Below are 54,019 nucleotides of genomic sequence, written 5' to 3' on the forward strand. Positions count from 1 at the left end.
ACTGAGCATGCCGTGGATTGCCTCATGCTGGGCATGGAAAGCCTCCTCTCCGAGTCGGAGGACTTGCTTACCTACCTGCGTGACAACGAGCGGGACGTCTGCCGCCAGCCGCTGAAGGAGGTCTGCCGTGTCTGACGCTCCTATCACGAAAGAAGAGCCGTTCAGCCTGATCCCTGTGCAGGACAACATCCCCCTGTTCAAGGTCTGCGCCGGGATCGACACGATCCACAGCGACCTGAAGGCCAACATCTACTTCGACTACGTGCAGCGGCAGTTGAGCAACTTGGACAGCGACAGAATCACCGACGACGACATGTTCGTCTTCGCTGACCTTCTCGAAATGTGCCGGGCGCTGCGTTACGCCGGAGGCGCCCAATGAATAGCTCGGCCAATCTGGAAAGGACCAAGGAAATCGCAATCCCTGGATCACCGCTGGTGGTGGTATCCGGGCAGGATCTGGACGTCGCACTGAGCAAGGCCAGGCTTCTAACGGATCACGTGCAAGCCCTGCTGTGGCAAGGCATGCGAGATGCCGATGGTAAGGACGTTTCTTTCGGGTACGACGAGGTCGTGACGATGGATTTCCTTCTCGATATCGCGACCGGCCTATATCGGGCCGCAGGAGCCGAAGCATGAGCATGTTCGATGACTTGATCGATTTGGCCCATCTCGAGGCCGAGCCTGACTACCAGATCTCCGCGAAGGCGGTCAGGGACATCCGACGCGCAATCACATTTGGGATCTTCGCAGCTGCCGAAGGAGCCAAGATCAACCAAGCCCGTGCATCGGCACAGATGATGGGGCAGGAATGGCCAGAGGTCGCTCATCCCGTGGCCCCTGGAGACTCGTTTGAACAGACCATCCAAGAGATGGCCGGGGCACTGCTGTGGCTGGAGTACGCGTCCCACTTGCGCAAGTCGGTCTCGGGCACGACCTTCCTGAACTCGGCTAAGGAAGCACCTTGATCGAACCGACTGCTCCCGACCCGACCATCACGGTCCTGGCCGCGATGATCGAGGGCGAACGCTGGCTCAGCGCGGACTCCTGTGCCGTCCTCTTGGGCCTGACCACGCCGGATGGAAGACCCAACCGGCGCGGATTCCTCGAAAGGCTAGCGTGCCGACCCAGCTTCCCTTCCCCGCTTCAGATCGGAAACGAGAAGAAGTGGAAGCGGTCAGAGGTCCTGCGTTGGGCCGATGACGAGAGGAGGAGCGGCGGCTAGACCGCCGTTCCTGGCACATTGCCCCCTGAAACTGCAGTACTGCCCAGATTTTCCCCAGAATCCCCCGAACCCATTGCAGCACAAGGGGTTCTGATTCCGGCTCCGGGCACCATACGCACGCCGCGCAACCCACACTCAGATCGCCCGCGAGTAACGCGGTTGCTCGTGAGTGGCACGCAGGTACGGATCGAAGCACATCGCCAGCAACCGCAGCAGCGGTCGCCCCGGTTCGCTGGAACGCACCACACCATCGCGGTATTCGGCCAGCCCGTCTTCCTGCAGCCGCTGTACCGAATGCAGGTCCTCGGCAAAGTACTGTTCGAAATCCACGCCGTGGCGCTGACCCAGCTGCACGCCATCGACCTCGCCCTGGCACATCAACTGCTGGATCAGTTCCGCACGCAGCTGGTCGTCAGCGCTCAGCGCCACGCCGCGCCACACCGGCAGCTGCCCCTGGTCCACGGCATCCTCCCATGACGGCAGGTCGCGCGGATTCTGGCTGTAGGTGGCACCGATGTGGCTGATCGCACTCACGCCCAGGCCGAGCAGATCGGTATCGGCGTGGGTGGTATAGCCCATGAAATTGCGATGCAGCTGCCCGGCGCGTTGTGCGCGCGACAGATCTTCTTCCGGCAATGCGAAGTGATCCATGCCGATGTACTGGTAGCCGGCCGCAGAGAGCGTCTCCACCGCCAGACCCAGCAGCGCCAGTTTGTCCTCCGGCGAAGGCAAGCGGCTTTCGTCGATCTGCTTCTGCGCACGGAACAGATGCGGCAGATGCGCGTATCCGTACACCGCCAGGCGGTCCGGACGCAGCGCCAGCACCCTATCGAGGGTGCGGCCGAACCCCTCCAGGCTCTGCCCCGGCAAGCCGTAGATCAGGTCGACGTTGACCGAACGCATGCCGCTGTCGCGGCAGGCGCTCAGGATGTCCAGTGTCTGCTGCACGCCCTGGATGCGGTTGATCGATTCCTGCACCTGCGGGTCGAAATCCTGCACGCCCAGGCTGGCCCGGTTGAATCCCAGGCGCGCCAGCATGGCGACGTCGCGGGTGTCGATGAAGCGTGGATCGAGTTCGATCGAGAAATCGCGCTGCGGTGAATCGCTGAAATCGAAGCGCCGGCGCAGCCCTTCCACCAGCGTGGTCATCGCCTCGGCCTCGAGGAAATTCGGCGTGCCACCGCCCAGATGCAGCTGGATGACCTCACGGCCGTCCTCGAACTGCGGCGCCAGCAGGTCGGCCTCGGCCAGCACGCGCGACACATAGCTGTGACCACGTCCGCGGTCGCGGGTGATCACCCGGTTGCAGCCACAGTAGAAGCAGGGGCTGGAACAGAACGGCACATGCACGTACAGCGACAGCGCGCGGGCCAGCTGGTTGCTGTCGGCGATCGCTTGGCGCAGCGCCGGCGCGTCGAAGCCATCATGGAAATGCGGCGCGGTCGGATACGAGGTGTAGCGCGGGCCCGGCCGGTCGTGCCGGCGCAGAAGGTCGGGGTCGAAGGTCCAGGCCAGGCCACCGGCGGCGGGAGAGAACGTGTCCATGCCGCCAGCATCGCGCCAGGCGGCCTATGCCGCCTTGACCCAGATCAATGCTTGCCGGCGATCCCCAGTACCGGCAGGCCGACCTGCGGCCAGCGCAGCATCTGGTAGCGCTTCCAGAAGGTGTCACCGATCCGCGCTGCCACGTCGTTGGCCAGTTCCTGCATCGGCGGGTTACCGCACTCGGCAGTGGTGGCCCGGAACAGCACCAGCCAGCGGTCGAACAGGTCCTTGTCCAGCTCGATGGCCATGTGCTTGGACATCGGCGAGCCCTTGAAGCGGCGGGTGCCGCGCAGCATCGCCGACCAGAAGTCGACCAGCTGCGCCAGGTGCCCGGGCCAGTCGTGGACGTGCGCCTCGAACACCGGTCCCAGCCGTTCTTCCTCACGCACGCGGGCATAGAAATCGTGGACCAGGCGGGTCACTTCCTGCTCGGTGCACAACCCGGGCGAGGCGACGGGGAGGACAGGCGGCTGTGTTGCGTTCATCGGGGCATCCAAAGCTTGCAGGCAGGCTGCCGCACCCAGGCGGCAGCGCCGTTGATCCAGATCAATGTCGGCGCAATCCGCTGCGCCTAGGCTGGCACGCTTGCAGGAAGCATGCCCTGCGGATACGGCGCCGATCCTGGCGAAGTATACGCGCCGCCCACTTTTCGATCGGGGACAGCATGAACAGACCTTTTCCCAACCGCCGCCAGCGGCTGATCCAGCACTGGGGCGCGATCCTCTGGCCCAGCTTCATCGCCGCCGGCGTTGCCAGCGTGGTGTTCTTCGCCTTCGTCGATCCATTGCGCCTGCAGGCCATCAGTTTCCCGGGCACGGCCATCAGCCGCGAACTGGGCTATACGGCAGGATTCTTCATGTTCTGGTCGGTCACTGCACTGTCCAGCGCGGTCACCTGGTACCTGCAGCGGCCCCTGCCGGGCGATGACGACGAGGAGCTGCCGCTGGGATGAGCACGTCCTGCACCCGGGTACCCCGTCCCTGGCATTGGCGCGGCACGCTCAGCGCTGCCCTGCTGGTGGTGTTCTACGCACTGCCGTGGCTGCGCTGGGAAGGACGCCAGGCGCTGCTGCTGGACATCAGCGCGCGGCGATTCGACCTGTTTGGCTGGACCTTGTGGCCCGGCGACGTCGGCGCGCTGATCGGCCTGCTGGCGGTACTGGTAGTAAGCCTCGCGCTGCTGACCCACCTCGCCGGGCGCATCTGGTGCGGCCACGCCTGCCCGCAGACGCTGTGGCGCCGTGCCTTCGACTGGATCGCCCGCAGCGCGGCGCGGGTACTGCCCGCACCTGCGGCGGGCCCAGCCACCCAGCTGGCCTGGGGCCTGCTGTCAGTGTGGACCGGCATCACCTTCGTCGGCCTGTTCAGCCCGATCAGCGGATTGCTGGCCGCCGCGCCAAACGCTGGCTGGAGCGGCTGGGAAACGTTCTGGGTGCTGTTCTACGCCGCCGCCACCTGGGGAAACGCCGGTTTCCTGCGTGAGCAGGTGTGCCGTTCGCTGTGCCCGTTCGCACGCATGCAGCCGCTGCTGACCGATCCGCATACGCCGCGCATGCTGTACGACGCCCGCCGCGGTGAGCCGCGCGGGCCACGCCCGTCCGGTCTCGGCGGGGTGCTGGGCCGTGGCCGCGGCCTGCTCGACCCGACCACTGCGCAGGACTACGTATTCCGCGCTGCGCATCCGCTGCTGGCAGGACCGATGCCGACCTTCAGCGCCGACCGCCTGGGTGACTGCACCGATTGCGCAGCCTGCGTCCGTGCCTGCCCGATGCAACTGGACATCCGCCAGGGACCGCAGGCCGATTGCCTGGCCTGTGGCGCCTGCCTGGAGGCCTGCGCACAACAACAGCTCCGGGCCGGTTTCGGTCCTGGGCTGGTGCGCTACTGCAGTCCGCAGGCGATGGCCGGACAACCGAAGCGCCTGTGGCGACCCCGGACGTTGGCCCTGCTGTCCTTGTTGCTCGCGCTGCTTGCCTGCGGCGCCTGGCGCCTGCTGTGAATCAACGCGACGCGTTGGCGTGCGGCGGCACAAGCTGGGCGCGCCGGACGATGCCCAACTGTTCGATGATCAGCGCCATCTCGTTGGTGACTTCGGTACGCTCGGTCCCCTGTGGGACCAGGCGATCCAGCACCTGCTGGTAGGTATCCCAGAACGCCGGACCGCATCCGTGTTTGTGATAACTGGCTTCCAGTTCGCGGCGTACCCGTTCAGCCAAGCCATTCATGCCGTATTCCATACGACCTCCGTTGGACTTGTTCTGCATCGTTGACGGTCTACCGACTCACTTGCGTGCTACTGAAAGACTCCCAGGCTTCACGACTGGTTGACTCCAATTAGTCACAGATTTCACGACAGGTCAATTACATGCAGCGACTTTCGTGATTGAAATTATTAATCGTTCACGAAACTACATACGGGGCCCTGGGGGTGCCGGATGGGGCGAAGCCGACAGGCGTCAGGAAGCACAGCACGACGTCCGCAGTAGGCGGCACTGATTATCAGCTTGGGATCGATTGAACTTGCCTATTTTGCTAAGTGCACTTAGCGCATCGGGCTAAGCAGGCTGGATGCGACAAAGGCGGCGCAAATCAGATGGATTCGTCTGCCCGCGCTTCAGTTGTCGGAAAAAGGTTCGGGTAGCGCTGATGGAGGATGTACTGCCGCAATGGAGGAATGGGAAAGTCCCTCGGCCATTGCGACACTGCGGAACGGCTGATGCCAAAGAAGCGCGCCAGTTCCGCGTCGGTGCGGAATCCCAGCCGGGTTCGTACCTGCCGCTTGCTCCAGAATTCGGTCACGGTCGGTCCTTCTGTTAACCAGACTGATTCTTGCGGCAAGGCTTCTTCGCAATCCACGCGTTAAGCTGGCTTGCATAGATGAATACTCTTGGCCAACGACTCGCGGCAGCCATGAAGAAAGCCGGGCACCCACGCCCGGCCGATCTGGCACGCGCCGCCAAATCAACGACAGCAACCATCAGCAACTGGCTCAACGACCACGTGAGCGCCTCGCACGTAAAGGCCGAACAGCTGTTCCGCATCGCCGATGCGGCCAAGCTGGACGCACGCGAACTGCTGTACGGGGTCAGCGGGCGTGGCGTCGGAGAGCCTGGCAATGCCTACATCCCCAGCCAGGCCCACCTGGATGTCTGGCAGGACGCCTACGAACTGGTCAGCCATCTGGTGGCCGAGAACGGTCTGGAGATCGACCACCGGCGCCACGCGGCCTTGGATCTGCTCGCGTTTGAACTACTGATGGACGGCTTCAGCCGCAGCAAGGTTGCCCGGGTTCTGACGACCTCGATGACGTAAATGCACCGCCGCTGGTAGCATGGGCCTCGATGGGGATGGGGCTCCCCCGATAACCGCCTGAGAAGGCTGATGGCTCCTGCCATGACGAACCCGGTGTTCGTCGACGGCGGGTCGTGCCTGCCCTCGGCGTTCGCCATTGACCCTGCGAACCCGTATTCGAGGCACCCCATGCACGCACTGAACGGCTATTTCCTGGTCTTCATCGGAGGCGGCATCGGTGCCTGCCTGCGCCACGCCTGCAATCTGCTCGGCGCGCGGGTAGTGGCCGGCAGTCCCTGGCCCTGGTCGACCTTCCTGATCAACATCAGCGGCGCGCTCCTGATGGGCGTCGTGGTCGAGGTCTTCGCGATGCGCAATGGCGCCTCGCCACAGCTGCGATTGTTGCTGGCCACCGGCATCCTCGGCGGCTACACCACGTTTTCCACCTATGCACTGGAGATCGGCCTGCTGCTGCAGCGCGGCCAACATGGGCTGGCGGCCCTGTATGCCGGCGGCTCGGTGGCACTGGGCCTGGCCGGCCTGTTCGGCGGCATGAAGCTGGCCCGGCTGCTGCTGGGCTGAGCGCTCAGGCCGCGCTGGCCCGGGTCTGCCCGCGCCATTCCCGCGGCGACAGCCCGGTATGCGCCTTGAACGCGCGCGACAGCGCGGCTTCGCTGCCATAACCCACGTCGTCGGCAATCCGTTTCAGCGGGCGCCCCTGACGCAGTGCCTGCTGCGCCAGGCCCACCCGCCAACCCTGCAGGTACTGCCCGGGCGTGGTACCCATCGCCTCGCGGAAACTGGCAGCAAACACGCTGCGTGACATGCCGGCAACCTCGGCCAGGTCTTCCAGGGTCCAGGACTGTGCGGGCGCCTCATGCATTGCTACCAGTGCCAGCCGCAGCCGTGGATGACCCAGCCCGGCAAACAGGCCACCACGCATCCCGCCCCCTTCCATCAGTTGACGCAGCACCTGGATCATCACTACCTCGAACAACCGGTTGACCATCACCGCACGTCCGCAGCGCTGCTCGAAGGCCTCCTCGAACAGCAGTTCCAGCGCTGCGTTGCCGCCATGGAGATCCGCCAGCGGCATGCAGATGAAATCGGGCAACGCGGCGCTGATCGGGTTGAGCCGACCGCCCTCGAAATGCAGGTTGGCGCAGGCCATGTCGGCGCCGTGCTGCGGATCAGTGCTGAAGCGATGCGGCATCGGTCGCGGGTACAGCAGCAGGCTGGGGACCTCGACCTGCACGGTCTGCCGGCCGTGGCTGACCTGCAACGGGCCGCGCCGCACCAGGTGCAGCTGCCCGGCCTCATTCTCCCCCTCCAGCATGTTGATACCGCACAGCGCACCGGCATGGAACACCGAGGCAGTGACCGCAAAGCGTTCAAGCAGAATGGCGAGACGGTCGACCATGACGGGACCCTGGGTAAAGTAGAAAGAGATCAAGGCGACACATCGTATCGGAATCCTCCCGTAGCGGACGTGATCGACTCGGGGAGCGCCCCCCGCCCTTCCTGCGGCAGTGCAGCGCGCGCAGGCTGCTGGCGGGGTCTAAGCTGACGCCATTCCCGGATGGAATGCCCGTGATGTGTCACTTGCTACGATGTGCCCTCACCCTCGCCCTGCTATTCCCCGCGACACAGGTGATGGCCGCACCCGCTGCATCACCGCGCACGTTCAGTGGCCAGTTGCAGAGGGCCCCGTGGCGCCTGGACGTGCCGGCTGACTGGAACGGTGACCTGGTGATGCTGGCGCACGGCTACGAGCCGGTAGGCATGCCACGTGCTACGCCAATGCCTGCCAATGACGGCACCGCGCCACTGCTGGCTGCAGGCTACGCCGTCGCGCAGAGCGCCTATGCCAGCCAGGGCTGGGCGGTGGCCGATGCGATCACCGACATGGAACGCCTGCGCCGGCATGCAGTGGCTGAACTCAAGCATGTGCGCCATATCTGGATGCTGGGATTTTCGATGGGCGGCGCCGTGACCCTCGCCAGCCTCGAGCGGTTCCCGCAACACTACGCCGGTGGTGTGTCGCTATGCGGCGCCAATCTCAGTGGCGAACAGATCGCGAGTGATCTGCTGACCACGCTGGTCGCTTTCGATTACTTCTTTGCCAAGGCCGAAGGCCTGCCGGGTGCGGGACTGCTCTCACCCGAAGCGGCTGCGCTGCCACAGGGCGAACTGTACCAAGGCATCTCCAATGCGCTGCAACGCAGCCCCTCGCATGCCGCGTTGCTGGCACAGCGGCTGCAGGTGTCCGCTGATGCACTGGCCGGCACGATCAGCCTGCATGCACTGGTCCTGCACGAACTGGCCACGCGCAGCGGCGGCATGCCGGTGGGCAACAGAGGCGTGGCTTACAGCGGCTTCGGTGACGACATGGCGTTCAATGCCGGCGTGCAACGTGTCGATGCCGTGCCTGCCGCGCAGGCCGCTGTCCGCAGGGAGCTGGCATTGAGCGGTGCGTTGAGGCGACCGCTGGTGATCCAGTTCAACAACAACGACCCGACGATCGTGCCGCGCATGCAGACAGTGTATCCGCAGACGGCCGCACGGGCCGGCGCCCGTCCGCTGCCACAGGTGCTGCCGCCCGTTGGCGAAGGCCATTGTGGCTTCTCCGGAGCGCAGATCATCGAGGCGTTGAAGGCCGCGCAGCGTTGAACAATCGCGGCCCGCGCGCAGCTCAGCCGCCCAGCGTGCCCATCGTGAAGGTGTAGCCCGAGCTCATCAGGAATTCGCGCATGCGCATTTCCGCGCGCCGTGGTGAGGCCAGGTTGGCCGGCGCGTACAGGGCATACACCAGGCCCGACCCTTCAATATGCTCGCGGCGCACCCCGCAGCGGGCGGTTTCCGAGGCGATGACCCATCCGTCCTTCAGCCGATCAGGGCCAATGGATTGCCCGTTCTTCAAGCGGAAGGTCAACCAGCGCACATCTGCCGTGACTTTGCTCATTTCCGTTTCGCTCCGTGGCTGGAACGACGCGTGATGTCTGTGCTCGCCATTGCGGCTCCCTGAGACGTGGAACTCGACCATAGCGCCTTTCCATGTCGTGGCCGGCTGAGACTGGCGATCGGGACGTGGCGGACTGCTGCAGGTGAAGCAGCGCGGCGTCGGAAATGGCGGCAGCAGGGAGCATCCTGCCGGCGCAGTTCACAGGCAGGGAACCCGACTCACGCAGCGCGGTCGCTGCCCTGGTTCAAGGCGTGCAGCGCATCGGCCAGCGCCTGGATTTCGGCACGCAGGGCCAGCCGCTGCAACCACCGCCCGGGGATTCCGCGCGCGCCATGGAATGCGCCCGCCAGCTGCCCGGCGATGGCGGCCGTGGTGTCGGCATCCTCACCAAGGTTGGCCGCCTCGAGTACGACGGCTTCAAAGGTGTCGTGGCGATCAAAGCACCAGAGTGCTGCTTCCAGACTGTCAACAACATAACCATTGCCACGGATCTGCTCACGCGCGGCACCGCGGTAGCCGCCCGCCGCGATCTGCTGCAGCCGCGCGCTCTCGACGGGGACATTGCTGAGATCCAGCACCCCGTCACGGGTGCCACCTGCCAACGCCCGCTCCAGCGCGACCGCCAGCAAGCGGCACGCCTCCAGGCACTCCTGCGCAGCGTGCGTCGTCCGCGAACTCAGCTCGGCCATTGCCTGCAGGTCGGGGGTCCCGGCGTAGCGCAATGCCACCGGCGCCAAACGCATGATCGAGCCATTGCCAGCGCTGCGCGGGTCGTCACTCCCCGCCAGCGGATGGCCATCCTGCAGGAACCGGTCGATCGCAGCTCGCGTTGCCATACCGATATCGAAGCACTCGCCGGTCGCACTCCAGTAACCGTGCCGGTACCAGTTGGCGTAGCGGTTCATCTGATCACGCGGGTCGAAGGTGTCGCAGCGCGCCAGGCTCTCGGCCAGGCACATCGCCATGGAGGTATCGTCGGTCCATTGCCCCGGCTGCAGGTGGAACGGCCCACCCCCCACCATGTCGGTAATCGGGGTGAAGCTGCCACGGGGCTTGAATTCCAGCGTGGTACCGACGGCATCGCCGCACGCGAGGCCGAGCAAAGCCCCGCGGAAGTGATCAATCTGGTTCATCAGACCAGTGTAGCGCCACCGCATCTGACATGACTGACTGCCGGGCGGTGATCGCGCGAGCGGGGAATTGATCGCAGCCAAACAAAAAAGCCCTGACCGGAGTCAGGGCTTTTCAATTGGAGGCCTCAAGCGGAATCGAACCGCTGTAAACGGATTTGCAATCCGGTGCATAGCCACTCTGCCATGAGGCCAACGTACTTCACGCCAGGAACGTAGCCCTGACAAGACAAAACCCCAAGATGGGGCCTGTCGGAACATGGAGCGGGAAACGAGACTCGAACTCGCGACCTCAACCTTGGCAAGGTTGCGCTCTACCAACTGAGCTATTCCCGCGTAAGCCGACATGCTACCGGAAATCCGGAAAACACACCAGCGATTTCACCTTTCTGACTGCGCGTAAAGCCTTGTGGCCCAACGTGCCCCGCCTTGCCGTGGCGGGAGAAAAACAAGGCCCCTACCGGGGCCCTGTAGAATCTGGAGCGGGAAACGAGACTCGAACTCGCGACCTCAACCTTGGCAAGGTTGCGCTCTACCAACTGAGCTATTCCCGCAGATTCCGTTCGACCTGCGTCGAAGGAGCGCCATTGTGTCCAAATTCCTTCACGCCGTCAACAGTCTTCACATCATGCGGTCACGGGCGTCCGCGCTGGGGTACGCTGCCCCGCCCAAGCACGGACACCGCCGATGCCGAGACGCTACGTCCGCCTGTTCTGGTTGCTGGTCGCGCTGACCTGGCTGGCGCTGATCGCCGCGCTGGTCAATGCCGGTTTCACCCCGGACTACTGGCTGCTACACCGACTGGAAGGCGCTGAGCTGCCCTACCCGACCAGCACCGTCATCCTGTTCGCGCTGCTGGGAACGGTTGAGCTGGTGGTGGCCGCGTTGATCGTGCGGCCTTGGAAACTGAAACGCCTGTGGCTGCGTCTGCTGATCGCCTTTGCCCTGCTGGTGCTGTGGTCGGTGCCGTGGATGCTGTCGGCGATGCACCAGCCGCCGGTACAAGGCATGCACCTGCTGTGGTTGCTGCTGCTGGACGTGGGATTGCTGCTGGCGCTGTGCGGGGTGTCGGCGGTGAGCGCATGGCGGGCGTTCATAAGCTCACCGCATGGCTGCCGCAGGGAGAAGACGCGCAGAGATGGCCTACGCATTTCAGAATAGTTGCATGGACCCGCAGCGGACCGGCGAAGGACAGTACCTGACCCGAGGCCCACAGCGCCGGCAATACTTTCACTGCCGCTGCTCTGCATATGCCTCTGCCAAACCGGGATAAATCATGCAGCAGTCGAGCCAGCGGGCATCACAGCTCCCCGACGACGCGGATCCGCTTGACGCAGCGTTGCCAGCAATGGCTGGAGACCGCCCGATTACGCCCTTGGAACTTGCCACGCGACTTTCCGCAGCCTGCCCCTTTCAGGTCGTCCGATACGCCGACATCAAGGATGAGGTACCGCAGGACTCAACATACGCACCAGAGCACTACGTCTGGGGCGATCCCGATGAGTTGGTTCTCTTGGTTGATGGCGACCTCAAGCTCGACACGCTGGACCTGGACGACCCGCTGGCCCCGTGGCGGGAAGAAGATCTTGGTGCGTACATCCGTTTCATCTTGGTTCGCGGCAATGCAGAGATAGCACGCCATGTTCACAGCCTTGAAACCGACGGCGCATGCGGATTGCTTGTCTCGGGCGACCTGACGACAACCAATGCCATCGTCGGCGGACAGGAAATCCGCGTAGGCGGCAACCTACTGGTCCGCGAGCTGTTCTGGGGCGACTACAACCACGGGGAACTGCACGTGGTCGGGAACACCCAGGCAGCGCTTCTCATTCAGACCGACTACTCCATGCAATTCGATGGCTCGGTTCACTGCATTCGCAGGATGGACGACGAAGCCATCATTGACGACGGAATTGAGCAGATCATCGAACCCGATTGTCTGTTACGCGAATCCGAGGGTCCGGACAGCTTCTGGTCATTGGACGCGGGAGCCATGCTGCAAAGGCTCACTGCCGGGAAGAGCGTCATCCGTGCGGAGGGTCTGTCAGCGCGAGACCCGATGCTATGCACAATGAACCTGTTTAGCGACGCCACTGTCAGTGCAGAAAGCCTGCTACGCATTTGTGGAGAAGACATGCTTCCCATGGATACCCGGACCTATGAATTCCACCGCAGCGGCATCTCACTTCTAGCAAGTGCTGGCACCGCCGACGCCGACGCCGACGCCGACGCCCGCGTATACACCGTGCAGATGGAAGATCCTTCGAAGAACATCGCTGCACGCCTCGTAATGTGGCGCACCGATGCAACCGCCAGCACCACGGCCTCTTACATAGGATGTGCTGGATCTGGCTGGATCCTACTGAAGTACATCTGCAGCGATGCTGGACAGGATCAGCGCGAATGGGACGAGGTTGAGTCACATGACATCCAGCCACCCTTCATCGCACTCATCCTCGGCGGGTGGCGATTTCTTGAGGAAGGCGCATCGAACCGAAAAAGGACTGCGGAGACAATTTCAGCGGCCGAGATACGCGGTCTACTGGCGCTTCCGATCTGTCAGCCATACGACGACTATGGCGATGGTGACCGTTGCGGATTGTGGGTGGGTCACTGTCATGCGGCGTTTCGCCAAGAGAAACGCGGGCCCGGCGGCGAGGGGCCCATGCTCCGACTTTCACGGGAACTTCAACAGACCGACGGTAGCAGCGTCACCGAAAGCTACTACTACTACGTTGAGACCTGCATGGATGGACGGGAGCGCGTTCACATTCGTTACAAGGCAGACCTGCGCACTGAAGACTCACCGGTTCAGATAGATCCTGTCGGAGGGGAGGCGCTGGCCGACGCACTACAACTTTTCAAGCGTGGCGCAAGGGAAATGCACGGCACAAATTCAGGCCTACTGAAAGGAAGAACACCCTACTTCGCAAAAGATCATGCGTTCGCGGTGAACTTCTGGAAGCAGCAGGGATACCTGCCCGAGTAGATGCCAGAGTTCTTTCAGAAACCGACGGCAGTCCAGGCCTTCTAGCTATCCGCATCCGTTATATGGCTGCTGCTGGCCTTCGCACTCATCCATGCCGGCTTCAAGCCAGACTACTGGCAACTGTGTCACATCGCGCCCGGGACACTGCCTTACCCCACAAATTCAGTCTTCACCTTCGCGCTGATCATTCTGGTGGAGATTGTTGTCCTGGGCCTGATCGTGCAGCCATGGCGGTTTCACCGCCTGTGGCTGCGGATGTTTGTCTGTGCCTTTCCCTGGCTGGGCTGGACAGTACTTTGGGGCGTGACCGCCAGGCACCAATCACCCGTGCGCGATGTGCATTTGAACTGGGTGCTCGCCGTTGCCGCCTTTCTTCTTGTGGCACTACTGGTCGTGGTCGCGGCCTACGCCTGCCCGCGCCTACGCCGCTGGCTCAACGGCTGACCGGACCTACTTCCGGAACTCTACCCGCACGTGCTGGCCGAAGCGCGCCTTGGCCTCGCCATCGAACTCCAGCACACACTCCACCACCTTGGCCACGCCACGCCCTGCATCTTCAGGCAGGCGTGCCTGCGCGAACACCGGGCTGATGCGTACCACGCGTGCGGTCGGCAGCGTGCCGGTGTTCTCGGCACCATCACTGTCCGGTACCACCGCCGCTTTCATGCCTACCTGCACCGCATCGGCGTAGGCGGCGCTCAGTTCGGCGCGCACCTGCAGCGGGCGCGCCGGCAGCAACGAGATCGCCGGCTTGCCCGCCTGCACGAAGGCACCGACGCCCGGCACCTGGCCGACCACGGTGCCGGCTTCCGGCGCGCTCAACGACATCTGCTGCAGTTTCAGCTTCGCGTGCTCCAGCTTGTGCTGCGCCATGTCGACCTGCGCACCGGCCACGTCGACATCGGCGCGCACGCCGGCCAGCTGCTGTTTGGCTGCATCGGCCTGCTGGTTCGAGGACACGCCTTCGCTGGCGCCCGTGGACAGGCGAGTGGCGTTGCGCTCCAGTTCGCGCAGCTGCGCCTGGCTGCCCTTCAGGCGGTCATTGGCCAAGGCCAGATCGGCGCTGGCCATCGCCACCTCCTGCTCCAGCAGGGCACCATCCAGCGACAGCAGCAGCTGCCCCTTCTTCACCGTGGCGCCTTCCTTCACCGGTGCGGCGATGATCGAGCCATCCACCGGCGGTGCCAGTGCGATCAGGCCACCTTCGACGTCAATGATGCCCCGCGCCACGGCGACCTTGCCGGCGGCGGCAGTACCCTCCTTGCCTGAGGGGGCCGATGCAGCGGTGGGCGCTTCCCTGGAACAGGCGCCGAGCAGCAGTGCCGCGGAGAGGGCCAGGCTGAGGGGAAGCAGGTGCGGCGTCTTGATCATGGGGCGGACTCTACGGTTTCGTTCTGGCGGCGGTCATCACGGACCATGCCGTCTTCCATGGCGATCACCCGATCGGCATGCTGGATCAGGCGCGGATCGTGGCTCACGCACAGCACGGTGGCGCCGTGCGCCCGCGCATAGCGATGCAGGATGTCGATCACGCGCTGACCGTTCTCGGCGTCCAGCGCGCTGGTGGGTTCGTCGGCGAAGATCAACGTCGGCGACTTGGCGAACGCGCGGGCGACAGCGACGCGCTGTTTCTCACCACCGGACAGCTGCGCCGGGCGCATGTGGCTGCGGTGGCTGAGGCCGACTTCTTCCAGAGCCATGCGGGCCAGCGGCTCGCTTTCGCGATTGCGCATGCCGCGGTAGCCCAGTGGCAGCTGTACCTGCTCCAACGCAGTCAGTGCCGGGAACAGGTTGAAGCCCTGGAACACGAAGCCGACATGGTGCAGGCGGAAACGCTCCACTTCACTGCGGGTCATGTGGCCCACGTCCTGGCCCAGCGCGTGCACGCGACCGCCATCGGGTGCGGCCAGGCCGGACAGCAGCGACAGCAGCGTGCTCTTGCCGCAGCCGGACGGGCCGGATACCAAGGTCAGCTCGCCGGGATAGATGTCCAGCGACAGGCCACGCAGCACCGGCACCTGCACATCACCGGACATGAAGCCTTTTTCCAATGCTTCGGCCTGCAGGGTCGGGGCGATGGCGCGTGTGGAAGTCATCGGCCGGTCCTCAACGCAGCAGCAACGATGGATCGGAGCGGACCACACTGCGCACCGCCATGATGCTCGACAGCATGGCCATCACCGCGACCAGTGCCACGCAGCCCAGGATCACCATCGGCGTCAGCTGCACCGGTACGCGCTGGGTCTGCGCGATCAACAGCACCACCGTGCTGAACGCCGCCGCCAGCAGCATGCCCACGCCACCGATCAGCAATGCCTGCTCGAACACCACCCGTGCCAGCGCATAGCGGCCTGCACCGAGTGCATTGAGCGTGGCGTACTCGCGCACCGAACCTGCCACTACCGAGGCGAACGACTGGTTGGTGATCACCGCACCGACGAAGCAGACGATGACGGCCATGAACAGCACCGCGATGCCGGCGCCGGTGTCGAACAGCCAGTATTGCTGCGAACGGCTGGCGAACGCCGGCGCGGTCCAGAACTCGACCGGTGTGGCCTGGCCCATCGACGCGGCCAGGCGGTCACGCACGCGGTCGGCCAGGTCCGGCGAGCGCAGGCCCGCCACGAAATAGGTGCTTCCCGCGTGTGGGTCGGTGCCGGCGATGGCGCGCGCGGTGTCCAGCGAGGCCAGTACGTTGACACCACCAAGGCCCCGCAGGCCCGGTTGTGCAGCGACCACGCGCACCGCCTTGCCATTGATCCAGGCACGGTTGTTCTGCAGGTCCACGCCCAGCGTATCCAGATCGGCGCTGTCGACGATCACCGCACCCGGCTCGCGCAGCTGTGCGCGCAGGTCGGCAGGGAGGATGCGCGCGAACATCATCGCGTCGTCCCGGGTGGAGATGCCGGACAGGTACACCGACACATTGCCGGTGCCCTGGGCGCCGGACCGCCATTCGCCATCGACCCACTCGTAGGGCTCGACGCGGGTGACATCCGGGTCCATGCGCAGATGGCTTTCCACATCCGCGCTGATCGCATGGCCGTAATTGACACTCTGGGTGCCGGGGAAACCGGCCCAGATATCAGCCGAGGACGCTTTCACGTAGATCGCAGCGGTACCGAAGATGCCCAGCACCAGTGCCGCCTGCACGATCAGCAGCACGCCGGCGAAACACATCGCCAGCACCACCGGCAGGAACCGGCGCCACTCATAGGCCAGGGTCTTGCGGGCGAGTGCGATCATTGTGGTTCGCCCTCACCCTCGGCAGGTAGCGGGGCACCGCCGAGGGCGCGGTACAGCGACGCAAAGGCCAGCACGCGCGCCCCCTGAGCACCGATCAGGTCGGCCTGCGAGGCCAATGCGGCACGCTGCGTATCCAGCCCATCGAACTCGCTGGACAGGCCCAGCTGCACCTGCCGCGCCTGGCGCTTGACCTGCTGCCCGGCGGCATCGTTGGCCGCGCGCAGCGACTGGATGCTGCTGTCCTGCCGCGCCAGGCTGCCCAGTGCAGCTTCCACTTCGCTCACGCCTTCCAGCACGGCCTTGCGGTAGCCGAGTAATGCGGCGTCCAGTTGCTTCTCATCGGCATGGAAGCGCGCGCGACGCTGGCCCCAGTCCCACAGCGGAATATCGATGTACGGGCCGATCGACGGACTGGAGTCGGAATTGGAACGGGCGTTCTGGGTGAGGTTGTAGGCGTACAGGATCGAGCCACCCAGGCTGATCCGCGGATACATCGCAGCGCGCGCCGCGCCCTTGCTGGCGGCGGCCTGCATCACTTCCGATTCGGCCAGCAGGATCTGCGGTCGATGTCGCAGCAGGTCAGCCGGGACCTGCTGCAGCGTGAACGCACCCAGCGTCGGCGGGGTGCGGTAGGCGTGCCAGGCCGGATCCGGACGCTCGCGGCCCAGCAGCAATGCCAGCGCACGGGCGGCGTTGTCGGCGTTTTCCCGCGCCTGCGCGATGGCCGCACGGGTGGCCGCCTGGCGCGCGCGCAGCCGTTCCAGCTCGCCCGGCTCATCCAGACCCAGCCTCTGACGGACCAGCGCCAGCTGTTCGCCGCGGTCGTCCACGGCCTGCTGTCGGACCAGCAGATCCTGCTGGGCCTGCGCCACGGTCAGGTCGAGATAGCTGCGTACCACATCGGCGATCACCGCCACCTGCGCTGCATTGCGCAGGGCCATGGCGTTGCCGGCCGAGGCCTGAGCGCTCAACTGCGCGCTCTCGGCGGCACCGAACAGGCCCAGGTCCCAGATCGCTTCGATGCCGGCATGGAAGTAGGTGTCGACAGCGGCAGCGTCCTGTACCTGCTTGGCGCTGGCGGTGATTTCCGGCAGGAAGCGCGCGTTGGAGGCGCCGGCGACGATGCGCACCGCCTGCAGGCGCAACGTGGCCTGCTGCAGATCAAGGTTGCCGGCGATGGCCTGGTCGACCAGGCCGTCCAGCGCCGGGTCGGCCAGCACCTTCCACCACTGCCTGGCATCCACCGCTACGCCCTGGCCCTGCGGCACCTGGGTCCAGGTGCTGGGTGTGCGATCAGGCAGGTCCGGAGCCGGCACCGACATGCAACCTGCAAGCGCCAGGCTGGTCAGCAGCGCGCCCGGGCGCAGCACTGCCTGCAGGGAGAGTCCGCGCCCGGTCCTGGGCACTGCCACTGAAGTGATACGCCTGACCACCAGCCCGCCAAAGTGTAGAAGGAGCATGAAGGCTACCGTGCGATTGTGGAGCGAACATGGAGAATTGGTCCGAAAACGGTCACCACACGCGTGCGGTTCAGGCAGCGCTGCCCCAGTCTTTCACTGCGCTTTCAACGCGTTCCCGGTACAGAACACTGGATGCTTTTCACGGCGCATTGCACATTGCGACGTCTCCCCGGCTCGACGTGCCGCACGCGTGAACATCCTCGCCGCTGGCAGCCAATCGCTTCGATCACGGCGGTGGCTGTCGGTGCATCGTGGTCGCGCTGACCGCTCCACCGGCCTCGAACGCTTGCTGGCGACCCATGGGCGCATCCGGCCCGACAAACGACAAACGAAAAACGCCCCCTTCCGGGAGCGTTCTTCTTGAATCTGGAGCGGGAAACGAGACTCGAACTCGCGACCTCAACCTTGGCAAGGTTGCGCTCTACCAACTGAGCTATTCCCGCAGATTTCGTTCGACCTGCGTCGAAGGAGCGCTATTGTGTCGGGATTGCTGCACGGCGTCAACAGGAATTTTCACGAGAAGTGAGGGGGTGGCGTTCAGGCGCCCCTGCCTGCTCCCTTCACGTGCGCAGCCCGCGGCGATGGAAGTAGACCTGTTCGGCAATGCGGCGCATGACCGCTGTATGCAGCAGTACATCGAGCGGCCAATCGGCCTGCAGATGATCCATCGCTCAGCGCAGCACGCGCTTGCCATGGAACGCCGGGGCGACCTGACGCGCCACCCGTTCCGCTTCTGGCCCTTGCCACGCAGATGGCGGGCAATCGCCTCACCGACCGCCCAGCCGTGCCGCCACGAAGAGTGGATGCCCCCGGCGGACAGCGGCGAGACGATGCCCGCCGCGTCGCCGGTCAGGATCACGCGCTGGCCGGTGATCGGCCCATCCGGCCGGCCGCAGGGCACCAGCCCTGCGCGGGTGCCCGAGGGACGCGCCGAAGGCGGAATGCCGACCCCATCGCGCACGTGGTCGAGGAAGCCGTCGATATCCGGCGGCCGTACCTGTTGCGGGTCATGACGCAGCGCCAATCCGACCTGCAGGCCGGTCGGATTCTGCGCGACCCAGCCGATATAACCCGGCGCGTAGCGCTTGCTGACAAAGCAATGCAGCGCATTGCCCTGCGCCACCTGCAGGCCGGCGAACTCGCGCTCGACGCCGTAGAGGGTGTCGCGCACCTGGCCAAGGCCGGTGCGCTGGGCCACGCGTGAGCGTGCGCCATCAGCACCGACCAGATAGGCGCAGCGCCCTGCCCCTTCCACCTGCCAGCCGTCACCACAGCGACGAGCGTCGGTGAAGGACTGCTGCAGGCGCAGGTCGACACCGTTCGCGCGCAGTTCGCTGGCCAGCCAACGCATCACGTTCGGCGTATCGGTGGTGAGGAAGTAATAGCCCGGCGCGGCCAGCAACACGCTGCGCAGGTTCGGCGCATACAGGCGCACGTTTGCGACGCGTTGCACGAGGTGCTCGGGCATGCGCCCCAGCCAGGTCTGCTCCATCGCCTCTTTCACCACGATGCCGGTGGTGTGCAGGCGCTCGCCGGGGTCGGCCTTGCGTTCCAGCACGCAGACGCGCAGACCGTACTGGGCGGCAGCCAGTGCGCAGGCGGCACCGGCGAAACTGGCGCCGACGATGACCACATCGTGATCGTAGGCGGAGGGAGTGTGAGGCATTGCGGCATCGCCGTGGAGAGTCGGAAATGCAGCTTCGCTAGCGCGGTTGGAGGGGCGATGGAGTGTGGGTGAAGTGGGGATGAAGCATGCAATTTGCCAACGGGAAAACGTCTTCAGTTTCGGGATCGCTTTTCTGCTTCGACTCTTTGCGCATCACCTCATCAGGAAACGCAACTTACTCTCCTGATGCATTCATTCTTACCTATTCAGCATATTCTGCAACTAGTTGCATGTTTGATCCTACTTCGAGCATCTATAACGAAATGTCGCGATTCCATCGCTCTGGCAGCACTATCGAATGTCACTTCGCACAACCCATTGGGCCTCGACAGGACCTCTCATCTTGGCAACCGGCCGCACCACCCTTTCACTGCTATTGGTTTCGATGGCATTAATCACATCGGGATGCCGGACGGCGGCTGTCATCAGCAAGGAAATTGCACTTTCCACGACCACGCGCGCATCTTCGAGAACATTCAACTTGACAGCCCAACTGCCGGCACAGCTGCACATGACTCTTGTCGCACACTATGCACCACGAGATGCGAAAGATCTGAACTGCAGCGGAGTAACCTCCTTTGTGAGCAACATCCCCGGCCCGAGATCTGTCACAAAGGCATTTCATCTATCCAGCCCGGATGAATCCAAGCCATCACGTGTAGACATCCCCGTGCATTACTCCATCGGAGCTTGCAAACTGCCACTGGAAACGGTCGGACTAACACTCCAGAACGAACCTAGAAAGAGCGCAATCAATTCAGGGGAGTACCGCTTCCATCTACATGTCCGAGATGCAACCGAAGACGCTACTTCTCTGAATGCGGGGATCAAGGAGCTTCGACTCACCCAGCACTGCAAGCAACTCGTTCATCGAAGCAGCTCTTCCAAGGAAGAGTTGAGGAAGTTACTGATCTGCGACGGGAGAAAAGAGGTCAATCTCGATCGTAAGAATCTTAAAGAAGTGAGCGTTCGCCTACACGTTACGCTGGACCCGATGGAAGCTCCTCTCTATCAGAAATGACAAGGATTGTCAGGGAGCGCTACTGATCCACGCACCATGCATCGCAGCCAACGAAGCACCGCGCGCTACGAAAGGACCGCCGCATCAGACTCCGACCTTATGAATCAGCATGAGGACTGCCTCGTCCTGTCGTCTACCTTCTTGATGGATTCAATTTCGCGACCTTCCGTCTGCTTCCGGCCAGTGCAGAACAACACCGAATAGGCCTCTGCTGAGTGCACAGAAGAATTCAGCCTGAACACGTACGCCAAGCCTGGCCGCAGCTCCAACACTCTCTCCTTTCCTCTCAAGGGTTCGACAGCGTATGAGCTGGGCACACGCCCATATGAGAAGCAGTCACCGGGTTTCAGCATCAATGGTGCAGCACCATCCTTCAGTTCAATGCTCCAGACCCCATCGTTCTGATCACTGGCTTCAGACAACGTTGCCCAGCCTATGGGGAAAGGTGATCGGGCCTTTTTCGGAAGGCAGATCGCAGGCCGCCCATCAATAAGGGAAACTTCGGCTTGCTTGTCATACCCCAGAGGAGTCGCATGCGCATTGACGGAAAAAACGAGCATCCCGACGGCAACCAGCGGTCGAATCATTATGAAACTCCGGATGTAGATGAATAGAAGGTTTCGGCGTCCATTCATATCAATGAAGCTGGCATTCCAACGCCCGTCCATTGAGCGATGAGCATTGCGCCGTGCAGTCAATATGCAGATGGAAAAGCAGCTGAGCGCAAGGGGCCCACCAACACAGCTTCTCCATCAACTCGTACTTTCTTGGTTCTTCCTGGCCCATCACGTCAGCAATGGCAACTGTACCAAGGGGCAAGCCCGGCTGAACTCACTGTGAGAGAGAGGTCGCTTGCGAAAGCGCTACCGATGCTCTGGATATCGCACAACGCCGAGGTCTCTGTCATGTCAGCTGACCATTTGCGACATTCTGCGCAGCTGTCGAGCACTACGATCAATTCATTCAAAGTTGCCTGCGTTGTTCACTCGCCACCGACGTCCGCCTTGCATCCAGCCACAACCGTTTCGTGCGACGACCAACAGGTAGGTGCCGTCCGCAAAGCTGACACCAACGATGACCATGTCGAGATCCCAGGTGGAGAGAGATCGCAGCGTCCACTATCGGGCAGAAGCAACGCCCCCGTTCGAGAACGTTGCTTGCAGGACTGCTTTGCGCCGTCAGGCCACCACAATCCGCAGCGGATCTGCAGACGCCAGGATCTCCGCACGCTCACCCGTGGGCGGATAGATCCATTCGGTGTTGATCCGGGTCCTGAGCGCCTTGGCTTCAGCGCCGGACAGCGTTACCTGGCGATCCCAGCCCTCGGTGTAGACAGCACCCCACGGCCGCAGGTCCAGGCAGGTCACGTACTTGGGCTGCGCATACGGAATCATCGCTTCCCCGATCAGGTCAGCCGCGGCGTTGTGTCCGGTGGAGCGCCCCAGGTTCATCGCGTGCTGGCAGGACATCATCGCCACGTTGCCCTCGTCATCGGTGGCGGCATGCGCGCAGTCGCCGGTGGCGAACACCGCGTCGACACTCTTCGCCTTGAGAGTGCGATCCACATGCAGGCGACCCACCGCATCGTGCTAGCCAGGAATCTAAGCAGTCAACGCACTGGCACGTGCACCGGCCTTCCAGACAACGGTGGCGGCGTCGATGCGTTCTCCGTTTTCCAACGTCACGCCCTCCGCATCCCCGCGAGCGACGCCCGAGCCCAGACGCCAGGACACACCCAGCTCCCTGTGGGCGCTGCGCGCTGTTTGATGGTGCCCCACCCGCTGGGCCAACCGCGGTATGTGCGGCATCCACGCGGTGATGATCAATGCGCAGAAGGCCATGCGCGAAGAACTGGCACGTTCCAACCTGGCCTCGATTGCCGAGGGCGTGCAGGGCAAGGGACGCCCGGCGAGTTTCGCCGGTGATGTGCAGGAGTGGTTCGCGGACCGCCAGGTGGCACGCGAGGAAGCGCGCATCACCGGCATGCGTTGGCGCGCGACGGCGCAGGACAATGATTGATCTGCGCGGGTACCGCCGCGCATAACGAAAAACGCCCCCTTGCGGGAGCGTTTTTCTTGAATCTGGAGCGGGAAACGAGACTCGAACTCGCGACCTCAACCTTGGCAAGGTTGCGCTCTACCAACTGAGCTATTCCCGCTTGGGAGGCGAAATTTTACCTATTCCAAGGATGCCGTCAAGCGCTTTTTTCAGGGTCTGCGAGGTGCCCGGCGTCGCGTATCCGCGCCATGCGTGAATACGCGCATCGATGGGGTCAGTTGCCCAGCTTCTTCTGCCGCGAGCGCTCGCGTGCGGCGCGCTCGTCTTCGCGCAGGCTCGGCCAGGCGGCATGCAGGTACTGCAGGCCCGACCACAGGGTCAGCACCGCGGCAATCGCCAGGGTCCAGTCGCCGATATGGAACACCGGCCAGCCCATCCAGATGTCTTCCACCGGCACGTTGGGGGCCACCGAATACAGCAGGCACAGCAGCGCGACCATCTGCGCGGTGGTCTTGATCTTGCCGATCATCGCCACGCGCACCTTGGCGCGCTGGCCCAGCTCGGCCATCCACTCGCGCAGCGCCGATACTGCAATCTCGCGGCCGACGATGACCGCCGCCCAGAATGCCATCCACGGCGTCGGATGGCCCTGCACGATCAGGAACAGCGCCACTGCCACCATCAGCTTGTCCGCGACCGGATCGAGGAAGGCGCCGAAGGCCGACTCCAGCTGGTAACGGCGGGCGATCCAGCCATCGAGCCAGTCGGTGATCGCGGCCAGGCCGAAGATCGCCGCCGAAGCGAAGTTGGTCCAGGTGTAGGGCAGGTAGAACACCAGCACCAGCACCGGGATCATCACGATCCGCAACAACGTCAGCCAGGTGGGCAGGGTCAACTTCATGCTTGCGTGCTTCTCTCTCTACTCGGCCGCATCGGGCGTGGCCAACCCGTGCAGGTTAGCGTAGATACGTGCCGCGAGGGCGTCATTGATGCCTTCCACCTTGGCGATTTCGGCTTCGCCAGCCGCTTTCAGGCCGACCAGGCCGCCGAAATGCTTGAGCAGGCTGGCACGACGGCGCGGGCCGATGCCGGGGATATCCTCCAGCTTGCTGGTCATCCGCGCCTTCTGGCGGCGGCCGCGATGACCGGTGATGGCGAAGCGGTGGGCTTCATCGCGAACCTGCTGGATGAACTGCAGCGCCGGGTTGGCCGCGCCCGGGCGCAGCTCGCGTCCATCCGGCATCACCAGCGCTTCATGGCCTGCGCGGCGCTCCACGCCCTTGGCCACGCCCACCAGCAGCACCCCTTCCACGCCCAGGTCGGCCAGTGCGGCCTGCGCCTGCGCCAGCTGGCCGGCGCCACCGTCGATCAGCAGGACGTCCGGCAGCACGCCCTGCTCTTCCACCGCACGGCGGAAACGGCGATCGATGGCCTGGCGCATGGCCGCATAGTCGTCGCCCGGCTCGATGCCGCTGATGTTGAAACGGCGGTACTGCGCACGCACCGGGCCGGCCGCATCGAACACCACGCACGAGGCCACGGTAGCCTCGCCCAGGGTGTGGCTGATGTCGAAACATTCGACCCGCTTGACCGGCTCGGCCAGGCCCAGCATCTCGCGCAGTGCGTCGCTGCGCACGTGCTGCGCGTTGCGGCTGTTGAGTTCGGTGGCCAGGGTCAGCTGCGCGTTGCGGCTGGCCAGTTCCACGTAGCCGGCGCGCTCGCCGCGCACGTTCCACTTCAGCTGCACCTTGCGCTCGGCCGAGGCCGAGAGCGCGGCAACCAGCAGGTCGGCATCGGGAATCTCGCGGTCCAGCAGGATCTCGCGCGGCGGCTCGAATTCGATGTAGTACTGCGAGACGAACGCGGCCAGCACTTCCTCCGGGCTTTCCTCGCCGTTGGTGCGGGGGAAGAACGGGCGGGTACCGAGGTTGCGGCCATCGCGGAACGCCAGCAGCAGCACGCAGGCCTGCGACCCCTGCATGGCCACCGCCAGCACGTCCAGGTCCGCGGCGCGACCGTCCACGTACTGCCGGGTCTGCATGCTGCGCAGCGAGGAAATCAGATCGCGCAGGCGCGCGGCCTGCTCGAACTCCAGCGCCTCGCTGGCGGCCTGCATCTGCTCGCCCAGCTCGCGGGTGAGCTCGTCGCTCTTGCCTTCAAGGAACAGGGCGGCGCGGCGCACCGACTCGGCGTACTCCGCTGCCGGCACCAGCTCCACGCACGGCGCGCTGCAGCGCCCGATCTGGTACTGCAGGCACGGCCGCGAACGGTTGCGGAACACGCTGTCCTCGCAGCTGCGCAGCTTGAACAGCTTGTGCATCAGGTTCAGCGTTTCGCGTACCGCGGTCACGCCCGGGTACGGCCCGAAATAGCGGCCGGGAATGGCGCGCGGGCCGCGATGCAGCGCGATGCGCGGCCAGTCCTCGCGGGTCAGCAGTACATGCGGGTAGGTCTTGTCGTCGCGCAGCGAAACGTTGTAACGCGGCGATAGGGATTTGATCAGCTGGTTTTCCAGCAGCAGCGCCTCGGCTTCCGAGCGCGTGACGGTCACGTCCATGCGCGCGATCTGCGAGATCATCGACATGATCCGCGCGTTCTTCGGACTGCCGTTGAAGTAGCTGCCAACGCGATTGCGCAGTGCACGGGCCTTGCCCACATACAGCAGGGTGTCGTCGGCGGCGTACATGCGGTACACGCCGGGCGCGGTGCTGAGCTGGGCCGCGAAGGCCTTGCCGTCGAAGGCCGGGACGGGAACGTCGGTCATTCGCTGATCGGCACTTCGCTGAGCACGCCGCTGTCGGGATCGAATCGCAGCACGGCATGGGCGTCGGTCTCGGCAATCCACACCGCCCCGGCCCCCACCGCCAGGCCGGCCGGGCCATGCAGGCGACGCGGCAGCGGTTGGGTCGTCAGTTCGCCTCCGCCCAGGCGCAGCGTGCGCAGGCGGCCGTTGCCGGTATCGGCAATCCACAGCAGCGGCGCATCCGGGCTCAGCGCGATGGCCTGCGGGAACTGCAGGCTGGCTTGGGCGCGGGGACCGTCTTCACTGCCGAAGCGCCAGGGCCCCTGCCCGACCAGGGTCTGCACCAGGTCGCCACGCAGCTGAAGCGCGCGGATCGAGGAACCCAGCGCATCGGCCACGTACAGCACCTGCTGCACCACGGCGAGCGCGGTGGGCTGGGCGAAGGCCGCCAGATGGCCGCTGCCATCACGCTCGTCAATGGAGCCGCTGCCGGCGCGCCATTGCAGGCTGCGCTGGCCCAGGTGGTAGCTCCAGATGCGGTTGTCGCCGGCCATCGCGATGTGCAGCTGGTTGTCGGCAATGGCCAAGCCGACCGGGTGGTCCAGCGAGACCTGCCGCGGCTGCGCAACCGGACCTTCCACCGGCGCACCGGGGCGCCCGTTGCCACACAGGGTGTCGACGATGCCGGTCAACAGGTTGATGCGGCGCACGGCATGGTTGCCGGTATCGGCCACGTACAGCGAATCGCGCTCCAGCACCAGCGCCTGCGGGCGATGGAATGCCGCTTCGGCAAGGTTGCCATCCATGAAATCGGCGGTACCGAGGCCGAACTGGCGCAGGATGCGGCCACCGTGGCTGCATTCAAGGATGCGGTGGTGGCCACTGTCGGCGATGTACAGGCGCTCGGTGCTGACTGCCAGTCCCAACGGGAAGCGCAGGGCCTGGCGCGGTTCCGGATGCAGTTCGCTGCCCCCGCGCGACGGCGCCGAAGGGGCTCCCTGGCACAGCGCGTTCAAGGCGCGTTCCAGTTCACCGGGGGCCCCCAGCCCGATCAGCCGTTGCTGCTCCCTGCCCTGTGCGTCCAGCAGCACCAGGGTCGGCCAGGCGCTGACGCCGAAGCGGCGCCAGCCATCCCAGTCGGCATCCAGCAGCACAGGCATGGTCAGGCCCTGGCGACGCAGCAGTTTCAGTGCAGCGCTGGCGTCACGTTCGAAATCGAAGCGCGGCACCTGCAGCACCAGCGGCTGCAGCTTGCCCGGATGGCGCGACAGCCATTGGCCGAACTCGGCCAGGCGTTGCGCGCTCCAGGCGGAGGCCGCATTGACGAACAGCAGTGCGACCGGCCGGCCGCGCAGTTCGGTCAGGGTGCAGGGGGTGGCGTTGAGCCAGGTGGCGAACTCGGGCAGGTCCGGGACGGGCTGGACGTTCATGATCCGATTATGCCGGAGTCGGCGTCATGCAACAGTCGTGCCACTGCACGTTTTGCAGCATCGTCGACCAGCGACCAGACCTGTTCGAAATGATCGCTCCCGCCGGTGTACGGATCGGGGATCGCGATCCGCCCCTGCGCGCCGGACCAGGGCAGGTACAGCGCCAGCCGTTCGCGCTGCGCCACCGACGCCAGGCGACCGGCGTCACGCAGGTTGGCCTCGTCGGCACACAGGATCCAGTCGAAACGGTCGAAATCCGCGGCCTGCAGCTGGCGTGCGCGCAGGCCGCCGATGTCCACACCGTGCCCGGCCGCGCAGGCGATCGCACGCCGGTCCGGTGGCTCGCCCACGTGCCAGTCGCCGGTGCCGGCCGAATCCACCTGCACCCGCCCGGCCAGCGGCGAGGCCTCCAGGCGTGCACGCAGCGCACCTTCGGCCATCGGCGAACGGCAGATGTTGCCGAGGCAGACGACCAGCAGTTTCATCGGGCAGCCAGCGCCTGAAGAAGCGCTTCGGCGCGCTCCAGGTCCTCGGGCGTGTCGATGCCCGGCGGGAATGGCTCGGGCGAGATCGCCACACTGATCGGGTAGCCCGCCTCCAGCACACGCAGCTGCTCCAGCGATTCGACCTGCTCCAGCTGGCCCGGCGGCATTGCCGCGAACCGCTGCAGGAAACCGGCGCGGTAGCCGTAGATGCCGATGTGGCGCAGCCAGTTGTGACCGGCCGGCAGCGCGTCGCGGCTGCGTGCAAAGCCATCGCGGTGCCAGGCGATCGGCGCGCGGCTGAAGTACATCGCCTCGTTGCGCACGTTGCGCACCAGCTTGACCACGTTCGGGTCGAACAGCGTAGGCGCGTCCTCGACGGCGGTGGCCAGGGTCGACATCGGTGCAGTGCCGTTGGCCAGTACCTCGGCCAGGGCGCGGATGCCGGTCGCCGGTGCGAACGGTTCGTCGCCCTGCAGGTTGACCACCACCGTGTCGTCGGCCCAGCCGGCGATGCGTGCGCACTCGGCCAGGCGGTCGGTACCGGAGGCATGCGAGGTGGCGGTCATGGCCACCCTCACCTCGGCCAGCCCGGACAGCGCATCGGCAATGCGCTGATCGTCGGTCGCTACCCAGACCTCCCGGGCGCCGGCCTGCAGCGCGCGGCGCGCCACGTGCAGTACCAGCGGTTCACCACCCAGCAGGCGCAACGGCTTGCCGGGCAGCCGCGAGGCGGCATAGCGGGCCGGGATGGCGACGACGAATTCGGTCATGGGGCGGTACTCGGCAGGCTCGTTACAAGGGGAATGCGGCCGGCGGCGCGTGAATGCAAGCGCCGCTGCGTCGCTCAGTTCGGTCGCAGCTTGTCCAGGCGGTCAGTCAGCGCCACCCAGAACGCGGCGGGCAACTCGGCGCGCAGCGGAACCGCGTAGTGCCAGTCGTTGCCGAACGCCCGGCATTTCACCGCATCCTTTTCGGTCATCAGTACCGGCAGCTGGCTGCCGAAGGACAGGTCCTGCGGCTGATAGGCCTGGTGGTCGGCGAACGCATGCGGCACGACGCCGATGCCACGCGCGCGCAGCATGTCGAAGAAGCGCTGCGGATGGGCGATGCCGGCCACCGCATGCACGCGCTGGCCCTTGAAGTACGCCAGCGGGCGTGCGCGGCCACCGGCCAGCGGCTGCGCACTGTCGATGTGCAGGGCCATCGGCCACTGGCCGAAGCCACAGGCCTGTGCCGCAGTCTCCTCATCGGCCTGACCGAGATTGACCACGCGGAAATCGCATTCGCTGGCGCGGCTGACCGGCTCGCGCAGCGGCCCGGCCGGAATCATCCGGCCATTGCCATAGCGACGCTGCGCATCGACCACCTCGATCTCGATGTCGCGTGCCAGCCGGTAATGCTGCAGGCCGTCATCGCAGACGATCACATCGCAGCCAGCCTCGATCAGCGCCCTGCCGGCAGCAACACGATCACTGTCCACGCGTACCGGCACGCCGGTCTTCCAGGCGATCAGCACTGGCTCGTCACCGCCCTTGGCGGTCGGCGTATCGGCCTTTACCCACAGCGGCGTGTCGGCATCCTCGCGCCCGTAACCGCGGCTGGCCACGCCCGGCTTCCAGCCGGCGGCACGCAGGCGCTCCACCAGTGCGATGGTCAGCGGCGTCTTGCCAGTGCCACCGGCGGTGATGTTGCCAACCACGATGACCGGCACCGGCAGCGTGTAACGCTTGCGCCAGCCACGCCGATAGGCGCGCCGGCGCAGCGCGGTGACGCCGGCGTACAGCGGTGCCAGCAGGCGCATCGCCCACGGAACCGGGCTGCCGTCGTACCAGTACGCCGGGGTCTGGGTACCCTTGCCGGCCATCAGTCCTGCCTTTCGCGGAACTGCATGCTGTGCAGATGCTGGTACAGGCCGCCCAGCTCGAGCAGCTCCTTGTGGGTGCCGCGTTCAACGATGCGGCCATGGTCCATCACCAGCACCTGGTCGGCATGCTCGATGGTCGACAGCCGGTGCGCGATGACCAGCGTGGTGCGTTCGGGCATCAGGCGCTGCAGCGCGTCCTGCACCAGGCGCTCGGATTCGTTGTCCAGCGCCGCAGTGGCTTCGTCGAGGATCAGGATCGGGGCGTCGCGCAGGATCGCGCGGGCGATCGCCAGGCGCTGGCGCTGGCCACCGGACAGCAGCGCGCCGTTCTCGCCTACCGGCGTCTGCAGCTGCTGCGGCATGCGTGCGATGAACTCCCACGCGTTGGCGGCTTCGGCCGCCGCGCGGATCTGCTTGTCGGTCGCTTCCATGCCATAGGCGATGTTGGCGGCGATGGTGTCATCGAACAGCATCACCTTCTGCCCGACGATCGCCACCTGCCGGCGCAGGTCAGCCAGCGGATAGTGATCCAGCGCCACGCCATCGAGGGTGATGACCCCGCCACTGGGCTCGTAGAAGCGTGGCACCAGCCGGATCAGGCTGGTCTTGCCGCTGCCGGAACGGCCGACAATGGCCGTCACCGTACCCGGCCTGGCAACGAAACTGATGTCGTCCAGGGCGATGCCACTGTCTTCGCGGTAGCGCAGCATGACGTGGTCGAACGCCAGTTCGCCACGCACGCGTTGCACGCGGTGCTGGCCTTCGTCGCGCTCCACCGGCATGTCGAGGATGCCGAACAGGCGCTCGGCGGCGGACACGCCGCGCGAAATCGAGGTCTGCACGCTGGTCAGGCGCCGCAGCGAAGGAATGATCGCCATCATCGAGGTCATCAGGCCCATGAACTGGCCGGCATTGAGCCGGCCGGCCAGGGCTTCGCGGGTCGACACCCAGACGATCACCGCCAGCGCCAGTGCGGCCAGGAACTGCACCACGCTGGACGCCGCTGCGCGGGTCACCTCGACCTTCATGTTCAGCGCCAGCATGCGGTTGGCCAGGCGCGAGTAGCGCGAGATCTCATGCTGCTGGGTGCCGTGCACCTTCACTTCCTGCTGCGCCGCCAAGGACTGCTCGGCGGTCTGCGCCATCGTGCCCATGCCGTCCTGGATGCCGCGGCTGATGCGACGATAGCGCTTGCCCACGTAGGACACGATGGCACCGATCAGCGGCACCACCAGCAGCATCGCCAGGGTTACCTTGACGCTCATCTGCAGCATCACCGCCAGCATCGCGATGATGGTGAGGGTATCGGCCACCACGGTCTTCAGCGCGTCGGCGCTGGCCTGGGTGACCTGCTCGGTATCGAAGTTCAGGCGGCTGACCATCACCGGCGTTGCTTCGGTGTCGAAGTGCGACGACGGCAGGTGCAGGTACTTCTGCAGCACCTGCTCACGCAGGTCGCGGACCACGCTGCGGCCGGTCTTGGCCAGCGTATAGTCGCTGACCCAGGTGGCCACGCTGCGCATCAGGAACAGGCCGAGGATGGTCAGCGGCAGGACCACGGCCGCGCGCGGCTGCGGATCGACAAACCCCTCGTTGACCAGCGGCTCCATCAGCTTGGTGAAGTGATAGCCGGCCAGGGCTTCGACCACCATGGCGATGACCGCGCCCACCATGAACACCCAGTAGGTGCGGGTGTAGCCCAGCAGACGTTTGTAGATCGGCCACACCGGCGCGTGATGGGAACTCATGGACGCACCTCTGGCGCAGTTGCAATGGCGATACGACGGAAACCGAGCTGACCGAGCGCGTCCTGCGCAGTCACCACGGCCTGGTAGGGGGTGCGTGCGTCGGCGCGCAGCAGCACCGGCTGGCTGCGATCGCTGCCGGCGACCGATGCGATGGTCTGCTTGACCGACTCGACATCGCTGCGCAGCACTTCCTGGTCATTGATGAAATAGCGGCCTTCCGCGTTGATCAGCACGCTGAGCGAGCGCGGCGGCTCGTTGCTGGGCTGCTGGCTGGCGGTCGGCAGCTGCACCTGCAGCGTCGAGCGCGCATCGAAGGTGGTGGTGACCACGAAGAAGATGATCAGCACCAGGATGACGTCGATCAGCGGCACCAGATCGATATGCGGCTCATCCTGGGATCGGTCATTGCCGATACGCATCGATCAGGCCTTCGCCGTGGCAGCGTGGGCTGGCCGCGCCGGCGCGGCCGGGTTCATCACCCCGGGGCGGCCGTCGAGCGTATCCAGCAGGGCACTGGCTTCCTGTTCCATTTCCACCACATAGCCGTGGATCCGGCCCTTGAAATAGCGATGGAACATGAGCGCCGGGATGGCCACGATCATGCCGGTGGCGGTGCACACCAGCGCCTTGCCGATGCCGCCGGCCAGCTGGTTCACGTCGCCCACGCCATGGTCGAGGATGCCCAGGAACATCTGGATCATGCCGATCACGGTGCCCAGCAGGCCCAGCAGCGGGCCGGCCGAGGCGATGGTGCCCAGCGCGTTGAGGAAGCGCTCCATGCGGTGCACCAGGTGGCGCCCGGTGTCCTCGATCCGCTCACGGATCTGGTCGCGCGGGCGGTTGCGCGCTTCCAGCGCAGCGGCCAGCAGCGTGCCCAGCGGCGAGTTGGCGCGCAGGGTCTGCAGGTGCGCCGGGTCAAGCTTGCCGCGTGCGGCCCAGTTGCGCACTTCCTGGCCAAGCCCGGGCGGCAGCACTTCAGTCCGCCGCAGGGACCAGAAACGCTCCAGGATGATCGCCAAAGCCAGTACGCCCAACAGCAGCAGCGGCACCATTGGCCAGCCACCGGCCTTGACCAGTTCCCACACGTTTCAACCCTCCGGCCCAACGGCCGCTTGTTCGTTCGGCGATAGGATAGCAGCCGACCGCGCCCGCCCAGCGGCATCCCACCACCGGGATGCGTGGATACGCTGTTCACGCAGCTGCAGCCCTTGTGCACCAAGCCATACGCGGATCGCGCCGGAGTCGGCCGTGGCCAGCACTTCCGCCCCCTGCGCCTGCCAGCGTTGGACCACGTCCTGGCGTGGATGGCCGAAACGGTTGCGGTGGCCGGCCGAAACCACCGCCAACCGTGGCGCCACGGCGGCCACCCACGGCGCGCTGGAGCTGCCACCGCTGCCATGATGCGGCACCAGCACCACATCCGCCTTCAGCGCGGCCGGAGACGACTGCAGCAGCGTCCGCTCGGCCGGTCGGCCGATGTCACCCGGCAGCAGGACCACGCCGTGGTGGCTGGCGATGCGCAGCACGCAGCTGTCTTCGTTCTCAGCCTCACGGCTGCCCGTCGCCGGGTGCAGGACCTGGAAATCTACCCCGTCCCACTGCCAGCGCAGCCCCTGCTGGCAGGGCGTCGCGCCGGCGATGGTGCTGCCCGGTGGCGCCAGCAGCTGCAGTCCGGACAGCTGCCGTCGCAGGCTGGACAGGCTGCCGGTGTGATCAAGATGGTCATGGCTGAGCATCACCTGCCGGGGCGGCGTCTGGCCGAGCGCGCGCAGGGCCGGGACCAGAATGCGCTCGTTGCCCTCGCCGCCGGTCGGAGGCCCTACGTCGTACCAGAGTGCGTGCCGCGCTGTACGCACCAGCACCGCTGTGCCCTGCCCCACATCGTGCACCAGCAGCTCCAGTTCCCCCTCGGCCGGTGCATGCCGCGCCGGCCACAACAGCGGCAGGCACAGCAGCAGGCCCGCCAGGCCACCGCCGGCGCCGCGTGGCAGCAGCCACCAGAACACCCCCGCCAATGCCGCCGGTACGGCCCAGCGCGGCGCCTCGGCCAACCACCACATGGCCTGCGGGTGCAGCGCCAGTGGCTGCAGCGCCTGCCAGCTCAGCTCGAACAGCCAGGCCGCAGCACGCCAGGACCAGCGGCCGGCTCCCTCGTGCAGCGCATGCAGCCCCGTACCCAGCAACGACAACGGCACCACCAGCAACGTCCACCACGGAATGATCGGCAGGTTGACCAGCGGCCCCAACCGCGCGGTGCCGCCGAACAGGGCCACGCACAGCGGCAACAGGCCGAGGCTGGCCACGCCCTGGGCGGCCAGGAAGCCACGCAGGCCCCCACCGGCGCCCTCCGGCCCGGTTCGCGGCAGGCACCACAGCAGCCACAGCACCCCGCCAAAGCTGAGCCAGAAGCCGGCCGACAACACCGACAGCGGCGCCGGCAGCAGCATCACCATCGCGGCCAGGGCCAACCCCTGCCCCGCACCCACCGGGCGACGTCCGGCACGGGCCAGTGCCACCAGCCCGATCATCAGCGCCGCGCGCACCGTTGGCAGCGCGCCGCCGGCGGCCACGGCATAGGCGGCTGCGGCCAGCGCTGCACCCCATGCCGCCGCCTGTGGCCGTGGCCAGCAACGTCCCAGCACCGGGCACAGCCACCACGACAAGCGGCACAGCAGTACCCCGAAGCCCGCCACCACGCCCACGTGAAAACCGGAAATGGCGACCAGATGGGTCAGGCCCAGCGCGCGCAGGTGCTCCCAGTCGGCATCGGACAGCCCGCGGGTATCGCCCAGCGCCAAGGCCTGCACGAACCGCGCGGCAGGATGTGCCACCTGCGTAGCGATGGCGTCACTGCTGCGCTCGCGCCAGGCTGGCAGGCCCTGCGCAGGCGCGCGCTCACGCGCAGCCCCCAGGTCGCGTACCGTGCCATTGCCGGAGATGCCGCGCAGCAAGGCATGGCGTTCGCCGTCGAAGCCGCCGGGATTGATCCGCGAACGTGGCGCACGCACGCGCAGCGGCAACTGCCAATGCGATCCCGCACGAACCGCATGCCGCCCACCCTCGGCCTCGTGCGCTGACGACCCGCGCCACGGATCGTTCCAGGTGACCTGCAGGCGCTTGTCGCGCAGCGCTGGCAGCGCATCGGCCTCATCCACGTGCAACACGAAACGGGTGTAGCCGGGCCCCCGCTGCGGAAGATCGGCGACCCGTCCGCTCACCCGCACATCCTGCGGCGGCGCGCCGGGTGGCAGCTGGCCGTGCAGCGCCCAATGCCCGTGCAATGTTGCCCATGCCAGGCCGAGCACGATTGCAGCCCAGGGGCGGCCGCGCCAGCGCAGCAGCCAGCCCGCGCCGCCGGCAACCGCCATCGGCGCGCTCAGCCACAGCGGCAGCAGCGCCGGCATCTGCACGCAGGCCAGCGCGCCCAGCACCAGGCCGGCAGCGCAGCCGGGGCCGAACAGGGCCGGCGCGGAACGTTCGGAAGCCATTCCATCAGCCTGCCGCCAGGCGCTACAGGCTGCCTATCGGGGTTTCCCCCGCGCGGCTGTCAGCGCCGGACGGTGCCGCGATGGAAGTTGACCCGGAAGCTGGCACCACCGCCGGTGGCCTCGCCGACACTGACCGAGCCGCCGTGATGCTGCACGATTTCCTTCACCAGATGCAGGCCGAGGCCACTGCCGCTGCCCGCCGCGCGCAGGCGACGGAACGGCTCGAAGATCGCTTCACGGTCACTCACCGGAATACCGGCGCCCTGATCGCTGACTTCCAGAAGGCCACGTGCATCCAGGCGCACGCAGATGGTGCCGCGCCCGCCGCCGTGGACGATGGCGTTGTGCACCAGGTTGGCGATCACCCGCCCCAGCGCCAGGCTGTCGCCATGGATCCACACGGGCGACTCCGGCGCATCCACCTCGAAGCCATAGCCGGCGCCGACCACCAGTGGCGCCAGATCGGCGGCCGCTTCACGCACCAGCAGCGCCAGATCCAGCCGCTGCAGTGCGCCGACATTGCGATCGAGCCGCTGCAGGTCAAGCAGGTGCTCGGCGACGTTGCCGAGCCGCGCCACGTCGGTCAGCAGCTGCGATTTCAGCTCACCCTGCGGCAGCTGCGACAAGCGCGCCTGTACCACTGCAATCGGCACCCGCAGCTCGTGCGCGGCATCGGCGAGGAACTTGTCACGTGCTGCATAGCCCTGCTGCACCTTGTCGATCGCGTCGTTGAAAGCTTCCACCAGCGGCGCGACCTCGGTCGACACCAGCTGCGCATCCAGCCGCGCACCCGGCTGGCCGATATCCAGCTCCTTGGCCTGCTGTGCGGACCGACGCACGCCGCGCATCGCACGGTGGATCACGGTCGGCATCACCAGCAGCGTGATCACGATCAGCGGCAGGAAGAACCACAGGCCGATCAGGCGCAGCACCATCAGTGCGCCGTCCAGCAGCCCGCCCTTCGGTGCCCCGCCCACCATCACCGTGATGCGCCGCCCATCCTCGTTGCGGATCATCACCCGCGCAACGTCCAGATAGGGCGGCACCAGTGAACCCAGTTCGGTGGCGCCCACCGTCGGCAAGCGTGCCAGCAACGGGGCGTGGACCGCAGGAATCGTGCCGCGCTCCAGCCACGTGCCCCTGTCATCAACCGCCGCGAACCAGAGGTTGCCCCCCGCCCCGGCATTGAGCCTGTCCCAGCGCGCCTGGTCCAGTACCAGCCGGCCGCCTTCGCTGTGCACGGCTTTGGCTACCGCCTCGGCCGTGAACATGTCCATTCCCCAAGTGTCCTTGTCGCCCCAGGTCAGGATCAACGCGACCACCGCGAACAACACAGTGAAGGCCTGCGCCAGGAACAACCGCCAGGCCAGGCCGAGCGTGATGGAGCGGATCGGTCGGGTCATCTCACGCCTCCGCCAGCAGATAGCCGACGCCGCGGATCACATGGATCTCCACACCGGCCCCGGCCTGCTGCAGCGCCTTGCGCAGCTTGGAAATGTGCGCGTCGAGTGCATTGGACTGGATCTCGTCATCAAACCCGTACACCGCCGCTTCCAGCGCGCTGCGTGTGACCGTGCGCCCCTGGCGCATCGCCAGCGCCTGCAGCACCAGCACCTGGCGCCGGGGCAGTGCCAGCGGCTGGCCTCCCACCTGCGCCTGCAACGATTCGAAGTCGAATTCCAGCCGCCCCAGGTGCAGGCGCGGCGTCACCATCGCCGAGGGCCGCCGTGAGACTGCACGGATCCGCGCCATCAGTTCCTCGATCGCCACTGGCTTCACCAGGTAGTCATCGGCCCCCACATCCAGGCCCTCGACCTTGTCTGACAACGTGCCCTTGGCGGTCAGCATGATGACCGCCAGGTTAGGCCGCAGTGCACGCGCGGTGGCGACGAACGCCGCGCCATCGCCATCGGGCAGCTGGCGGTCGAGCAACATCAACTGGTGTACCGGTTCGCGCAGCGCGATCGTAGCTTCGGCTAGGCTTCCGACCACGTCGGCGACCACGCCCTGCCGCTCCAGGCCCGATTGCAGGGCTCGGGACAGATCGGGATCGTCTTCGACCAGGAGGATGCGCATCAGGGGGTTCGGCTACCGGAAACGCTGCCGATCATAGTGCCTTGCGCCGGGTTTGGGCGCCTTCGCGTGCCGATTGCCGACGCGCAATGTTCTGACAATGTTGCGCCCGCACCATGCACAGCCATCCTCCGCAAAGTGGCTGATCGATGCCGTTGCTGCCCCCGACCCTGCTGCGCCTGTTGCTGTTCTCCGCTGCCATCAGCTTTCCGTTGGCCGCCAACCAGCGGTTCGCGATGCAGTAAAGGACAGCCCGATGGCGCGGCGTGGGACACAGACGTCGGCCTTCGTTTCCCTGATGCGCTCGTTCTGAGCGAGCGCCCGTTACAGACAAGGACACCCCTCATGGCCTGCGTCTCCGCCCCCCTCGAAGCCCATGCGATCCTGTGTGCTCCCGACCTGGACAGCGCAGAACGTGCGTATCTGGGCCTTATGCCCGATCTGGAGCATGTGGATGCGCTGGCCCGCCGCGCACTCGGGCTTTCGCGCGTCGCCGATGCGGCACGCACCTACGCGCTGTCGATGACCCTGGTCGGGCTGCGCCTGCAGGAACTTGAGATGAGCGAAGCGACCGCAAAGGAGCACCGCCAGGCTACGCTGCACAGCCTGCGGCAGGTCTTCAACGCCTGAGCGCAGGGGCACGATGGCTCAGCGGAAGGTGGCCCAGGCCAGCACCGCAGCCAGCAGGGCTACCCAGACCACGGCCTTGAAGGTGCCTTCCAGCATGTTGCCGCCGAACAGCAGCTCGACGAATGGATTGGTCCGGGGAGCCGGAACATGCTCGCTCATCTGAGACGGGTCCTGAGAGTGGTAGGGACGCGCACGCCACGGCGACGCGCGGAACGTCTGCTTAACAACTCGCGCCGCAGTTCGGGTATGTTCCGGACAACGCTGCGTTCAAGGATGATCAATGCTCAAGCGCGCCCTGGTCCCTGTTGCTGCCCTGCTGCTGTCGGCGTTGATCATCGCGCTGGGATGGCAGAACCGCCAGTTGCGGCAGATCAACGAGCAGATGGCCGCCCAGCTGCAGGCCATGCAGCATGAGGCGCATGGCCTGGCGCTGGGCACGCGTGCCGATACGTTGGCATTGAAAACCACCCAGCGCACCCGGGTGATGATCGGCGGCGAACGCAGCACTGCCCAGATCCTGTACTTCTTTTCCACCGCCTGCCGCTATTGCCTGGCCTCGATGCCGCAGCTGCAGCAGATTGCTGGCGGACGTGGCACCAGCGAGCTGGTCGGCGTGGGCCTTCCTCCCTACGATGAACTGGCCGACTACGCCGGCAAGCACGATCTGCGCTTCCCGATTGCCATCGACAGCGACGGCGATGCCGCCAGACGCTACCGCGCCACGGTCACACCGATGCTGGTGGTGCTGGCTGCAGATGGCAGCGTGGCCTACAAACACGTCGGCCAGCTCGATGAGCAGGTCGTGCAGGCCGCCATGAAGTCGCTGGCGCCTCGCCTTGCATTGCACTGAGGCGCCACGCGCCCGATCCGCGCGCCCGCCCTCGCCACCAGATTCGCGCCACAACCGGCACTCCGGTGCCTTCGGCAACTGCAACACCAACGCCAACCAAGGAGATACACATGATCGGAAAGAAGGTCCTTTCGTCCGTCGCCGGTATCGTCGTTGTCGCCGCGCTGTCGTTCGGCGCGTCCCAGGCCTTTGCGAAGCCAACCAAGGCTGGCTTCGCGCCGGGCTGCACCTACACGCCGGGCTGCGTTTTCGGCGGCAACGGGACAATCGGTGGTACCCGCATCTGCTGCCAGCCGAACTGACCTGTGCAAGGCCGTCCCGCAAACGGCCTACACCGTGCATTTCCACACCTGAAGGAGCCACGCATGATCGGTAAGAAGAAGCTGTTCTCGTCTGTCGCCGGTATCGTCGTTGTCGCGGCCATGGCCTTCGGCACCAGCCAGGCCTTTGCCGTTGCGCCCAAGACCGGCTATGCGCCCGGTTGCGAGCCGCATCCGAGCTGCCCGTTCGGCAACTCCGGCAAGCCTGGCCAGGTGCTGTGCTGTGATCCGCTGTAATCGAAGCCGAGCTGCGGGTCGCCAGCGCTGACCCAGCGCAGCGGTGTTGATCGGCGCCCACCCGCATTGGGCATCGCGCCGGGCCGTCTCTTGGGGCGGCCCGGCACTTCCGGCCCCGGATTCATCCTTCCCCGGGCGCCTTGGCGCGCGCTTTACCGGCTTTCGTCGCATACCGGTTTCACACCGCAGGGGGCAGTGCCACGCTGGACTCCCTTCTCCGGAGCACCGTGCCATGCCGATGCTTGCCCTGCTGCTGTTGTGCGCTGGCCTGTTCGGCCGCGATACCGACGCCGGGGATGCTTCCCTGCGCAGCCAGATCCTGCAGGCCGAGGCTGGGCAGGCAGGAGCATCTCCAATGCCGGATGAGAAAGCAGACCCGGCCACCCTTCAGCTTTACCGGCTGCGCCAGGATCGCGTGCTGCGCGTCGGCAACCAGCCCCTGCGGGCGGACACCCCGCAGCAGCGCACCGGCTCGGCACGCGTTGCGCAGGTCTGGGAACGCGTGGACGGGCATTGGCGGCTGCAGCGCATGATCAGCATCGACGAATGGGTGGCCCAACGCTGACCGCTGGCTGCAGCCCACTGGCGCAAACGAAAAAAGCCGGCCCGGGGCCGGCTTTCATTCTGATCCACCGTTGCACCGGCAGTGCCGGGAGCCAGGTGGTGGGCGGTACAGGGTTCGAACCTGTGACCCCTACCATGTCAAGGTAGTGCTCTACCGCTGAGCTAACCGCCCATCTTGTTCTTGCCGCCCGAAAGCTGGCCTTGCTACGTAAAAACCCGGCGCCAAGGCCGGGCTTTGCATTTCACGACAGCCCTCTTCCGAGGACTTCGTGGTGGGCGGTACAGGGTTCGAACCTGTGACCCCTACCATGTCAAGGTAGTGCTCTACCGCTGAGCTAACCGCCCGTTTTTGCTTCTGAACGTTCGCGATTGCGTCGGTGCAGGCCGCGTATATTACGTATGCCCGCCGTGAAGTGCAATACTTTCGTGAAGAAGATGCTGCACTGCCGCGTTCAGCCCAGACTCGCCTCCTTCAGCTGCCTGATCTGGTCGCGCACGCGGGCCGCGTCCTCGAATTCGAGGTCCTTCGCATGCTGGTACATCTGCTGTTCCAGCGCCTTGAGACGGGACGCCAGCTGGGCCGGGCTGAGCGAGCCATAGTTGCCCCCGTCCTCGGCCACGCCAGGCCTGCCCTTGCCCTTGCTCTTCTTCGCTTCCTTCTCTGCCGCATCCGAACGCGCGCCTTCCAGCACGTCGACGATCGGGCGCGCCACCGAGCGCGGCACGATGCCATGTTGCTCGTTGTACTCGACCTGTTTGGCACGACGGCGGTCGGTCTCATCGATCGCGGCCTGCATCGAACGGGTGATCTTGTCCGCATACAGGATCGCCTTGCCACGCACGTTGCGCGCGGCACGGCCGATGGTCTGGATCAGCGAACCGGTGGAACGCAGGAAGCCCTCCTTGTCGGCATCAAGGATCGCCACCAGCGATACCTCGGGCATGTCCAGGCCTTCGCGCAGCAGGTTGATGCCGACCAGCACGTCGAACTTGCCCAGCCGCAGGTCGCGGATGATCTCCACGCGCTCGACCGTGTCCACGTCCGAGTGCAGGTAGCGCACGCGGATACCATGTTCGGTGAGGTATTCCGTGAGATTCTCGGCCATGCGCTTGGTCAGCGTGGTGACCAGCACGCGGTCGCCCGCCTTGATGCGCGCGTTGGCCTCGCTCATCAGGTCGTCGACCTGGGTACCGACCGGGCGGATCTCCACCACCGGGTCGATCAGGCCGGTCGGGCGCACCACCAGTTCGGTGATCTCGTCACCGGCTTCACGCAGTTCATAGGGCCCGGGCGTGGCCGACACGTAGATGCTGCGCGGGCAGCGCTCCTCCCACTCCTCGAAGCGCAGCGGGCGGTTGTCCAGCGCCGACGGCAGGCGGAAACCGAATTCGACCAGGGTCTCCTTGCGCGAGCGGTCGCCCTTGAACATGGCGCCGATCTGCGGAATGGTCACGTGCGATTCGTCGATCACCAGCAGTGCATCCGGCGGCAGGTAATCGAACAGGGTCGGTGGCGGCTCGCCGGCATTCTTGCCGGTCAGATGCCGGGAGTAGTTCTCGATGCCGTTGCAGTAGCCAACCTCGGCCATCATTTCCAGGTCAAACTGGGTGCGCTGGGCCAGGCGCTGCGCCTCCACCAGCTTGTTCTGCGCGTACAGCTGCTCCAGCCGCTCCTTCAGCTCCACCTTGATCGTCTCGATCGCTGCCAGCACGCGCTCGCGCGTGGTCGCGTAGTGTGTCTTCGGATAAACAGTGAAACGCTGCATGTTGCGCAGCGTCTCGCCGGTCAGCGGGTCGAACAGTGTGATCTTCTCGACCTCGCCATCGAAAAGTTCCAGGCGCAGCGCCTCGCTGTCCGACTCGGCCGGGAACACGTCGATCACTTCGCCACGCACGCGGAACGTACCGCGCTGCAGCTCGTACTCGTTGCGCGTGTACTGCAGCTGGGTGAGGTGATTGATCAGGTCGCGCTGGTCGATGCGCTCGCCCTTGGACAGGATCAGGCGCAGCGAAAGGTAGTCTTCCGGCGCACCCAGGCCATAGATCGCGGACACCGTGGCCACCACGATCGCGTCCGGGCGCGACAGCAGGGTCTTGGTCGCGGCCAGCCGCATCTGCTCGATGTGTTCGTTGATCGAACTGTCCTTCTCGATGAAGGTGTCCGACGACGGCACGTAGGCTTCCGGCTGGTAGTAATCGTAGTAGCTGACGAAGTACTCCACCGCGTTGTGCGGGAAGAATGCCTTGAACTCACCGTACAGCTGCGCCGCCAGCGTCTTGTTCGGCGCCATGATCAGCGTCGGCTTCTGCACGTTCTGGATGACGTTGGCGATGGTGTAGGTCTTGCCCGAACCGGTGACGCCCAGCAGGGTCTGCTTGGCGATGCCCGCTTCGAAGTTGCTGGTCAGCTTTGCGATGGCATCAGGCTGGTCGCCTGCCGGCGAATACGGCGAGACGAGTTCAAAACGGTCGCTCATGGTGTTGCCAGTTCCCGGGAAGGGTGAGTATACGGCGCAAGCGGTGACGGCCAGCTGAGGGGTTTCCGGGCAGGCGGGCGCGGCAGTGCCTGATGGCGCCGGCGACGCTGGACGAGGGAGGCTGGACTCATGCGCCACTGCCCAATCCCCAGCCCTACGGCGCCGCGAGGCATGCACCTGGTCGAACTGATGGCGGTGGTGGCGGTGTTGGCCGTGCTGCTGGCCGCCGGATGGCCCACCCTGCATTCGATGCTGTTGCGGCAGCGTGCGGACGCCACCCGTATCAACCTGCAGTCCGGACTCGCTGCTGCGCGCTACCAGGCGATCATGCGCCGAAACTTGATCGGCATCTGCGCAAGTACCGATGGCCACCACTGCGGCGACGACTGGAGCCAGGGGTGGGTCATCTACAGGACAAGCGGCCGGCGCGCCCCCCCCTCTTCTGCCGACGCTATTCTGATGCACCAGGCAGGCTTTCCGAACATCAGGATCCGGGGAACCACCAGCAGTGGCCGGCCGCAGCTTTACTTCCAACCGGATGGCCGCAGCCCTGGAGCCAATCTGACGCTGCGCATCTGCGCGGACGGCCGTGAGCACTCCCGGATAATCGTCAGCAACAGCGGGCGCGTCCGATCAACACGGACCAGGACCGATCGACCCTGCTGATAACAAAAAAGGCCTGCGGATGACCGCAAGCCTTTGATGCGTATAACCTGGCGCCCGAAGTTGGACTCGAACCAACGACCCCCTGATTAACAGTCAAGTGCTCTAACCGGCTGAGCTATTCGGGCGGGGAGGCGCATTGTAATCACCTCGATCAGAGAGTGCAACACTCCTGCCCACGACGCCCGCCGGCGCGCTTTTCCACATCACCAGCATTCGGACAGCGTGCCCTTGGATGTCTTCACATTGGCCTGGTTGAGGGACAGGTCACCACACTTGTCTTCGGCCTGAGCATTGGCAGCCGTCGCCGTAAACGTAAACGTCGATTGCGCGGTTTCCATGGACAAGGTGTAGGCCGCAGTACCGCCCTCGCGTGGCGAGTTGATGGAATCAGCTCCGCCCGGGAAGGTGAAGCCCACATAGGTGTTGTTGATGGTGTGGTAGCGCTCGGCCAGCTGCGCATACTCCACCAGATCGGCCTTGGCCTGCGCACGCCGCGACTTTCGCACATGTTCGCTGTAGTTCGGGTACGCGATCGCAGCGAGGATCGCCACGACTGCCACCACGATCATCAGTTCAATGAGAGTGAATCCGCGGGCCAGGCGGCCAGGGGCGAACGTCGTGTGCATTGCAGCAACTCCATTGATCGACGAAGCACGGACACTACTCACTGGATCTGCCTCCACGACTGGCGACCACACGGGTAAGGCAAGTACATCGGTTTTGCACCTGCCACCGAAATCTGCATCAGGCAGGCCTCGCCCGGCGGCGTCGGTGGAGGAGTCCCTGGTTCACCCGGATCCGGCGGCGCAAGGCGAGGGACAACAGAGGTCGTGACATCCCTGACCGGTGCGTTGCCGCCCGTTTCCAGGGGTACACCGGCCGTACCTGCCCCCGGCGACGTGCCGTCCGGTGCACCGAAGCGCACCTGCGACATTGCCGCTTCGCCACTGCCGGCCTGCAGGCCAAACACCCAGTTCGCGCCATCCACCGAGCAGCCCTTGGCCTCGGACGGGATATAGGTGGGCATGAACACCACTCCGGAAACGATGCGCGGATTGCCGACCGCACGCTCCTTGTTGGACAGCGTTACGGTCCAGCCGCGGCTCAGCGCCGGAACAGTGCCCGGAAGCAGGGTGCGAACGCCATTCTCAAATTGCGCCGCGAACGGGCGCAGATTGGCCGACGTCAGCGTAGCACTGGGCTGCCCGGTTTCAACGTCATTGATGCCATACAGCGCCTGCACCGCAGCGTCGTTCTCATCGCCGTAGTACGAGAAGCTGCCGGTGCCGAAGATCAGCATCACGCCACCGGATGGGCCTGTGGTTACCGTCAAGCCGCCGGTGATGGGTTGGCGATAGGTTCGCTTGTCACTGCGATCGACATGGGTATCGGTGGTGAACAGCGGAACCGTCGGTGCCGCGTCGGCACGCAGGTCGAACTTCCAGACCGCTCCGCGCTTGTCAGCACCATAGACGGTATCAGCAAGACCATCGCGGACCCGTTCGTTCTGTCCAGCCCCACCCCAACGATCCACCACCACAATGTTGCCCAGCCCATTGCTGCCGGCAGGCAGATCCGTACCCGACTCGACCGCCTCGATCATGCGAATCGTCGGCGTATTGCCAGCCGCCATGTCGACCACGAACAACACGGCTTTTCCGCTCTCGCTTTCATAGCCATTGCCAAAGATCGCCCGGAAGCCCACCGAGCCGTCAGAGTTCTTCATCGGCACGATCACCGGCTTGCCCAGCACGTAGCCGATATTGCTCCTTACGTCCTCATCCAGCGAGGCGTTGAGATCACTGATCTCCCACAGCAGCGAGCCGGTGCCACCGAACTCGGCAGGATCGGACACATCCAGCGCGAACACGCTGCGCCCACCGGCACCCGCCGTGCCGACCAGCGAGGTCGTCCAGCTTCCGCCGCTGTAGGTATCACTGATCGTCACCGGGCCATCGACATAGTAGCGATGCTGGAAGCGCTGGACGTTCTGGTTGGTGGGATCGTTGGGCAGCAACAGATTGCCCATATGACCCAACGATGTGGATGGGATATAGGCAAACAGCTCCTTGCCACCATCGCTGTCCATCTCGCCATCCGCGCCCATGCCGCCATCAAAGGCGTGCAGCATCCCGTCGTTGGCAGCCGCGTAGACCATGTAGCGTCGGTCATTGCGCTTGGTGACCATATAGTCGGCATAACTGGTGCCCATCGCGCCTGGCAGGCGACGGAAGCCGTAGTCATCCAGCGGCGAACTCAGGGCCGGCGTAGAGGTGATGATGTCCCCAAGCACTGTGGTACGGTCGCGCAGCTTGCCGCCGCTGCGCTTTTCGTTGGTTGTGTCTCCACGCAGGTACGCAACGGCGGTAGCCGAATTAGTGGCGAGCCCTTCGAGTTCCGAGGCACTGCAGATCAGCATGCCCGGATACATCACACTGGACTTGTCGCACAGGTTGGCCAGGCTGACATTACTGCCGGTGAAATCAACCAGTTCACCGTTGCGCCAGAAGCGGATGCGGCGCGATGCGGCCGCTGGCATCTTCGCCGACGCTTCCCATGCCTCCTCCGAGACAATCCCGCGCGTAGATTCGTCCACTTTCAGCGAGTAGGCATGCAGCCTGCCGTACCAGTCGGTGCCGTTGTTGGTCGCCTCGTAGAACGGCTCCACCGACAGCGAGCCCACGCCGATACGAGCCCCCGTCAACGAACGCGAGCCGGACGGCGTGGCCCCCTGGGCAACATTGCTGATGATCCGGCGCATGGCAGCGGTGATTTCGCCCGGGCGCGTGGCGTTGACCATCTCGCCGCGGGTGTCATACACCGCGTTCCACAGCTCGTCGACCGCTTCCGGCTTGAGATCCTGCGTCGTGGTCGGGAAATTGGGCTTGACAACATACGGATCTGGGCTGAGCACCCAGGGCCTCTTCGGGTCCGGAAGGTACTTGACGCCGAACTCTTTGCCCTGAGTACCCAGCGTCACACCGTAGAAGTTCATGTGCAGTTTCTTGTTGCAGTCCAATGACGGGTCCGGACTGGAACTGCTGCACTCTGCAGGAACCGGCACAGAGCCGTTATCAAGGTCTTCGACTAGTGGGCCCTTGTAGTAGGGCGCCACCAGGTCCTTCATCAGAGTCTTGTTGCCGCTTTCATTGATATACCCATCAGTGAACAGCATGCCCGCATTCTTCTGGCAGGCCAATAGCACTGGCGCGCCGTCATCCGTGCGCTGGAACTGCTGGCCAAGGTAGTCTGCGGCAGAACGGTTAGGCGTGGAACCACTGGCTCGCATTCTGCTCATGATGTCGTAAAGCAACTTCGACTTTTCGGTCTCGTCGGTCATGTTGTGCATCTTGACCTGCTCACGATCATTGATTCGGAACCAGCCCACGCGCAGGTTCGTAGTGCCATGCAGCGCATTGGTGGCCGCACCGATCAACGCTTCGCGACGGGTCCGATACAGGCTGAACCAGTTGGCGAAGTTCTGCATCGCCTTGTTGTACTTGGCCTGGTCCTTGTTGAAGTTATCCAGCTTGATCTCATACCTGTAGAGCGTACCCGGACGCCCGCCAACGGGGTTGGTCACCGCCACCGGGGATGCGGTATAGCCGTAATCGGCCGGCAACGAGGCCGGGTTTTCCAGGTAGAACGTGGCTGGATAGAACACCATTGCGGCACTGCAGCTTCTGCTCAGCGTCACCTTCTGATTCAGCACAGCGAAGCCGTCCTTCACACTGCTGTTCCGGCTGGTAATATCGCTGCATCGATTGTTTTCAATCCTCGTATCTTTCGGCAGTTCCATACCGCTATAGAACTGAAAACGCCAGTTTGCGGCTTTTCCGCTCACAACAATGGACGTCATTGTCGAATTGGCAGCGAGATTAAGGATGCCGGTCTTCTTGCCGTCTGGCGTACCCGGTCGCGGATCCAGGGGCGCTGCGGCCGGATCAATCGGAACACTTGGGAAATTGGCAGCCGAACCCGTAAGCCCGGTTTTCCAGGAATCATAGGTCTCGCGAGGATCAAAGTAGGAGCCGTTGACATCCGGAGATCGCACAAAGCCATAGGCATCCAATGGCGGAACTGCCAGATTTGAATCTCGGCCGTAGCTGGGGAAAACATAGTGATACATGTTCCCGGAATCAACATAGCCGTACGCCACATTGCCACTGTAGAAGCTCGTCCCGCTCCAGCGATAGACACCGTCGCGGGTATTGTTCAGCACCTCCCACAGCATCGAGCCGGAATCATCCAGCGCCATCAGGAATGCCGGTGCCGTCTGCACCTGGATGTTCAGCGGCGCCTGCGCCAGCGTACCCTGGCCCTGGGCCGCCATCAGGGTATAGATGAAGTAGCCCCCACCCAGCGCCAGTGCGGCGCCACCTGCGGCCATGAAGCGGAATTTGCGCGAAGCCATGGCCTGCGTCCTCAGAGTTTGAATACGGTATCGATGACCACTGCGGACGAGCTGGCATCCGCATCGTCAGTGGCAAATCCGGTGATCTGGTAGATCGGTGTGATGTCTTCCAGTGGCCGCCCCATCTCCAGCGCCGATTCACCAATGACGCAACTGTCGATCTGCCTTACGTTGACGGCAGGGCGAGTATCGTCGCGGCGCTCCACGGCCCAATCGGCCGGGTCGAATCCGTCATCGCAGACCCGCGACACATCGCTGGCCTGTACCAGGCTCTCGTCGCCGACATCCTGGCGATTGGCGATCTGTTCCACCGTGCGCTCGGCTGCACGCACCACACCTTCTGAATTCTGGAACGCCCGGTTGGCGGCTCGGTAGTTGGCTGCCATCTTCTCCTGCATGCCCGCCACCTGCATGCCAGCGATACCCAGCAATGCCAGCAGGATGAGCATGATCAACGCGACATACAACACCGCACCGCGTTGCTGGCGGGGGGCGGTGACGGGTCTGAATGAACGCTGGAAATGGGGCATGATCAGTTTCCGAACAAGCGATTGCGCAGGGCAATCGACACTTCATAACTGGACCGGTAGCGACCGTCGGGCTTGTCACTGTTGGTGAACTCAACGCCGAGCACCGATAGCGCATTGGCCGATTGGGCCGAGGACGACGGCGATGGGCTGCGCGCCAGCAATCCAACCTGCACCTGCCCCACGCGCAACCACTGTGCAGCACCCTCGGCATTGGCATCCGTGCTGACCCCGCCGGCTGCGTCGAGCTGGGTGATGTTGCCGGCCGGCGGAGTGCTGATACTGATGTTGGCAGTGTTGTCCAGGCCGTACATCAGCTGCAGGCTTTCGATGCCTTCCACCAACTCTTCATTGATCGTGTATTCCCCATCGCTGTCGGCGCGCGCTCGCCGCAGGCCAGGCTGTTTCGTCTCCGGATTGATACCCACGTAATAGACCATCGACTCGGCGCGATAGAGCATCGTCTGCCCGGTTGGCTGGGCCACGTAGCGCGACAGGTCCAGCGAGGTCGCAGTCACCCGCGCAGCGCTCAACGTGCCTGGGAACACATCGGCATGCCCACAGTCAGCGATGCCGAACAGAGTGGGCGTGCTGATGCCATCGCTGGTCAGGCGCGCGACGTGGTCACTGTCCACGTCCAGGAGTGCATCGCCGCCATCGGAAGAGATCGCCGTGACCGGCACCCCCATGGGGGCGAAGAACCGGAGCAACAGCACATCGCTGCCGCCGGCCGGTGCCGGGCTCAATCCGGCGATCGCAGCCGGCAGGCCCTGGGGCGCCGACCAGTCCGCGCCCAGCGCCAGACTGCCACCGGGAGCCGTGTCGGGAGCGTCGAAGCCCTGGATGGAAACACTGAAATCCAACGGACTGCCATCGCCGGAGGTCGCACCGAGATGCGATACCGGGTCTCCCTGGTTCTTTACTACATGGGCCTGGTCGTTGACGCAGCCCATGTGCCCGGCCATCCGGATGTCCCGCTCCAGGAAGTCCAACGCGAATCGTGCATTTTCCTGGACGCGGGAGGCCCCCTCAGACAGGCGCGAAGCCGTCTGTGAGGCAATGAACACCTGGACCACGCCCAGCATCAACACCAAGCTGATCACCAGCGCAACCATCAGTTCGACCAGCGATAGACCAGCCATGGAGGTACGATGTTTCATGGTCATGCTCACAGTTCCGTCGCCAGCGCGAAGGTAGTGGCCTTGTCCGGATCATCCGGATCCCAGCGCTGGTCGCCCCAGGTGATCGCGACGTTCACCACGCCCCCCTTGTAGGTCACCTCGGCACCGGCATCGTCACCCAGCGCCTTCACAACCTGGCATTGCCAACGTTCAATTTTTGCAGCAATAGCGACGTCGCCGGTGTCGGCCGTGCACGCCTTCTCTGCGGTTTTGCTGCCTGCCTCAAACGACGCGGCGGTGTACCATGCCGCTTGATAGCGGTTGCTGCGCATCTGCTCGGTCAGGTCGTAGGCGAGATTGGTTGCCTGGGTACGATAGTTGGCGCTCTGTACGAAGCGGACGTTCATGGTCTGCAGCAGGGCGAATCCCAGCAGGCCGAATGCCAGAACGATAATTGCAACCAGCACTTCCAGCAGAGTGAAGCCGCCCGCTTGGCGTGCGCGGATGGAACGCGGGTTCATGAGCAGGTTTCCTTGCTGCTGCGGATCTGCCCAGAGGCATTTACCGTAAGAGTGCGTTTGTCCAGTGCGCCCTTGCTGCACACATCCGGCTCCAGCTGGATCGACTGATCGCTGGCGGCCCTGCGGCGCCCCCGCCCATCGAAGGCGATCTCTTCCGACGGCCCACTCAGCTGCAGCTTGGGGCTGCCGCTGACGAACCGCAGTACGGTTTCCTCGGAGGACATCGTGCCATCACCATCGGTGTCAGTGAAGGCCAGCATGCCGGCAGACCAGTTACCGTCACAGCTCGCGCCGTCGCTGCTGCCACACACGCCACCGCCGCGGTTGCTGCGAATTGCCTCGCTCCGCGCCAGGCTGAGCAGGCCCAGGACTTCATTGTTTGCCGACGCAACCCGATTGGAGCGGAGAGTGCCCTGGAAGCTCGGAAAGGCGATCGCGGCCACGATCGCCAGCACGGCAACCGTGACCATCAACTCAACCAGCGTGAAGCCGTTTTGCCGGCGCAAAGACATTGGACGCTCCCCAGCGTGTTGGTGGCCACGATGGGCCATCGCCCCGTCACCGGCAAGCGGCGGCAGGATGAACGGTCAATCCGGGGCGACGGGCGTCAAAGCCTTGACGACCCACCCTCCCCTACCCGTGCCGGCGCGATCCCCATCGCGCCGGCGCGGGTTCAGGCCAGCACCTGGTAGCAGGGCTGGTACTCGCCGGAGATCTTCATCCGGCGCTGTTCGACGAAAGCGCGCAGCAGCGCATCCAGCGCCTGCATCATGTCCGGGTCACCGTGGATCTGGAACGGCCCGAACTGCTCGATGCGGCGCATGCCGTCTTCCTTCACGTTGCCGGCGACGATGCCCGAGAACGCGCGGCGCAGGTCGGCCGCCAGCGCGTGCGGGGCACGCCCGTGGTGCAGGTCCAGCGCCGCCATCGCTTCGTGGGTGGGTACGAACGGCTGCTGGTACTCCCACGGAATCTCGATCGACCAGTTGAAGAAGAACGAGTCCTTCTGCGCCAGGCGGTGCTCGCGCACGCGCTTGATGCCGGTGGCCATCTTCTTCGCAACCGCCACCGGGTCGCCGATGATGATCTCGTAGCGCTCGGCAGCCGCATCGCCCAGGGTCAGGCGGATGAAGCGATCAATCTGCTCGAAGTACGGTGCCGCTACCGTCGGGCCGGTCAGGATCAGCGGGAACGGCAGGTCCTTGTTCTCCTCGCGCAGCAGGATGCCGAGCAGGTACAGGATCTCCTCGGCGGTACCGACGCCACCGGCGAACACGATGATGCCGTGGCCGATGCGGACGAAGGCCTCAAGGCGCTTCTCGATGTCCGGCATGATCACCAGGTGGTTGACGATCGGGTTCGGCGACTCGGCGGCGATGATGCCCGGCTCGGTCAGGCCGATGTAACGCGTCACGGTACGGCGCTGCTTGGCGTGGGCGATGGTGGCACCCTTCATCGGGCCCTTCATCGCACCCGGGCCACAGCCGGTGCAGATGTCCAGGCCGCGCAGGCCCAGTTCATAGCCCACCTGCTTGGTGTACAGGTATTCGTCGCGCGAGATCGAATGGCCGCCCCAGCACACCACCAGGTTCGGATCGCCCGGGTTGAGGATGCGCGCGTTGCGCAGCAGGCCGAACACCGCGTTGGTGATGCCCTCGGACGACTCCAGCTCGGCCGCGTAGGCCGGGCCCATTTCGATGGCCATGTAGGCCAGGTCGCGCACGACGGCGAACAGCAGTTCGGCGACACCGCGGATGATCTCGCCGTCGACGAAGGCCATCGCCGGTGCGTTGACCAGATCGATGCGCACGCCGCGATCCTGCTGCGCTACCTGGATGTCGAAATCAGGGTAGAGATCGCGCGCAGCGCGCGGATCGTCGGAGGCGCTGCCGCTGGTCAGCACGGCCAGCGCGCAGCGGCGCAGCAGCTCATGCATGCCGCCGGCGGAGGCATCGCGCAGGCGTGCCACCTCGGCCCGCGACAGCACATCCAGCCCACCGCGCGGGTAGATCCGGGCATCCTGCACCGGCAGTGCACGGGCCGATTTTTCGTTCGTGGTCATATCCAATTTTTCGCTTCCTTCAAGGTTTCCGACTGTACTGCCGCCCCCTTAAAAAGCAAAACGGCCGGGAAGCCCGACCGTTGGATGTGTGCCGCCCGCGTCCGCCATTCCGGGACCGCATCGGCGGCGTTGGCACCGCGCACATTTCTGGATGCTACGCCGTTGCCCCACGCCCTGCAAGGACTTTCGCCTGAACGGAAAACGGCCGGGTTTCCCCGGCCGTTTCCACTTACCACTTCAAGCGCTGATGGATCAGAACTTGTACTTCAGGGTCAGCTGCATCGACCAACGCGACACGGCGGTGTTGCCCTTGTCGTTGTTGTTTTCCTGCACCGACGGGTTGTCGGTCGAACCGGTGAAGGAGTACACGTACTTGCCGGTGGCCGGATCGATACCTGCGTAGTTGGCAACGCGACGGGTCGAGTAGAAGCCGTAGTCGTCGATCAGGCCCCACTTCTTGTTCAGCAGGTTGCCGACATTCATGATGTCCAGGGCGACTTCACCCTTGTGCCCCTTCATGAAGCCCGGGAATTCCTGGCTGACGCGGACATCGAAGCTGTTGACCCACGAGGCGCGGTGGCGGTTGGCCGGGACCACGCTGCCGCGGTAGGCATCGAGTTCCGGATTCTGCGCCAGCCAATCGAAGAACTGCTTCTCCATCGCGGCACCACCGGTGAACAGCACGTCGCCCGGACCCTTCGGCACGTAGAACAGGTCGTTGGTGGTGGCACCGTCGCCGTTGGCATCGTTGTAGAAGATGTAGCTGTACGGACGGCCCGAGCGACCTTCGTAGAACAGGCCCACGCGGGTGGCGTTGTCACCGAAGAAGTTGTGCTTCCACTCCAGGGTGCCGGTGACGCGGTCCTTCATCGCGTAACGCGAATTGTAGGCCACGTTCTCATTGGCGTTGAAGATGAGCGTGTTGTTCCAGTTCGAGGTGTTCTGCGAGCTGGACAGCGGGCTGACCTCGGTCGACTTGGTGTAGGTGTAACCCAGCGACCAGCCCCAGTTCTCGGTCAGCGGCTTGGCCAGCGAGAAGGTGGCCTGGGTGCCGCGACCCTTGTCGGTATTGCGCAGGACCAGAACGTCGCCGATGTCCTTCGGACGGTTGAAACGATCAACTGCATTTTTGGTACCGGTGGAGATGCCGTAGTCGACACCCTTATCGATGCGAGTGTTCGCCGAGTTGCGTCCAGCATCGTTCCAGTAGATCGCACGGCCATCCTGACCGAAGGCGGTCGGCGCCGACACGTCCAGACGGTCGAAGTAGATGCCGTCCTTGACCTTGGTGAACAGCACTTCGGCCGACGCGACGATGCCGTACCACGGCAGCTCATGGTCGAACGCCAGGTTGGCCTTCCACACCGACGGCAGGCGGGTGCCCGGCGCGATGATGTCGACGTTCTGACGGGCCGAAGCCGGGCCACCGGCCGGGATGTACGGGTTGTTGCCGTCCGGAGTGAAGGCACCGGCCGGGATGCTGCGCTCGTCGTACTCGATGTAGTTCAGGCCGGTGTTCTGGTAGGCACCTGCCAGCCACACGTTCGGGGCGGCGCCGCCGAACAGGCCCACGCCACCGCGCAGCTGGGTCGGGCGATCGCTGTCGAAGGTGTAGTTGAAGCCGACGCGCGGCTGCACCAGGTTCTTGTCGACCAGCTTGGTGTTGTTGAAGCCGTACAGCTGCTCGATGCGCGGGTTGTACAGGCGCTGGGTGCTGAAGTCAGGCATGTCGATGCGCACGCCGAACATCAGGTTCAGGTTGTAGTTGATCGCCCAGGTGTCCTGCACGAACACGCCGGTGTTCTTCAGGGTGAAGTCGGCCGGGATGTCGCTGCGGCTGCCATCGGCGCGAGGAGCACGCAGCTGGTAGCGCGAAGCCTTGCCCGCCAGGAAATCGTTGACGCTGTTGAATTCGTACACGCCGTTGAGGTTGCGGCCGTAGAAGTTCATCAGGTCATTCTTCGAGTAATCGAAGCCGAACTTGACGGTGTGGTCACCGATGTACCAGGTACCGGCACCAAAGGCGCTCAGTTCCTTCGACTCGACGATGTTGACGTGGGTGTTCTGTTCGGTACCGACGTACAGCGAATCGTTGCCCGACTTGATGCGGATCTGCGGCATGTCGACCAGCGGGACGCGGTTGGCCGAGTAATCCTTGTGCGAGACCTTGAACTCGGTCGAGAAGTTCTCGGACCAGTCACTGAACAGTTCGCCCATCCAGGTTTCGTACTCGGTGGGCTGCTGGTACCAGAAGTTGCTCAGCGAGATGGCGCTGCTGCTGACCTGCGGGAAGCGAACGACGTTCTGCTCCATCTTGTTGTAGCGCAGGGCCGCACGGTGGTTCTCGTTGATGTTCCAGTCCAGCTTGACCGCATACTCCTCGATCTCGGTCTTGCTGTTCGGCGCCGTCAGGCTGCCCGGATCGTAGCCCAGCTTGCCCAGGAAGTTCTGGACGTCGGTGATCTGCTGCTGGGTGATGGTGCCACGGCCGATCGGCGTGTCGCTCAGGGCGACGCCGGCAGCCGAGCGTTCGTACTTTTCATAGTTGGTGAAGAAGAACAGCTTGTCCTTGACGATCGGGCCGCCGAAGGTCATGCCGTAGGTCTTCTCGTCCTCGAAGCCGTTGAAGTCCTGCTTGTCACCTTCCAGGCGCGAACGGACCATGTCCTTGTCGCGGTACGAGCCGTACACGGTGCCGTGGAATTCATTGGTGCCCGACTTGGTCACGGCGTTGATCACCGCACCGGTACCACCGGCGATGGTGGTGTCGTAGTTGGCCAGGTCGATGTTGATTTCCTGGATGGCGTCCATCGACACCGGCTGACGCTCGGTCGGCAGGTTGTTGGAGCCCAGGCCGAACGGATCGGAGGCGCTGATGCCGTCGATGCGGATGGCGTTGTAACGGGTGTTCTGGCCACCGGCCGAGATCGCGCCGTCAGCCTTGCTGACCTGCGAGATGCGCGGATCCAGGCGGACGTAGTCCTGGATGTTGCGGCTGGCCGACGGCAATGCATCCATCGTTTCGCGGGTCACGTTGGTGCCGGTGCCCATCTTGTTGGCGCTGAACAGATCCAGGCCGCCGGCAGTGGCGACAACGTTCACCGCGTCCAGGTTGGTCGCAGCCAGATCACCGCCCAGGTTGGCATTGACGGTGTTGACCTGGTTCAGGTTCAGGTAGACACCTTCTTCGGTCTTGGTGCCTTCACCGGGCTTGGTGATGGTGATGGTGTACGGACCACCCACGCGCAGGCCGCGCGCGTTGTAGCGACC

The 54,019-nt window shown here is 64.9% G+C and carries 56 protein-coding genes, 8 tRNA genes, 1 pseudogene and 1 riboswitch (2 of these 66 running past the window's edge); of the genes and pseudogenes, 20 read left to right on the plus strand and 45 right to left on the minus strand.

What is annotated here, in order from left to right; translation table 11 throughout:
* The 4 genes in view from AC5P7R_RS15340 to AC5P7R_RS15355 are tightly spaced (each overlapping or abutting the next) and all read left to right on the plus strand, a layout consistent with a single transcriptional unit that may run on beyond the window.
* On the plus strand, positions 1 to 135 hold the 3' end of the coding sequence (locus AC5P7R_RS15340) for a hypothetical protein (RefSeq protein WP_478436334.1). It extends 249 nt beyond the left edge of the window; only the last 135 of its 384 coding nucleotides appear in the window; its start codon lies off the left edge, out of view; the stop codon is at positions 133 to 135.
* Positions 128 to 379 (plus strand): hypothetical protein, encoded by a 252-nt coding sequence (locus AC5P7R_RS15345; protein WP_478436333.1) that lies wholly within the window; start codon positions 128 to 130, stop codon positions 377 to 379. The genes AC5P7R_RS15340 and AC5P7R_RS15345 overlap by 8 nt, the downstream gene beginning before the upstream one ends.
* Positions 376 to 636 carry a hypothetical protein gene (locus tag AC5P7R_RS15350; RefSeq protein WP_478436331.1) on the plus strand — a complete coding sequence of 87 codons (261 nt, stop codon included), beginning with the start codon at positions 376 to 378 and terminating at the stop codon, positions 634 to 636. Before AC5P7R_RS15345 ends, AC5P7R_RS15350 begins: the two co-directional genes overlap by 4 nt.
* Positions 633 to 965, plus strand: a complete 333-nt coding sequence (locus AC5P7R_RS15355) for a hypothetical protein (RefSeq protein WP_478436329.1) — start codon at positions 633 to 635, stop codon at positions 963 to 965. The genes AC5P7R_RS15350 and AC5P7R_RS15355 overlap by 4 nt, the downstream gene beginning before the upstream one ends.
* A gap of 392 nt (positions 966 to 1,357) precedes the next feature.
* On the opposite strand, the gene hemN is transcribed toward AC5P7R_RS15355, so the two are convergent.
* Entirely contained in the window at positions 1,358 to 2,767 is a 1,410-nt protein-coding gene (hemN, locus tag AC5P7R_RS15360) for an oxygen-independent coproporphyrinogen III oxidase (protein ID WP_058980175.1), read from the minus strand.
* 44 nt (positions 2,768 to 2,811) lie between these two features.
* Positions 2,812 to 3,252, minus strand: a complete 441-nt coding sequence (locus AC5P7R_RS15365) for a group III truncated hemoglobin (protein WP_227852140.1) — start codon at positions 3,250 to 3,252, stop codon at positions 2,812 to 2,814.
* Between the two features lie 179 nt (positions 3,253 to 3,431).
* Between AC5P7R_RS15365 and AC5P7R_RS15370 the strand changes: the two genes are divergently transcribed.
* Both AC5P7R_RS15370 and AC5P7R_RS15375 read left to right on the plus strand, forming a co-directional pair.
* Positions 3,432 to 3,719, plus strand: coding sequence for a hypothetical protein (locus AC5P7R_RS15370; protein WP_019658969.1), 288 nt, complete (start codon positions 3,432 to 3,434; stop codon positions 3,717 to 3,719).
* The gene (locus AC5P7R_RS15375; RefSeq protein WP_021204394.1) at positions 3,716 to 4,765 is read left to right on the plus strand and encodes a 4Fe-4S dicluster domain-containing protein; all 1,050 of its coding nucleotides are present in this window, start codon (positions 3,716 to 3,718) and stop codon (positions 4,763 to 4,765) included. The genes AC5P7R_RS15370 and AC5P7R_RS15375 overlap by 4 nt, the downstream gene beginning before the upstream one ends.
* 1 nt (position 4,766) lies before the next feature.
* Here the strand turns inward: AC5P7R_RS15375 and AC5P7R_RS15380 are convergent, their stop codons facing one another.
* Positions 4,767 to 5,003 (minus strand): hypothetical protein, encoded by a 237-nt coding sequence (locus AC5P7R_RS15380; RefSeq protein ID WP_019658971.1) that lies wholly within the window; start codon positions 5,001 to 5,003, stop codon positions 4,767 to 4,769.
* Between the two features lie 352 nt (positions 5,004 to 5,355).
* Positions 5,356 to 5,565, minus strand: coding sequence for a helix-turn-helix domain-containing protein (locus tag AC5P7R_RS15385; RefSeq protein WP_019658972.1), 210 nt, complete (start codon positions 5,563 to 5,565; stop codon positions 5,356 to 5,358).
* 111 nt (positions 5,566 to 5,676) lie between these two features.
* On the opposite strand from AC5P7R_RS15385, the gene AC5P7R_RS15390 reads away from it, so the two are divergent.
* Both AC5P7R_RS15390 and crcB read left to right on the plus strand, forming a co-directional pair.
* A complete protein-coding gene (locus AC5P7R_RS15390; RefSeq protein WP_478436328.1) occupies positions 5,677 to 6,078 on the plus strand; it encodes a transcriptional regulator in 402 nt (133 codons plus the stop codon).
* Between the two features lie 22 nt (positions 6,079 to 6,100).
* Positions 6,101 to 6,164: riboswitch (Fluoride riboswitch) on the plus strand.
* Positions 6,165 to 6,246: 82 nt separating this feature from the next.
* A complete protein-coding gene (gene crcB / locus AC5P7R_RS15395; RefSeq protein WP_021204393.1) occupies positions 6,247 to 6,639 on the plus strand; it encodes a fluoride efflux transporter CrcB in 393 nt (130 codons plus the stop codon).
* A gap of 4 nt (positions 6,640 to 6,643) precedes the next feature.
* On the opposite strand, the gene AC5P7R_RS15400 is transcribed toward crcB, so the two are convergent.
* A complete protein-coding gene (locus tag AC5P7R_RS15400) occupies positions 6,644 to 7,477 on the minus strand; it encodes an AraC family transcriptional regulator (RefSeq protein WP_019658975.1) in 834 nt (277 codons plus the stop codon).
* Positions 7,478 to 7,650: 173 nt separating this feature from the next.
* Here AC5P7R_RS15400 and AC5P7R_RS15405 point away from each other — a divergent pair, with 173 nt between their 5' ends.
* Positions 7,651 to 8,727, plus strand: coding sequence for an alpha/beta hydrolase family protein (locus AC5P7R_RS15405; RefSeq protein WP_021204392.1), 1,077 nt, complete (start codon positions 7,651 to 7,653; stop codon positions 8,725 to 8,727).
* A 22-nt stretch (positions 8,728 to 8,749) separates the two neighbouring features.
* Here AC5P7R_RS15405 and AC5P7R_RS15410 read toward each other — a convergent pair whose 3' ends face one another.
* From AC5P7R_RS15410 to AC5P7R_RS15430, 5 genes are all read right to left on the minus strand, one after another.
* On the minus strand, positions 8,750 to 9,019 hold the full coding sequence (locus AC5P7R_RS15410; RefSeq protein WP_005415995.1) for a hypothetical protein: 270 nt from the start codon (positions 9,017 to 9,019) through the stop codon (positions 8,750 to 8,752).
* 218 nt (positions 9,020 to 9,237) lie between these two features.
* Complete coding sequence (locus AC5P7R_RS15415) at positions 9,238 to 10,152, minus strand: ADP-ribosylglycohydrolase family protein (RefSeq protein ID WP_031270797.1); 915 nt, start codon at positions 10,150 to 10,152, stop codon at positions 9,238 to 9,240.
* Positions 10,153 to 10,269: 117 nt separating this feature from the next.
* A tRNA-Cys gene (locus tag AC5P7R_RS15420) sits at positions 10,270 to 10,343 on the minus strand.
* Between the two features lie 66 nt (positions 10,344 to 10,409).
* Positions 10,410 to 10,485 (minus strand) — tRNA-Gly (locus AC5P7R_RS15425).
* 142 nt (positions 10,486 to 10,627) lie between these two features.
* Positions 10,628 to 10,703 (minus strand) — tRNA-Gly (locus tag AC5P7R_RS15430).
* A 133-nt stretch (positions 10,704 to 10,836) separates the two neighbouring features.
* On the opposite strand from AC5P7R_RS15430, the gene AC5P7R_RS15435 reads away from it, so the two are divergent.
* The 3 genes from AC5P7R_RS15435 (at position 10,837) to AC5P7R_RS15445 (ending at position 13,582) form a co-directional block, all read left to right on the plus strand.
* Positions 10,837 to 11,310, plus strand: a complete 474-nt coding sequence (locus tag AC5P7R_RS15435; protein ID WP_495214021.1) for a hypothetical protein — start codon at positions 10,837 to 10,839, stop codon at positions 11,308 to 11,310.
* 115 nt (positions 11,311 to 11,425) lie between these two features.
* Positions 11,426 to 13,138 (plus strand): hypothetical protein, encoded by a 1,713-nt coding sequence (locus AC5P7R_RS15440; protein WP_495214023.1) that lies wholly within the window; start codon positions 11,426 to 11,428, stop codon positions 13,136 to 13,138.
* A 192-nt stretch (positions 13,139 to 13,330) separates the two neighbouring features.
* A complete protein-coding gene (locus tag AC5P7R_RS15445) occupies positions 13,331 to 13,582 on the plus strand; it encodes a hypothetical protein (protein ID WP_111102021.1) in 252 nt (83 codons plus the stop codon).
* A 6-nt stretch (positions 13,583 to 13,588) separates the two neighbouring features.
* Here the strand turns inward: AC5P7R_RS15445 and AC5P7R_RS15450 are convergent, their stop codons facing one another.
* From AC5P7R_RS15450 to AC5P7R_RS15475, 6 genes and pseudogenes are all read right to left on the minus strand, one after another.
* Positions 13,589 to 14,509: an HlyD family secretion protein gene (locus tag AC5P7R_RS15450; protein ID WP_459389586.1), complete on the minus strand. Its 921-nt coding sequence runs from the start codon at positions 14,507 to 14,509 to the stop codon at positions 13,589 to 13,591.
* Positions 14,506 to 15,234, minus strand: a complete 729-nt coding sequence (locus tag AC5P7R_RS15455) for an ABC transporter ATP-binding protein (protein ID WP_459389587.1) — start codon at positions 15,232 to 15,234, stop codon at positions 14,506 to 14,508. Before AC5P7R_RS15455 ends, AC5P7R_RS15450 begins: the two co-directional genes overlap by 4 nt.
* A 10-nt stretch (positions 15,235 to 15,244) precedes the next feature.
* Positions 15,245 to 16,384, minus strand: a complete 1,140-nt coding sequence (locus AC5P7R_RS15460) for an ABC transporter permease (protein WP_227853862.1) — start codon at positions 16,382 to 16,384, stop codon at positions 15,245 to 15,247.
* The gene (locus AC5P7R_RS15465; protein ID WP_478405741.1) at positions 16,381 to 17,844 is read right to left on the minus strand and encodes an efflux transporter outer membrane subunit; all 1,464 of its coding nucleotides are present in this window, start codon (positions 17,842 to 17,844) and stop codon (positions 16,381 to 16,383) included. The genes AC5P7R_RS15460 and AC5P7R_RS15465 overlap by 4 nt, the downstream gene beginning before the upstream one ends.
* A gap of 367 nt (positions 17,845 to 18,211) precedes the next feature.
* Positions 18,212 to 18,287: transfer RNA gene (locus AC5P7R_RS15470), tRNA-Gly, on the minus strand.
* A 117-nt stretch (positions 18,288 to 18,404) separates the two neighbouring features.
* A pseudogene (locus AC5P7R_RS15475) lies at positions 18,405 to 19,510 on the minus strand (NAD(P)/FAD-dependent oxidoreductase).
* 343 nt (positions 19,511 to 19,853) lie between these two features.
* On the opposite strand from AC5P7R_RS15475, the gene AC5P7R_RS15480 reads away from it, so the two are divergent.
* Positions 19,854 to 20,531 carry a hypothetical protein gene (locus AC5P7R_RS15480; protein WP_146256782.1) on the plus strand — a complete coding sequence of 226 codons (678 nt, stop codon included), beginning with the start codon at positions 19,854 to 19,856 and terminating at the stop codon, positions 20,529 to 20,531.
* 104 nt (positions 20,532 to 20,635) lie between these two features.
* On the opposite strand, the gene AC5P7R_RS15485 is transcribed toward AC5P7R_RS15480, so the two are convergent.
* The 3 genes from AC5P7R_RS15485 to AC5P7R_RS15495 all read right to left on the minus strand — a co-directional run bounded on the left by AC5P7R_RS15485 (position 20,636) and on the right by AC5P7R_RS15495 (position 22,264).
* Positions 20,636 to 21,118, minus strand: coding sequence for a hypothetical protein (locus AC5P7R_RS15485; protein ID WP_146205507.1), 483 nt, complete (start codon positions 21,116 to 21,118; stop codon positions 20,636 to 20,638).
* Positions 21,119 to 21,709: 591 nt separating this feature from the next.
* A complete protein-coding gene (locus AC5P7R_RS15490) occupies positions 21,710 to 22,096 on the minus strand; it encodes an NAD(P)/FAD-dependent oxidoreductase (RefSeq protein WP_207050033.1) in 387 nt (128 codons plus the stop codon).
* Between the two features lie 36 nt (positions 22,097 to 22,132).
* Positions 22,133 to 22,264, minus strand: coding sequence for a hypothetical protein (locus tag AC5P7R_RS15495; protein WP_260808501.1), 132 nt, complete (start codon positions 22,262 to 22,264; stop codon positions 22,133 to 22,135).
* Positions 22,265 to 22,370: 106 nt separating this feature from the next.
* Between AC5P7R_RS15495 and AC5P7R_RS15500 the strand changes: the two genes are divergently transcribed.
* A complete protein-coding gene (locus tag AC5P7R_RS15500) occupies positions 22,371 to 22,550 on the plus strand; it encodes a hypothetical protein (protein ID WP_146256781.1) in 180 nt (59 codons plus the stop codon).
* 63 nt (positions 22,551 to 22,613) lie between these two features.
* Here the strand turns inward: AC5P7R_RS15500 and AC5P7R_RS15505 are convergent.
* The 13 genes from AC5P7R_RS15505 to AC5P7R_RS15565 form a co-directional block, all read right to left on the minus strand.
* Positions 22,614 to 22,689: transfer RNA gene (locus AC5P7R_RS15505), tRNA-Gly, on the minus strand.
* Positions 22,690 to 22,803: 114 nt separating this feature from the next.
* On the minus strand, positions 22,804 to 23,430 hold the full coding sequence (pgsA, locus tag AC5P7R_RS15510) for a CDP-diacylglycerol--glycerol-3-phosphate 3-phosphatidyltransferase (RefSeq protein WP_021203601.1): 627 nt from the start codon (positions 23,428 to 23,430) through the stop codon (positions 22,804 to 22,806).
* Between the two features lie 18 nt (positions 23,431 to 23,448).
* Entirely contained in the window at positions 23,449 to 25,293 is a 1,845-nt protein-coding gene (gene uvrC / locus AC5P7R_RS15515) for an excinuclease ABC subunit UvrC (RefSeq protein ID WP_495214024.1), read from the minus strand.
* The gene (locus AC5P7R_RS15520) at positions 25,290 to 26,702 is read right to left on the minus strand and encodes a hypothetical protein (RefSeq protein WP_019658993.1); all 1,413 of its coding nucleotides are present in this window, start codon (positions 26,700 to 26,702) and stop codon (positions 25,290 to 25,292) included. The genes uvrC and AC5P7R_RS15520 overlap by 4 nt, the downstream gene beginning before the upstream one ends.
* Positions 26,699 to 27,187, minus strand: coding sequence for a low molecular weight protein-tyrosine-phosphatase (locus tag AC5P7R_RS15525; protein ID WP_021203599.1), 489 nt, complete (start codon positions 27,185 to 27,187; stop codon positions 26,699 to 26,701). The genes AC5P7R_RS15520 and AC5P7R_RS15525 overlap by 4 nt, the downstream gene beginning before the upstream one ends.
* Positions 27,184 to 27,957: a 3-deoxy-manno-octulosonate cytidylyltransferase gene (kdsB, locus tag AC5P7R_RS15530; protein WP_021203598.1), complete on the minus strand. Its 774-nt coding sequence runs from the start codon at positions 27,955 to 27,957 to the stop codon at positions 27,184 to 27,186. Before kdsB ends, AC5P7R_RS15525 begins: the two co-directional genes overlap by 4 nt.
* A 74-nt stretch (positions 27,958 to 28,031) precedes the next feature.
* On the minus strand, positions 28,032 to 29,051 hold the full coding sequence (lpxK, locus tag AC5P7R_RS15535) for a tetraacyldisaccharide 4'-kinase (RefSeq protein WP_021203597.1): 1,020 nt from the start codon (positions 29,049 to 29,051) through the stop codon (positions 28,032 to 28,034).
* Positions 29,051 to 30,799 carry a lipid A export permease/ATP-binding protein MsbA gene (gene msbA / locus AC5P7R_RS15540; protein ID WP_495214025.1) on the minus strand — a complete coding sequence of 583 codons (1,749 nt, stop codon included), beginning with the start codon at positions 30,797 to 30,799 and terminating at the stop codon, positions 29,051 to 29,053. Before msbA ends, lpxK begins: the two co-directional genes overlap by 1 nt.
* Positions 30,796 to 31,218 carry an ExbD/TolR family protein gene (locus AC5P7R_RS15545; RefSeq protein WP_019658998.1) on the minus strand — a complete coding sequence of 141 codons (423 nt, stop codon included), beginning with the start codon at positions 31,216 to 31,218 and terminating at the stop codon, positions 30,796 to 30,798. The genes msbA and AC5P7R_RS15545 overlap by 4 nt, the downstream gene beginning before the upstream one ends.
* A gap of 3 nt (positions 31,219 to 31,221) precedes the next feature.
* The gene (locus AC5P7R_RS15550; RefSeq protein WP_021203596.1) at positions 31,222 to 31,884 is read right to left on the minus strand and encodes a MotA/TolQ/ExbB proton channel family protein; all 663 of its coding nucleotides are present in this window, start codon (positions 31,882 to 31,884) and stop codon (positions 31,222 to 31,224) included.
* A 3-nt stretch (positions 31,885 to 31,887) separates the two neighbouring features.
* The gene (locus tag AC5P7R_RS15555; protein WP_495214027.1) at positions 31,888 to 34,287 is read right to left on the minus strand and encodes a DNA internalization-related competence protein ComEC/Rec2; all 2,400 of its coding nucleotides are present in this window, start codon (positions 34,285 to 34,287) and stop codon (positions 31,888 to 31,890) included.
* A gap of 59 nt (positions 34,288 to 34,346) precedes the next feature.
* Positions 34,347 to 35,690, minus strand: coding sequence for a sensor histidine kinase (locus AC5P7R_RS15560; protein WP_495214029.1), 1,344 nt, complete (start codon positions 35,688 to 35,690; stop codon positions 34,347 to 34,349).
* A 1-nt stretch (position 35,691) separates the two neighbouring features.
* Complete coding sequence (locus AC5P7R_RS15565; RefSeq protein WP_019659002.1) at positions 35,692 to 36,363, minus strand: response regulator transcription factor; 672 nt, start codon at positions 36,361 to 36,363, stop codon at positions 35,692 to 35,694.
* A 342-nt stretch (positions 36,364 to 36,705) separates the two neighbouring features.
* Between AC5P7R_RS15565 and AC5P7R_RS15570 the strand changes: the two genes are divergently transcribed.
* The gene (locus AC5P7R_RS15570; RefSeq protein ID WP_019659004.1) at positions 36,706 to 36,990 is read left to right on the plus strand and encodes a hypothetical protein; all 285 of its coding nucleotides are present in this window, start codon (positions 36,706 to 36,708) and stop codon (positions 36,988 to 36,990) included.
* Between the two features lie 18 nt (positions 36,991 to 37,008).
* Here AC5P7R_RS15570 and AC5P7R_RS15575 read toward each other — a convergent pair whose 3' ends face one another.
* Positions 37,009 to 37,149: a hypothetical protein gene (locus tag AC5P7R_RS15575; protein WP_021203593.1), complete on the minus strand. Its 141-nt coding sequence runs from the start codon at positions 37,147 to 37,149 to the stop codon at positions 37,009 to 37,011.
* Between the two features lie 121 nt (positions 37,150 to 37,270).
* On the opposite strand from AC5P7R_RS15575, the gene AC5P7R_RS15580 reads away from it, so the two are divergent.
* From AC5P7R_RS15580 to AC5P7R_RS15595, 4 genes are all read left to right on the plus strand, one after another.
* Entirely contained in the window at positions 37,271 to 37,840 is a 570-nt protein-coding gene (locus tag AC5P7R_RS15580; RefSeq protein WP_019659006.1) for a peroxiredoxin family protein, read from the plus strand.
* Between the two features lie 110 nt (positions 37,841 to 37,950).
* The gene (locus tag AC5P7R_RS15585; RefSeq protein ID WP_019659007.1) at positions 37,951 to 38,142 is read left to right on the plus strand and encodes a hypothetical protein; all 192 of its coding nucleotides are present in this window, start codon (positions 37,951 to 37,953) and stop codon (positions 38,140 to 38,142) included.
* 63 nt (positions 38,143 to 38,205) lie between these two features.
* Complete coding sequence (locus AC5P7R_RS15590; RefSeq protein WP_019659008.1) at positions 38,206 to 38,397, plus strand: hypothetical protein; 192 nt, start codon at positions 38,206 to 38,208, stop codon at positions 38,395 to 38,397.
* Positions 38,398 to 38,629: 232 nt separating this feature from the next.
* Positions 38,630 to 38,962 (plus strand): hypothetical protein, encoded by a 333-nt coding sequence (locus AC5P7R_RS15595; RefSeq protein WP_021203592.1) that lies wholly within the window; start codon positions 38,630 to 38,632, stop codon positions 38,960 to 38,962.
* A 96-nt stretch (positions 38,963 to 39,058) separates the two neighbouring features.
* Here AC5P7R_RS15595 and AC5P7R_RS15600 read toward each other — a convergent pair.
* The 3 genes from AC5P7R_RS15600 to uvrB form a co-directional block, all read right to left on the minus strand.
* Positions 39,059 to 39,133, minus strand: a tRNA-Val gene (locus tag AC5P7R_RS15600).
* A 98-nt stretch (positions 39,134 to 39,231) separates the two neighbouring features.
* A tRNA-Val gene (locus AC5P7R_RS15605) sits at positions 39,232 to 39,306 on the minus strand.
* Between the two features lie 107 nt (positions 39,307 to 39,413).
* A complete protein-coding gene (gene uvrB, locus AC5P7R_RS15610) occupies positions 39,414 to 41,438 on the minus strand; it encodes an excinuclease ABC subunit UvrB (protein WP_207050038.1) in 2,025 nt (674 codons plus the stop codon).
* Positions 41,439 to 41,567: 129 nt separating this feature from the next.
* On the opposite strand from uvrB, the gene AC5P7R_RS15615 reads away from it, so the two are divergent.
* Positions 41,568 to 42,104, plus strand: coding sequence for a GspH/FimT family pseudopilin (locus AC5P7R_RS15615; RefSeq protein ID WP_164144401.1), 537 nt, complete (start codon positions 41,568 to 41,570; stop codon positions 42,102 to 42,104).
* Between the two features lie 48 nt (positions 42,105 to 42,152).
* Here the strand turns inward: AC5P7R_RS15615 and AC5P7R_RS15620 are convergent.
* The 9 genes from AC5P7R_RS15620 to AC5P7R_RS15660 all read right to left on the minus strand — a co-directional run.
* A tRNA-Asn gene (locus tag AC5P7R_RS15620) sits at positions 42,153 to 42,229 on the minus strand.
* A gap of 78 nt (positions 42,230 to 42,307) precedes the next feature.
* Positions 42,308 to 42,730, minus strand: coding sequence for a type IV pilin protein (locus AC5P7R_RS15625; protein WP_019659012.1), 423 nt, complete (start codon positions 42,728 to 42,730; stop codon positions 42,308 to 42,310).
* Between the two features lie 38 nt (positions 42,731 to 42,768).
* A complete protein-coding gene (locus AC5P7R_RS15630) occupies positions 42,769 to 46,518 on the minus strand; it encodes a pilus assembly protein (protein WP_021203589.1) in 3,750 nt (1,249 codons plus the stop codon).
* An 11-nt stretch (positions 46,519 to 46,529) separates the two neighbouring features.
* Positions 46,530 to 47,048, minus strand: a complete 519-nt coding sequence (locus AC5P7R_RS15635; RefSeq protein WP_021203588.1) for a PilX N-terminal domain-containing pilus assembly protein — start codon at positions 47,046 to 47,048, stop codon at positions 46,530 to 46,532.
* A gap of 2 nt (positions 47,049 to 47,050) precedes the next feature.
* A complete protein-coding gene (locus tag AC5P7R_RS15640; RefSeq protein WP_495214030.1) occupies positions 47,051 to 48,211 on the minus strand; it encodes a PilW family protein in 1,161 nt (386 codons plus the stop codon).
* 2 nt (positions 48,212 to 48,213) lie between these two features.
* Entirely contained in the window at positions 48,214 to 48,687 is a 474-nt protein-coding gene (gene pilV / locus AC5P7R_RS15645) for a type IV pilus modification protein PilV (RefSeq protein ID WP_021203586.1), read from the minus strand.
* Entirely contained in the window at positions 48,684 to 49,199 is a 516-nt protein-coding gene (locus AC5P7R_RS15650) for a GspH/FimT family pseudopilin (protein ID WP_021203585.1), read from the minus strand. Before AC5P7R_RS15650 ends, pilV begins: the two co-directional genes overlap by 4 nt.
* A gap of 161 nt (positions 49,200 to 49,360) precedes the next feature.
* On the minus strand, positions 49,361 to 50,749 hold the full coding sequence (ppnN, locus tag AC5P7R_RS15655) for a nucleotide 5'-monophosphate nucleosidase PpnN (protein ID WP_019659018.1): 1,389 nt from the start codon (positions 50,747 to 50,749) through the stop codon (positions 49,361 to 49,363).
* A gap of 252 nt (positions 50,750 to 51,001) precedes the next feature.
* Positions 51,002 to 54,019 carry the 3' portion of a TonB-dependent receptor gene (locus AC5P7R_RS15660; RefSeq protein ID WP_021203584.1) on the minus strand. 204 nt of this gene lie beyond the right edge of the window, so only the last 3,018 of its 3,222 coding nucleotides appear in the window; the start codon falls outside the window, past its right edge; the stop codon is at positions 51,002 to 51,004.

Source organism: Stenotrophomonas sp. YJH_SMC_27 (assembly GCF_059369815.1).

Excerpts from the sequence above, each read along its gene's own strand:
- AC5P7R_RS15350 (WP_478436331.1), top strand. The coding sequence starts at position 376 with ATGAATAGCTCGGCCAATCTGGAAAGGACCAAGGAAATCGCAATCCCT.
- AC5P7R_RS15355 (WP_478436329.1), top strand. The coding sequence starts at position 633 with ATGAGCATGTTCGATGACTTGATCGATTTGGCCCATCTCGAGGCCGAG.
- hemN (WP_058980175.1), bottom strand. The coding sequence starts at position 2,767 with ATGGACACGTTCTCTCCCGCCGCCGGTGGCCTGGCCTGGACCTTCGAC.
- AC5P7R_RS15365 (WP_227852140.1), bottom strand. The coding sequence starts at position 3,252 with ATGAACGCAACACAGCCGCCTGTCCTCCCCGTCGCCTCGCCCGGGTTG.
- AC5P7R_RS15370 (WP_019658969.1), top strand. The coding sequence starts at position 3,432 with ATGAACAGACCTTTTCCCAACCGCCGCCAGCGGCTGATCCAGCACTGG.
- AC5P7R_RS15375 (WP_021204394.1), top strand. The coding sequence starts at position 3,716 with ATGAGCACGTCCTGCACCCGGGTACCCCGTCCCTGGCATTGGCGCGGC.
- AC5P7R_RS15380 (WP_019658971.1), bottom strand. The coding sequence starts at position 5,003 with ATGGAATACGGCATGAATGGCTTGGCTGAACGGGTACGCCGCGAACTG.
- AC5P7R_RS15390 (WP_478436328.1), top strand. The coding sequence starts at position 5,677 with ATGAAGAAAGCCGGGCACCCACGCCCGGCCGATCTGGCACGCGCCGCC.
- crcB (WP_021204393.1), top strand. The coding sequence starts at position 6,247 with ATGCACGCACTGAACGGCTATTTCCTGGTCTTCATCGGAGGCGGCATC.
- AC5P7R_RS15400 (WP_019658975.1), bottom strand. The coding sequence starts at position 7,477 with ATGGTCGACCGTCTCGCCATTCTGCTTGAACGCTTTGCGGTCACTGCC.
- AC5P7R_RS15405 (WP_021204392.1), top strand. The coding sequence starts at position 7,651 with ATGTGTCACTTGCTACGATGTGCCCTCACCCTCGCCCTGCTATTCCCC.
- AC5P7R_RS15410 (WP_005415995.1), bottom strand. The coding sequence starts at position 9,019 with ATGAGCAAAGTCACGGCAGATGTGCGCTGGTTGACCTTCCGCTTGAAG.
- AC5P7R_RS15415 (WP_031270797.1), bottom strand. The coding sequence starts at position 10,152 with ATGAACCAGATTGATCACTTCCGCGGGGCTTTGCTCGGCCTCGCGTGC.
- AC5P7R_RS15435 (WP_495214021.1), top strand. The coding sequence starts at position 10,837 with ATGCCGAGACGCTACGTCCGCCTGTTCTGGTTGCTGGTCGCGCTGACC.
- AC5P7R_RS15440 (WP_495214023.1), top strand. The coding sequence starts at position 11,426 with ATGCAGCAGTCGAGCCAGCGGGCATCACAGCTCCCCGACGACGCGGAT.
- AC5P7R_RS15450 (WP_459389586.1), bottom strand. The coding sequence starts at position 14,509 with ATGATCAAGACGCCGCACCTGCTTCCCCTCAGCCTGGCCCTCTCCGCG.
- AC5P7R_RS15455 (WP_459389587.1), bottom strand. The coding sequence starts at position 15,234 with ATGACTTCCACACGCGCCATCGCCCCGACCCTGCAGGCCGAAGCATTG.
- AC5P7R_RS15460 (WP_227853862.1), bottom strand. The coding sequence starts at position 16,384 with ATGATCGCACTCGCCCGCAAGACCCTGGCCTATGAGTGGCGCCGGTTC.
- AC5P7R_RS15465 (WP_478405741.1), bottom strand. The coding sequence starts at position 17,844 with ATGCTCCTTCTACACTTTGGCGGGCTGGTGGTCAGGCGTATCACTTCA.
- AC5P7R_RS15485 (WP_146205507.1), bottom strand. The coding sequence starts at position 21,118 with ATGATTCGACCGCTGGTTGCCGTCGGGATGCTCGTTTTTTCCGTCAAT.
- AC5P7R_RS15500 (WP_146256781.1), top strand. The coding sequence starts at position 22,371 with ATGCGCGAAGAACTGGCACGTTCCAACCTGGCCTCGATTGCCGAGGGC.
- pgsA (WP_021203601.1), bottom strand. The coding sequence starts at position 23,430 with ATGAAGTTGACCCTGCCCACCTGGCTGACGTTGTTGCGGATCGTGATG.
- uvrC (WP_495214024.1), bottom strand. The coding sequence starts at position 25,293 with ATGACCGACGTTCCCGTCCCGGCCTTCGACGGCAAGGCCTTCGCGGCC.
- AC5P7R_RS15520 (WP_019658993.1), bottom strand. The coding sequence starts at position 26,702 with ATGAACGTCCAGCCCGTCCCGGACCTGCCCGAGTTCGCCACCTGGCTC.
- AC5P7R_RS15525 (WP_021203599.1), bottom strand. The coding sequence starts at position 27,187 with ATGAAACTGCTGGTCGTCTGCCTCGGCAACATCTGCCGTTCGCCGATG.
- kdsB (WP_021203598.1), bottom strand. The coding sequence starts at position 27,957 with ATGACCGAATTCGTCGTCGCCATCCCGGCCCGCTATGCCGCCTCGCGG.
- lpxK (WP_021203597.1), bottom strand. The coding sequence starts at position 29,051 with ATGGCCGGCAAGGGTACCCAGACCCCGGCGTACTGGTACGACGGCAGC.
- msbA (WP_495214025.1), bottom strand. The coding sequence starts at position 30,799 with ATGAGTTCCCATCACGCGCCGGTGTGGCCGATCTACAAACGTCTGCTG.
- AC5P7R_RS15545 (WP_019658998.1), bottom strand. The coding sequence starts at position 31,218 with ATGCGTATCGGCAATGACCGATCCCAGGATGAGCCGCATATCGATCTG.
- AC5P7R_RS15555 (WP_495214027.1), bottom strand. The coding sequence starts at position 34,287 with ATGGCTTCCGAACGTTCCGCGCCGGCCCTGTTCGGCCCCGGCTGCGCT.
- AC5P7R_RS15560 (WP_495214029.1), bottom strand. The coding sequence starts at position 35,690 with ATGACCCGACCGATCCGCTCCATCACGCTCGGCCTGGCCTGGCGGTTG.
- AC5P7R_RS15565 (WP_019659002.1), bottom strand. The coding sequence starts at position 36,363 with ATGCGCATCCTCCTGGTCGAAGACGATCCCGATCTGTCCCGAGCCCTG.
- AC5P7R_RS15570 (WP_019659004.1), top strand. The coding sequence starts at position 36,706 with ATGGCCTGCGTCTCCGCCCCCCTCGAAGCCCATGCGATCCTGTGTGCT.
- AC5P7R_RS15575 (WP_021203593.1), bottom strand. The coding sequence starts at position 37,149 with ATGAGCGAGCATGTTCCGGCTCCCCGGACCAATCCATTCGTCGAGCTG.
- AC5P7R_RS15580 (WP_019659006.1), top strand. The coding sequence starts at position 37,271 with ATGCTCAAGCGCGCCCTGGTCCCTGTTGCTGCCCTGCTGCTGTCGGCG.
- AC5P7R_RS15585 (WP_019659007.1), top strand. The coding sequence starts at position 37,951 with ATGATCGGAAAGAAGGTCCTTTCGTCCGTCGCCGGTATCGTCGTTGTC.
- AC5P7R_RS15590 (WP_019659008.1), top strand. The coding sequence starts at position 38,206 with ATGATCGGTAAGAAGAAGCTGTTCTCGTCTGTCGCCGGTATCGTCGTT.
- AC5P7R_RS15595 (WP_021203592.1), top strand. The coding sequence starts at position 38,630 with ATGCCGATGCTTGCCCTGCTGCTGTTGTGCGCTGGCCTGTTCGGCCGC.
- uvrB (WP_207050038.1), bottom strand. The coding sequence starts at position 41,438 with ATGAGCGACCGTTTTGAACTCGTCTCGCCGTATTCGCCGGCAGGCGAC.
- AC5P7R_RS15615 (WP_164144401.1), top strand. The coding sequence starts at position 41,568 with ATGCGCCACTGCCCAATCCCCAGCCCTACGGCGCCGCGAGGCATGCAC.
- AC5P7R_RS15625 (WP_019659012.1), bottom strand. The coding sequence starts at position 42,730 with ATGCACACGACGTTCGCCCCTGGCCGCCTGGCCCGCGGATTCACTCTC.
- AC5P7R_RS15630 (WP_021203589.1), bottom strand. The coding sequence starts at position 46,518 with ATGGCTTCGCGCAAATTCCGCTTCATGGCCGCAGGTGGCGCCGCACTG.
- AC5P7R_RS15635 (WP_021203588.1), bottom strand. The coding sequence starts at position 47,048 with ATGCCCCATTTCCAGCGTTCATTCAGACCCGTCACCGCCCCCCGCCAG.
- AC5P7R_RS15640 (WP_495214030.1), bottom strand. The coding sequence starts at position 48,211 with ATGACCATGAAACATCGTACCTCCATGGCTGGTCTATCGCTGGTCGAA.
- pilV (WP_021203586.1), bottom strand. The coding sequence starts at position 48,687 with ATGAACCCGCGTTCCATCCGCGCACGCCAAGCGGGCGGCTTCACTCTG.
- AC5P7R_RS15650 (WP_021203585.1), bottom strand. The coding sequence starts at position 49,199 with ATGTCTTTGCGCCGGCAAAACGGCTTCACGCTGGTTGAGTTGATGGTC.
- ppnN (WP_019659018.1), bottom strand. The coding sequence starts at position 50,749 with ATGACCACGAACGAAAAATCGGCCCGTGCACTGCCGGTGCAGGATGCC.